This is a genomic window from Nocardia araoensis NBRC 100135 (assembly GCF_000308435.1).
In the GTDB taxonomy this organism is placed as follows: domain Bacteria; phylum Actinomycetota; class Actinomycetes; order Mycobacteriales; family Mycobacteriaceae; genus Nocardia; species Nocardia araoensis.
In genome coordinates, this window is sequence record NZ_BAFR01000063.1 from 1 (window position 1) to 57165 (window position 57165).

The window sequence follows — 57165 nt, forward strand, 5'->3', positions numbered from 1 at the left end:
ACATCTCCATCGCCGAGCTGTCCGAGACCCAGAAGCTCGACCTCGTCCTGGTCGGCGCGAACGACCCGGAGGCGATGCTGCGGCACACCGCCGAATGCCGCGAACTCGGCATCCCGTTCGCCGCCGATCCCTCGCAGCAGCTGGCCCGTCTGGACGGCGATCAGTCCGTGCAGCTGATCGACGGCGCCGCATACCTGTTCACGAACAAGTACGAGTGGGCGCTGCTGCTGCAGAAGACCGGTCTGAGCGAGGAAGAGGTCGCCCAGAAGGTCGGCGTCCGCGTCACCACCCTGGGCGCGGAGGGCGTGCGGATCGTCGACCGCGACGGCACCGAGGTGACCGTCGGCGTCGTGCCCGAGCGCGAGAAGGTCGAGCCGACCGGTGTCGGCGACGCCTTCCGCGCCGGCTTCCTCACCGCGCACACCGCCGGGCTGAGCCTGGAGCGTTCCGCCCAGCTGGGCTCCCTGATCGCCGTGCTGGTGCTGGAGACCATGGGCACCCAGGAATGGACGCTCAACAAGGAGTCCGCGCTCGAGCGACTCACCGAGGCCTACGGCCCCGAAGCGGCGGCGGACATCAAGACGCTGCTGTAGATCGTGATGACGAAGGGCGCGCACCCCACCGGGTGCGCGCCCTTCGCGGTTTCGAGGTCAGAGCGAGACCGGGTAGACCGGCTCCTGGATCTCCGGCTTGATCCGGTCCTCGACGAAGATGCCGTGCCACACCATGAACACCAGCAGCGTCCACAGCCTGCGACTGTGATCGGCGGTCCCGGCCCGGTGCGCGACCAGCATCTCGCTGATCGCGGCCTTGTTCAGCAGGTGATCGGTCTGCGACTCCGCGATCTGCTGCCGCGCCCAGTCGTAGAGTTCCGTGCCGCGCAGCCAGTGCCGCAGCGGCACCGGGAAGCCGAGCTTGGCGCGGTGCAGCACGTGCGGCGGCACGATGCCCTCCAGTGCCTGACGCAGCGCGTACTTCGTGGTCTCCTTGGTGATCTTCTGGTCGAACGGCAGCCCCTCGGCCGCCTTCAGCACCTCGGTGTCGAGGAACGGCACGCGCAGCTCCAGCGAGTTGGCCATGGTCATCTTGTCGGCCTTGACCAGGATGTCGCCGCGCAGCCAGGTGAACAGGTCCAGGTGCTGCATCCGGGCCACCGGGTCCCAGCCGCGCGACTGCGCATACAGCGGCGCGGTGACGTCTTGGTGGGTCCACTCCGGCCGGAACTCGCGCAGCACGGCGCGCAGCTGGGCGTCGTTGAAGCTGCGGGCGTTGCCGTAGTAGCGCTGCTCGAGCGTGAGCGAACCGCGGTGCAGCAGGCTCTTGCCCCTCGTGCCGTCCGGAATCCGGTCCGACAGCTTGCCCGCCAGCCTGCGCAAGCCGCGGGGCAGCTTCTCGAAGGGCTTCAGCGACAGCGGCTCGCGGTAGATGGTGTACCCGCCGAACAGCTCGTCGGCGCCTTCACCCGAGAGCACCACCTTGACGTGCTTGCGGGCCTCCTTGGCGACGAAGTACAGCGGGACCAGCGCCGGGTCGGCCACCGGGTCGTCGAGGTACCAGACGATCTCGGGGATCGCCTGGGCGAACTCGGCGGGGGAGACCACCTTCACCACGTGGCGCGCGCCGATCGCCTCGGCGCTCTCGGCGGCCACGTCCACCTCCGAGTAGCCCTCGCGTTCGAATCCGGTGGTGAAGGTGATCAGCTTCGGGTTGTGCCGCATGGCCAGCGCCGCGACCGCGGTGGAGTCGATGCCGCCGGACAGGAACGAGCCGACGGTCACGTCGGCGCGCATGTGCTTGGCGACGGAGTCCTCGAGCGCCGCGGCGATCTCCCGGTAGCGCGCCGCCGCCGAACCCGGGGTGAACGGGCGCACCGGGAACTTCGGCGTGAAGTACCGGGTGACGACCGGCGCCGCACCGGGCCGAACGGTGGCGTAGCTGCCCGATTCCAGCCTGCGGATGTCCTTGTGCAGCGTCTCCGGCTCCGGCACGTACTGCAGCACCGTGTAGTGCTCCAGCGCCCGCGGGTCCAGCGCGTCGCTCAACCGCAGCGCGGGCAGCAGTTCCAGCAGGCTCTTCTTCTCGCTGCCGAACGCGGTGCCGCCCGGCCCGGTGGCCAGGAACAGCGGCTTGATGCCGAACGGGTCGCGGGCCAGGAACAGCTCCTGGGTCTCGGTGTCCCAGATCGCGAAGGCGAACATGCCGCGCAGCCGCCGCACCGCCTCGGGACCCCAATAGTGGAACGCCGCGACGATGGCCTCGCTGTCGCCTTCGGTCTGGAAGATCTTGCCGTCCGGGAACTCGGCGGCGTGCGCCTCGGCGAGCTCGGCGCGCAGTTCCAGGTAGTTGTAGATCTCGCCGTTGAAGGTGAGCGCGTAGCGCTCCGGCTGCTCGGGCGGGCCCCAGCGCAGCGGCTGGTGCGAGTGCTCGATGTCGATGATCGACAGGCGGTTGAAGCCGAAGATCACATGGTCGTCGTGCCAGGTGCCGCGCTCGTCCGGGCCGCGGTGGCGCACGCAGTGCAAGGCCTCGTAGACCTGCTCCACCGTGCCAGGTGCCGCCTCGTCAGATGCCAGGAATCCGAGCAGTCCACACACGGCGTCGGCAACCTCATTTCTCGCAGTCGGGATACGCGCGCACCGGATGGGGCGCAAGGGGACGAAATCTAGTGTCCGAGTATGCCGCACCCGCCGCATCCGCGCGTCGTGCGCGTCGCGGTCCGGACGGAATCGCTGGTGACGATGATCCGCGCGGGCCCGGTGAGGTGTCGAAGCCGACCCGACGACAAACGGGGGGTGTGTTTGGTCTACGCTGCGTAGTACTCAGGTCTCTCTCAGGCGACCCGCGCGAATGCGCTGGCCCGGAGGGCGCCCTGAAACGAGCTTAGGACGTATCGTCGGGGCCGATCGCAGCCCGGACGATGCACTGTCGGAATGTGTGGCGACCAGGAAGGCGTGAGCGTGGCGCACAAGGCGAGCGAAGAGATCGGGGCACGACCCGCCCGGGGTGGGCGGGGCCGCATCCTTCGGCGGGCCGGGCTGGCGGTGTCCTTGGGGATCACCGCGCTGCTCGTCTCGGGCTGCTCGATCGACAATGTTTGGCTGCGGTTCGGCTGGCCCTCGGGCGTCACGCCGCAGGCCACTCGGATGCGGGAACTGTGGACCTGGTCGGTCATCGCCGCGCTGGCGATGGGCGTGCTCGTCTGGGGCCTGACCTTCTGGACCGTCGCGTTCCACCGCAAGAAGGCCGACTCCCCGGAGTTCCCGCGCCAGACCGGCTACAACGTGCCGCTGGAGCTGACCTACACGGCGATCCCGTTCGTCATCATCGCCGTGCTGTTCTACTTCACCGTGGTCGTGCAGAACTACGTGCACGAGAAGGTGGACAACCCCGACGTCACGGTCGACGTGACCGCCTTCCAGTGGAACTGGAAGTTCGGCTACCGCAACGTCGACTTCAAGGACGGCTACCGGTTCGACGGCATCGACACCTCGCGTGAGGCGCTGAACCAGGAACAGCTCGAGGGGTACAAGGAGCGGACCAAGGACGGTCACCCGCAGCCGGGCCCGGTGCACGGCAAGCCGGAGAACGACATCCTGTCCTACCTGCACTACGACAAGGTGGAGACGATCGGCTCCAGCAACGAGATCCCGGTGCTCGTGCTGCCGACCGGCAAGACCATCGAGTTCCAGCTGGCCGCCGCCGACGTGATCCACGCCTTCTGGGTGCCGGAGTTCCTGTTCAAGCGCGACGTGATGCCCAACCCGAAGGAAAACCACTCCGACAACGTCTTCCAGATCTCCAAGATCGAGAAGGAAGGCGCGTTCGTCGGCCGTTGCGCCGAGATGTGCGGTACTTACCACTCGATGATGAACTTCGAGGTCCGCGCGGTCACGCCGGAGAAGTTCACCAAGTACCTGGACGCGCGCCAGGCGGGCAAGACCAACGCCGAGGCGCTCGAGTCCATCGGGGAATCCCCGGTCGCCACGTCCACCGCGCCGTTCAACACCAGGCGCGACACCAAGAGCGCGGCCTCGGCCGAGAGCAAGTGAGGATTGAGCTGACATGAAGATCGAAGCGCGGATTTTCGAACTGCTCACGGTGTTCTTCATCATCATCGCGTGTGTCTACGGCTTCTTCACCGGTCAGTCGCGCACCGGTGTCGAGTGGGCGGGCACCACGGCCATGGTGTTGACCGCGGGCCTGTCGCTGATCATCGGCACCTACTTCCGGTTCGTCGCCCGTCGTCTCGACCTGCGCCCGGAGGACTACGAGGACGCCGAGATCGTGGACGGCGCCGGCGACCTGGGCTTCTTCTCGCCCGGCAGCTTCTGGCCGATCACCCTGGCCGCCGCCGGTTCGGTGACCGCTCTCGGCCTGGCGTTCTTCCAGTTCTGGTTGATCGGCATCGGCGTGGTCTGCGTCCTGACCGCCGCCGCGGGGCTGGTGTTCGAGTACTACCTCGGGCCGGAGAAGCACTGAGCAGACGCACCCGAGCGGCCCATCGGAGGTTCCGGTGGGCGCGGTGGTGACAACGGCAGGGCGAAACGCTCGGTTGGGATTTCCCAGCCGAGCGTTTTCGTGTGAGCAGCCGAAATCTCGGATGTGATTCACCGGTGAACGGGCGGGGTAGCCCGAAGGTGCGGAATTCTCTGGGGCGGGAGCTCCTGCGGTGAGGACGACAGACCATGGCTGGGTTGAGCGAGGGTGTTTATCGGATCGTCAATGTCGGCACCGGTCGGGTGCTGGCGCTCGACAGCGCTGATCAGGTGACGGTGGTGGGTGAGCCGGGTGTCGAGGACGGATGGCAGCACTGGCTGTTGTCCACCGCGCCGGGATTCGGCGAAGAAGTCTGGTACATCGTCAGCGGACGCACCGGCACCAGGCTGGGGCTCGGTGCGGGGCTGGTGAGTGCGGGAGTGCAGGTCGAGTGCAGTGGCCCGCCGATGGGCTGGCGGATCATGACCGACGAAGCCGACCCCGACCGGTACCGCATCGCTGTGTGGCCCCCTTGTGAACTCGTCCTCGATCTACCCGGTGACGGCGGTGACACGGGCACCGACCGGATCGGACTGGCGCGGTACGAGCCCTCCAGCAGCAGTCAGCGGTGGCACTTCCAGCGCGCATGATTCCCGCCCGGCGCGGGCAGCCCCACATCGCGCGTCGCATCGTGGTCCAGCGTCCGGCTCATGCTGTGCTCGGTCCTCACCCGGCCTGCGCCACCATCGCGGGATCGTCCAGCATGCTCAGCAGAGGAGTGAGTCGCTGCAGTTCGTCGAGGTGGGTGGCGCTGAGTGAGACCAGGGCTTGCCTGCCCGCCTCGGTCAGGGTCAGGCGGACGACGCGGCGGTCCTTGTGCTCGCCCCGCCTGCGGGCGACGAGGCCGAGTTGCTCGGTGCGATCGATCAGTTGCACCACGCTGTGATGGCGGGCGGACAGGTAACCGGCGATCTCTCCGATGCTGGGTCCGTCCGGGTCGGAATGCCCTCGGATCGCCAGCAGCAGTTGGTGCTGAGTGTCGGTGAGCCCCGCTTCGGACGCCCGGCGCTCACTCCATCGCAGCAGCTGGCGAAGCCCGGTGCGCAACGCCAGCAGCCTCGAGTACTCCTGGTCGGTGAGGTGGGCAGGCGCGGACATCGACCCTTCCATCATGAAGTGATATTATCACAGCGTGATATATGAGTGAACGGCGATCAGGACGGCCGCGTTTCGGACCCATAGCGGGCCGCCCCGGCTCGAGAGAGCTTCGATTCGCCACTATTCGCGAAGGTGGTGGAGAGCATGAGTAGTGAAACCATGATGAGCCGGCACCCCGACATCGTGGAGTTGCGGGAGAAATACGAGCGCGCCTCGGAAGAGCCGGATGCCCAGGCGGTCACCGGCCTGCTGTTCTTGACCGGGCTCTATATCGCGATCTCCCCGTGGGTGGTCGGCTTCAACGGATTCTCGACCTTGACCGTCAACAATCTGATCTGCGGTATCGCGCTGGCGATGCTGGCACTCGGATTCGCTTCGGTGTACGGCCGGACGCACGGCATCGTCTGGGCCGCTCCGCTGATCGGCCTGTGGACGATCCTCGCTCCATGGATCGTCAGCGGGAACGTCGATACCACACGGACGATATGGAACAACGTGGTCACGGGCGCACTCGCGGTGCTGCTCGGTCTGGCTTCGATGTTCCTGGGGATGAGCCGGACCGGGCGACACACCGGTCAGGGACCCGGTGCGGGCGCGACTCGAACTCCGCGAGCGTCCGGGCTTCCGCCGGAGACGACCACACGGTGAAACGGGATTCGCACCGGCGGTAACCCAGGAGTTCCGGCTCGCTCGAACACAGGTCCGCCCGCCGTTGCGTGAGCATCGCGGCGGGCGGTGGCCGGACCGTCGAGCCGCTACTCCGCTTCGTACCGCAGCGCGTTCTCCGAGCGGCAGATCTCCTCGATGCCGGAGACGATGTCGCGCAACAGTTCCGACGGGAGCGCGGCGGGCCGGAGGCGGCAGGTGAAGGTGATCAGGCCGTGGTCTTCGGCGGGCAGGCCGCGGGCGGCGGATTCGGCGCGCAGGTAGCGGGAGCGGACGCCGTAGGTCATCGCGGAGATGACGGTGAAGCAACCGGTGCGTTCGCGGTGGCCGGAGAACAGGTCGTGCAGGCGGTAGAACACCGACGTATAGCTCGACAGGGGCGCGAAAATGCCCACCCGGTAGGCGGGACCGCGCTCGGAGGAGCTGAGCGCCGTATCGGCCAGATACTCGGCATCGCGGAGGGTCTGCACCTTCGGCGCGAACAGCACCGCGCCCGCGGCCGCGTTGCGCACGGGCATGCCCGCTTTGCCGGGCGCGGCCGAGGCGATGGCGCCCAGCGATTTCCGCGCGCGTGACCCGACCTCGCGGCGGGCGCGCAGCCCTCTGGTCGGCGCGGTGGGGTACAGGCTCGACCACTGTCCGAACCGGACGGTGCCCAGCTGCACGTGGCCGGTGCCGACCGGGCGCGCCACCTTCAGCGGCGCTGTGTCGACCCAACGGCCCACCTGCAGTTCGGCATTGCCGGGCCGCAGGATCTCCGCGTAGGCATGCTCGACGAAGGAGTCGAAGTCGAGGAACCGATCGGCGTTGGTGGTCAGCCAGGTGCGTTCCTTGTCGATCTCGATCGCGTCCAGGGTGAGCGCGGTGATGATGCCCGCCCGGCCGCCCGCGCCCAGGATGCGCTGGAACCGCTCGGTGTGGTGGGTGCGCCCGCAGGTGCCGATGCGCCCGTCGGTGTCCACGTACTCCAGATCGACGATCTGGTCGATGAACAGGCCGTGCTTGTGTGACGCCGCGCTGACGCCGCCGACCGACGCGAAGCCGCCCGCGGTGATGTCGCGGTGGTCGCCGACGATGGGCAGGCCGAGGCCGTGCGCGCCGAGCCTGCGGTCGATATCGGAGAGTTTCGCGCCCGCCTGCACCCGGACGGTGCGCCTGCCCAGGTTGATGTCCAGCACCTGATTCATCCGGCGCAGCGACACCACGGTCGGCTGGGCGGGCAGCGCGAGCCCCTCGTCGATCAGCTCGCCGCCGCGCACCATCAGCCGTTCCGATCGCCCGCGTGAATCCCGCACCGTGCGAACGACATCGGCGGTATCGCGGGGGAGGTATTCCTCGGCGTTGGAGACAATTTGCGGCGTGCTCATGGCAGAAAAGCTAACCACAGCGCGGCCCGCGCCGCTCCCCCGAACTGGGGTGTCACCGCGACGCGGGCGCAAGGCTCTTACTGAACAGGACGGATCCGGCGGCGTCGCACAGATCGACGGTGAGTTCCCTTGACTTTCCGTCGATGCGCACCTCGCCGAAATGCTGGAAGGCATCCAGCGGCGAACTGTTCTGCACCGGCGGAGCGTGCACGTAGACCGCCTCCGGACCGAACGTGCCGTCGAGCTGGTTCGGGCCGAACGCACCCGCGTTGAGCGGCCCGGAGACGAACTCCCAGAACTCCTCGAAGTCGGTGAAGGCCGCGCGCGCGGGTGAATAGCGGTGCGCCGCCGTGTAGTGCACGTCGGCGGTGAGCCAGACGACATTGGCCACCTTGTTCGCCTTGATGGACGACAACACCTGGGCGATCTCGCGTTCCCGGCCCGACGGTGCGCCGGGATCACCGTTGGCGGGCCCCTCGAAAGCAGTGGTGTTCTTCTGCTCGCCGTCGGGGACGACCAGGCCGAGCGGCAGATCGTTGGCGATGATCTTCCAGGTGGCGGTGGATTCGCGGAGGCTGTCGATGAGCCACCTGGTCTGCGCCGGGCCGAAGATGCGGCCGTCGGGTCCGTTGTTCGCGTTGTTGGCGTCCTTGTTCGTGCGCATGTCCAGCACGAAGACGTCCAGCAGCGGACCGTAGGCGATCTTGCGATACAGGCGCCCGTCCACCGCCTCCCTCGGCTCCAGTGGCATCCACTCGTGGAAGGCCTGCCAGGAGCGGGTGGCCAGGGTGTCCATGGCGCGTTCGGCGTAGCCCTTGGATTCGGCGACGAGTCCGCCCGGGTACCAGTTGTTCACCGTCTCGTGGTCGTCCCACTGCACCAGTTGGGCGACCGAACTGTTGAAGCGGCGGTAGTTCTCGTCGCTCAGGTTGTAGGCGTAGTTGCCGCGGAACTGATCGAGCGTCTGCGCGACAGCGCTTTTCGCCTCGCTCACCACATTGCGCCAGATCCGGCCGTCGGGCAGGGCGACCGATTCCCGTAGCGGTCCGTCGGCGTAGATGGAGTCGCCGGAGTGCAGGAACAGGTGCGGGTCGCGGGCGGCCATGGCGGCGAAGATCTTCATGCCGCCCAGCTCCGGGTTGATGCCGTAGCCCTGGCCCGCGACGTCGCCGGACCACTGGAGCCGGATGTCCGCCGCGGCGGTGGGCGCGGTGCGGAAGACTCCGGTGACCGGTTCCGAGGTGGCGCCGTCCTCGCCACGGAGCGTCACCCGGTAGTGCACCTGCGTTCCGGCGGGCAGGCCGTTGACCCGTACCCGGCCGGTGCCGTCGGAGTCCGGGGTGAGCAGCGGCCCGGTGAAACTCCTGGGGTCGGCGAACGATTCCGTCGCGGCCGTTTCCACGATCAAGGTGGCGGGGCGATCGGCGCGGGCCCAGATCAGTGCGCCGTCCGCGCGTGGATCGCCCACCGCGACACCGTGCGTGAGCACCGGCCGCTGCCGGACCAGCGCCGGGCCGTCGCCCGGCGAGCATGCCGCCAGCGCCGGGGCGGCCACGAGTCCGAGCGCGGAGGCGCGCAATACGGTGCGCCGGGATGGTCTCGAGTCCGAGCCGGTCATGAAGCAACCCTGACGCAACTACGTCAACGGCGCGTGAACGGTCCGGGTCCGTGTGGACAACAAGCAGCGCTCAGTGCGCCAGGCGGGCAATGCGGTGGTGCAGTTCGCCCGCCCAGTCCACGCCGCCCAGGTGCTGGTAGTCCACCCACAGCGCGTCGAACACGTCTCGGCCCTCGGAGAGCCGGCCACCGCGTTTGTCCGCTTCCAGGACCACGCTCATGCCGGTCTCGGTCGGAACGAAAGTCACCTCGAGCTGGTTCAAGCCGGGGTAGTGCGGCGAACCCGCGAACTCGATCTCTTGGTAGAACGGCAGCGTCTGGGGCGTGTTGTGCACCCGGCCCGATTCCACGTCCGCGCTGCGCAGGTGGAATCCCAACTGTTCCACCGCTTCCAGCAGCACGTGCTGGGCGGGCAGTGCGCCGACGCCGATCGGGTCGGTGTCGGCGGCGTTCACCGCCCCGTGGATCTCCACGATCGTGCGCAGCGAGACCACCGTGCCGGGCAGGTGCCGTCCGTTGTAGAACGTGATCGGTGTTTCCATCGGAGCGCGGGCCGCGAAGCGGAACTCCAGCGGCGCGCCCTCGGGCAGATGCAGCGGTCCGTGCACACCCGTACGGCCGAAGGCGATGTCGCGCACGCCTTCGTGCTCCTCGTACTCCTGCTCGGCCCTGGTCACGAACTCGACGGCCACGTGGGTGATCTCCTGCGCGACGGAACCGCCCCGCAACCGGATCACGCCCTCCGCAGTGCCCCCGGGTTGCACACCCGGGGTGAACAATTCGGTCTGCACCTCGGCCCCGCCGACCCCGGCCGCCGCCAGCAACTTCTTGAACATGCTCGTACTTTCGCCGCGCCGTCTTACCGAAGGCTTGTCATTACCTTGTCGCCCTGGACTACTCGGTCGAGTCCAGGTTGTTTTCGACGCCGCAGTCGCCGTCGACGGCGTACGGCGGACTTACCGGACGCCCGCGGGCATGAGGCCGCCTGCCAGTACGGTCGAGGGGCGCACGTCAGCCGACTCGACGATGCCGCGCTCGACTGTGATGCAGCGATCAGCCCGCGGCGGTGTCCGGGATGCGGACGGGAACGGCGGCGGGGCGGCTGCCGCTGGGGACGCCCTTCTTCAGGCTGTGGGCGTAGACGTCGACGTACTCCTGACCGGTGAGCTGCATCAGCTCGTACATGACCTCGTCGGTGACGGCGCGCTCGACGAAGCGGTTGCCGCCCATGCCCTCGTAGCGGGAGAAGTCGATGGGCTCACCGAACTTGACGGTGACCTTCCTGCGACGCCAGCGGAACGGTCCGGGCGGGCTCACCTCGTCGGTGCCGATGACCGCGACCGGGATGACGGGCACGCCGGTCTCCAAAGCGAGGCGGGCCAAGCCGGTCTTGCCCTTGTACAGGCGACCGTCGGGGGAGCGGGTGCCCTCGGGGTACAGGCCGACCAGACGGCCTTGGTCGAGCAGCTTGCGGGCGGCGTTCAGCGCGTCCTCGGCAGCGTCGGCGCCGCTGCGGTCGATCGGGTACTGGCCCGTAGCGCTGAAGAAGAACTTCTGGAACCGGCCCTTGATGCCCGGGGTGGTGAAGTACTCGGCCTTGGCGAGGTAGTTGATCCGCCGCGGACTCAGCAACGGAGCGAACAGCCAGTCGGCGAAGGAGAGGTGGTTACCCGCCATGATGGCCGGCCCGTCCGCCGGAATGTTCTCCACACCTTCGACCGTAGGCCGGTTGTAGAGATGAATGAACGGTCCCAGCAGCACGTACTTCAGCAGCCAGTAGAACATGACGTCCTTCCCCCGGGACCGGGATAGTTGCGGGCACCTGCTTCAATTGCCGACTTTACCGCCGGTGCAAGATCACATCCAACCGCAGCGGCGAATCTCACCACACTTCGGCACCGACGCCGACCGATGCTGACAGTCGGCGTGTCGCGGCAGGCCACGAAGGTTGTGGCCGGCGCTGTCACCGGCTGGTCCGTGCTATGCGCGCGGACTTGCGCGCGCCGGAGGGAAGGGCCGCCCTGGCGAGGTCCGCGGCGCCGATCATGCCCGCGGCCTCGCCGAGCTGGGTGGTCCGGATGCGAGCCAGCGGGCGGTGTCCCGCGCCCGTGATCGCGCGCGCGTACTCCTCGCGCGCCTCGTCCAGGAACAGCGGAGCGGAACTGCTCACCCCACCGGCGATCACCACCAGGTCGGGGTCGAAGAGGTCGCTGACGAACGCCAGTCCGAGCCCGAGCCAGCGCGCGAAGTCGGCCATCACCCGCACGGCCAGCGGATCGCCGTCCTGCGCCGCTCCCGCCACCCGCCGTCCGGTCAGCGAGCCCGGATCGCGCGCCACGTCCCTCGCCAGCACGGAACGCACCGTGTCGCTGGCCATCATCTCGATGGCGGTTTCCGCCAGCGCGGTTCCGCTGCAGTAGCGCTCCCAGCACCCCCGCTTGCCGCACGGGCAGGCCCGCCCTTGCGGAACGACCTGCAGATGACCCAGTTCCGGCGCGACACCGTGCGTGCCCCGGTACAACTGGCCGTCGATGAGCAGGGCGGCGCCGATGCCGGTGCCGATCGCGACGAGCACCACGTTGTGCCCGCCCGCGGCGGCGCCGAACCGGTACTCGGCCCACATCGCCGCGTTGGCGTCGTGTTCCAGGATCACCGGCAGTTCCAACCGTTCGGTGAGCCGCTGGGCGACCGGGGCGTCCTGCCAGGGCAGGTGCGGGGCGAACCGGACGGTGGAGCGATCACCGTTGATGAACCCGGCGACCGCAAGGCCGACCGCGCCGATGGGGTGCCTGCCGGACAGGTCGCGCACGGCCCGGTCCAGCGCGTCCTCCAGCGCTCGCGCGGAATGCGGCGTCGGCGCTTGGACCGTGTCCAGCACCTCGCCGCCGTCGTCGATCACCGACGCCCGAATGTTGGTGCCGCCGACGTCGATTCCGACGGTCAGCGGTCGCGTACCGGCCATCTGGTGCGTCATACCTTGATCGTCACGGGAATGTCGACGTAACGAGGGCCCTCGCCGTCCTCCGGTGGTCCGTGGCGATGCGGCGCGCCGGTCTCCGGGTCGGTGTCGGTGGGCATGACGGGTTCGACCGGCACGCCCGCCAGCGCTTCGCGCAGCACGGTGACGATCGCGGTGCCGTGATCGGCGATCGCGGCCAGCACGTCGTGGTGCTCCCCGCGCACGAGCGCCGCGGCCGCGCACACCGGGCACCAGCTGCAACTGGACCACTCGACCTGTCCGTCGGCCGCGCGCCGCAGCACCGGCTCGACCCGCTCCAGCACCGCCTCGGCCAGCAGCTTCAGTTCCTCGGCGAATTCGGCGACACCGTCCGGCGCGGTGTGGCCGCCGACCTTGTCGCCCCCCGGCGAGTGCGGATCACCGGTCATGTCCGTCACTTTCCGACGTGTGCGCCCAGACCCGCGGGTCCGGCCGGAAGCGGACCACCAGGTATCCGTCATCGAGCTCGGCGCCGTCGACCGTGCACCGCCGCAATACCGGCGCCAGGCGCACCCGCCGCCGCACACCGTCCGCTCCCACGATCAAATCGTCCTCCACTCGGCCAAGGCGCAATGTGGCGGCGTCGACCACCGGCAGATGCATGCGCAGGGCGTACACCGATTGCAATCCGGTGCCGGATTCCAGGAGAACCAGCGGTTCGCCGGAACTCGCGTCGACCTCCGTCCGATTGTCGCTCAGCATAAGCGCAGCGCCCCCGGTGTCGCCCGCCGAGTCCATCGCGTACGACAGCGCGGCCAGCGAGTTCGGGCCGATCGGCTCCGGACCGGCGTGCCGCGCGATCACCACCGGTATACCCGGCATCGCACTGCGCAACTCGGCGATGACCTCCGATTGCTCGCCGCGCCGGTTCGAATACCACTGCACCGCCGGATGTTCGGCTCCGCCGGGCGCCGCCAGGTCGGGCAGCACCTTGTTCACCACCACGGCGTCCAGTCGCAGGCCCAGCAGCGCCGCGGCGGAACGCACCCGCTGCGATTCGGCCACGGCGACCCGCTCGGGGAGCGTGACCAGTCGAGCTCGCGTCCGCCGGTGATCGGCGAGCAGATCGCGAACTTCCGTGACCGCCTGGACGATTCGTTCCACCGTGGCCGCCAGTACGGCGCGCCGCAGGTCGGTGCCGACGGCGCTCATCGCCCGCGCGTGCGGCGGCCAGATCCGTTCGACGTAACCGAGCAGGGTCCCCGGTGCGGTGACGATGCGCAGCATGTCCGCCGAGGGCGGGCAGTCGACGACGATCAGATCCCAGTCGTCCTCCGCGGCGAACTGGGTGATCTCCACCAGCATCAGCAGTTCCTGTACGCCGGGCAATCCGGTCAGCTCCGCCGGATCCAACGCGGCGAGGTCGAAACCGTGTTCGTGCCCGCGGCCGGTGGAGATCAGGCGCACGACGTCGCGGAACCGGTCCTCCAGCAGCGCGAGCGAATCGATCTCGATCACGTCCAACCCGGGCAGCACGGTGGCCACACCGGTGACGGTGCCCGGATCGTGCGGGAACCGGAAACCCAGCGCGTCGCCCAGCGAATGCGCCTGATCGAGCGAGGCGACCAGCACGCGACGGCCCGACCTGGCCTCGGCCACGGCGGTGGCGCACGCGAGCGTGGTCTTGCCCACCCCGCCCTTGCCGATGAACAGCTCGACCCGGGTCTTGTGCGCGGTCAGCCTTCGACCCGTTTCTTCAGTTCCTTCAGCGCGGTGTCGGTGATCACTTTCTCGGCCTTGCGCTTGAACATGCCGATCATCGGGATGTTCAGATCCACGGTCAACGTGTAGACGACCTCGGTGCCACCGGGCCGATCGATCAGCTCGTAGGTGCCGTTCTGCGCTTTCTGCAACTCGCCGCTGAGCAGCCGCCAGCTGACCGCCTTGCGGTCGGCGCGCCAGTCGTAGGACAGGACGTAGGTGTCCTTGACCACTCCGGCGTCCAGCACGAACCGCGCGGTCTTGGCCAAACCGTCCGGCCCCACCTCCAGGACCTCCACCGACTTCGCCGCCGATACCCACTGCGGGTAGGACTCCAGGTCGGCGATGACGGACATCACCTGCTGCGACGGGGCCTCGATGACGATCGATCTCTGGGTCCGGTCGGCCATGCGGACAGCGGTTCCTTTCAGCGTCGGTGCTGGTAGATCAAGGCTGGGGCGCGGGAGTGACACCGGCGGGGCGGCCCGCCTCCAACCGGGACTTCACCTCGAACGACATGTTCTTGCCCGCGACCCGGCGCGCCCGGTTGGCGGCGGCGAGTTTGCCCGCCGGGAGCGCGGGCTCCGGCTCGGCGTGCAGGAAATAGTGCAGGATCACCCCGTCGAGCGCGGGCTCCAGCCACACCTCCATGGTCCCGGTCAGGCCACCGGACACCGACCAGCGGATGCCCTTCTCGGCCCGATCCTCCCTGACCTCCAGGGACAGGTCCGGCCACCAACGGCGCCAATTGCTCGGTCCCGCCAGCAGCTCGGCCACGGCGGCCCCCGGTGCGGCGACGAAGGTCTGGTCTGCGACCTGGATACTGCTCACTCCGCTGAGCGTAGTAGATGCGACGCGGATCACCGCAGCAGCTGTCGCAGGCGCGCGCCCAGGCTGTCCCAGCGCCACTGCTGCTCGACGAACGCGCGCCCCGCAGCGCCCATCCGCGCGGCGGCATCCCGGTCCGACAGGATCTCCACCAGCGCGTCGGCGATCTGCTGCACGGAACGGCCGTCCACCACCCGACCGGTCTTGCCCTCGATCACGGTCTCCGGCGCGCCGCCGGAATTGCCCGCGACCACCGGGACGCCGGACGCCGAGGCCTCCAGGTAGACGATGCCCAGCCCCTCCACGTCCAGCCCAGCGCCCCTGGTCCGGCACGGCATGGCGAAGACGTCCGCCAGCGTGTGATGCGCGGCCAGCTCGCCGGACGGGACGCGGCCGGTGAACACCACGTCCTCGGTGACGCCCGCGGCCACCGCGAGGGCGCGCAACTTCTCCTCGAAGGGGCCCCCGCCCGCGATCACCAGAACCGCGCCGCGCACTCGCTCGCGGATCTCGCGCATCGCCAGGATCAGCGCGTCCTGCCCCTTACGCGGCACCAACCGGGACAGGCACAGGATGGTCGGTCGGTCGCCAAGGCCGTAGCGGTCGCGCAGCTCGGCGCGCGCGGCCGGATCCGGGCGGAAGACCTCGGAGTCCACGCCGGGCGGCAGATACTCGAGCGCCGCGTTCGGGCCGAACGCGGACGCGAACCGGCGGCGGGTATAGCGGCTGACGTAGGTGACCACGTCGGTGTGCTCGCCGATGGCCCGCAGCGCCTGCCTGGCCCCCGGCAGCATCGACCACCCGACCTCATGGCCGTGGGTGCTGGCCAGAATGCGTTCGGCGCCCGCACGACGCAGCGCGGGCGACATCAACGCCAGCGGCGCCGCCGCCCCGAACCACACCGTGTCGCACTGCTCGCTGCGCAGCAGCCGCGCGGCGCGGCGCAGTACCAGCGGAGTCGGCAGCATCAGCGTGGTGGGATGGCGAATGACCTGGAACTTCTGCCGGGCATCGAACTTCAGATGGCTGTCGCCACGCCAGCGCGGAGCGTAGACCACGAGGTCGTCCGGCGGCAGCTCACCGGCCAAAGCCTGCAGATACGACTGGATACCGCCCGGCCGCGGCGGGAAATCATTGGTAACCAGCAAAGTTCGGGCCATGCGCAACAAAATACTGGGTTGAATTTGCCGCGACTTCGTCGCGGGCCGCGAACGGCGGATGCTCGGTCTCGCTTCGCTCGGAAGAAGTGGTGGGGGTGCGCTGGGCGCGTCTGTCTGTCAGCTCTGGGCGTGGTGCGCGCGGCGGAGTGGGTGGTCGGGGCTCGGGGTGTTCGAACCGGCGTTCTGAGGGAGTGCCGGGTCGGTTGACCGTTTGCGCCGCGCGTCTCACCCGCCGCGCAGGCCGGGGTAGGGACCACGACTTCGGGAGTAGTTCGGTGCCGAGCGCACCACTTTGCGTAACGGCGGTTCGGATCCGGTGCGCTCGCGCTGTCAGTGCGGGTCACGCGGTCCGGGTGCGGAGCCACTCGCGCCAGTCGTCGACGAACTCGGTGCGGGTGGTGCCGAGGACTTCGCGGAGGATGGCGTCTTCGGTGGCTGGGTCCTGTTTGCCCGCAGCGATGCGGCGGTAGAGCTGGACGAGGTGGGCCTGGTCGTACTTCTCGGCGACGAAGGCGCAGATCGACCAGGCCTTTTCATACGTGAAGGCGGCGTCGGGGCCGGAGAAGTCGGTATCGGGCGGCAGACCCTCGGGAATGCGGCCGGCGTGCGCATGCGCGGTGAGCGTGGGAGCGATGTCGGCGAACCGCTGGTTCTCGCGATGGTGCGCGGTGTAGTCGGCGAATCCTTCGAGCATCCACAGCGGGGCGCCGTCGACGGTGTCGGCGCGGGCGGCGATGTGGGTGAGTTCGTGCCGCAGCAGGGTGGCCATACCCTCGGGATCGAGGCGGCGTCCGGTGTCGGGACCGAAGACGACGCGCTGGCCGGTGGGCCGACTGCCCGGCGTGAACGGGTCGGCGACGGAGGCGGCGGCGACTTCGGCGGGCAGGAGACCGGGTGAGCGCAGCAGGGCCGCGAATTCGGAGGGCGACGAGGCGACGACGACGAGCGCGGACTGTGCCCAGGCGGGACCCCAGACGTCGGTCACCGCGGCGGTGGCGTCGGCGAGTTCACGTTCCAGGACGTCTATTTCGATTCGCTGGTCGGGATGGCCGACGACCAGGGATCGCCGACCGTCTCCGATCGGCACCTGGCGGGCGATGATCGCTCCGAACGGTTCGACGATGCGCCGCACCTCGGCCAGCCTGGGATCGGCGGCCGCCGCCTGCCCCACCGCCTCGGTCGCCCCGGGCTCCGCGGCCCGCAGTTTCGGCAGCACCGTGTTCGGCAACATGATCAGCGCGACGCACACGCCGGTGAGCACCACCACCGTCGCGACGGTGAGACAGAACTCGAATCGCCGCCGCGCCGACCACCAGGCGCGCAATCGCCGCATGCCGGTCATCGGCGCGCCCCGGCCGGGGATACGGCGGTGCCGCGCCGACCGCGGGGGCGGCTCACCGTCGCCCGTCGCCGGTCGCTCGGGCCGTGGGTAATCCGGTGCCGCTGGTTGGCTCGCTCACGGCCTCTAGTATCGCCGAGCCGAATGGAACGGCGTCGAGCCCATGGGTGCGACCGCGACCGGCACGCCGAAGGTGGAGGCGTGCAGCATGAGTCCGTTGCCCGCGTAGATGCCGACGTGCGAGATGTCGGAGTAGAAGAAGACGACGTCGCCGGGCTGCAGATCCTCCTTGGCCACGGGCGTGCCGTAGGTGGCCTGCTGCGAACTCGTCCTCGGCACGTTCTTGCCGACCTGCTTGAACGCCCACTGGACGAGGCCGGAGCAGTCGAACTGGTTCGGACCGGTGGCGCCCCAGACGTAGGGGTCGCCGACCCGCGTGAGCCCGGCCGCAAGCGCGCTGGTCCCGCTGCCGGGGACGAGGCCCTGCAGGAGGCTGTCCCGGTCGAAGCCGGGCGGGAACGGCGATCCGGCGAGGGCCGACTTGTCCTTGGCCGACAGCGTGCCCCAGGCCTGCACCACCTCGGCGATGGCGCCGCCGAGGTCGCTGCGCTTGTGTTCCAGATCGATGCGCACCGCGTCGGCTTTCTGCGCGGCGGAACGGGCCGCGTCGGCGGCGGCGCGAGCCGACGATTCGGCAGCGGTCGCGGCGTCGGTGGCCTTCTTGTAGTGGTCGAGCTGCTCGGAGGTCTGCGCTGCGACGACGTCCAGCGTGGACATCTGATCCAGCAGTTGCTGCGGTGAGTCGCTGACCAGCACGGCGAACAGGCGATTGGTGCGGGCGCCCTGGTAGGCCGCGATGGCGGTGCGGTCGATGACCGGCTGATACCGGCGGACCTCGTCCCGTGCCTGGTTCACCAGATCGGTGCTGGCGGCCAGCCTGGCGTCGGCGTCCCGCTGAACGGCGAGCTTGGCCTCCAATTCGGCTTCCGCGCCCAGCGCCTGCTGATTGAGCTGTTCGGACTGGCGAGACAGATCGATCATCCGCTGCACGGCTTCCGTGGCGGTCGAGGGAAGCGCTACCGGGTCCGCTTCCGCCGGGCCGCCGCCGTAGAGACCGGCGGCCAGCAATCCGGCTGCCAGCGTCCCTCCCACCAGACGTTTGGTCTGCTGTCTCCGGTGATGCTCAGCCACAGCCCGCGGTGCCCCGTTCTCTTGTGAAGCGATCTCTCAGCGAAACCGACGCGGAATGCCTTCGACGAACCCGTGGTTTGCGCCGGGCGAACCCGGGTACTCAGTGGAAGGTCTCGGTTAGGTTACGGAACGGCCCGCGTCGATGTCCAGTAGAGAACGAAACGATCACAGGGCCGTGGTGCGGTCGGGCCGCGATCTCGCGGCCCGACCAGCTGCTTCTCAGAAGCGGCGAGCGCCAGCGATCGGCATGGAGGAGATCGGCGCCACCTTCACGGGCTGGCCCGAGGTGGACGCGTGCACGACGTTGCCGTCACCGGCGTAGAGGCCGGAGTGGCTGCCGCCGTAGAAGGAGACGAGGTCGCCCGGGCGCAGATCGTCCAGGGACACAGGGGTGCCCGCGGCCAGCTGCGCGCCGCTGGTGCGGGGCAGCTCGACACCCGCCTGGCGGTAGGACCACTGGACCAGGCCGGAGCAGTCGAACGCGTTCGGGCCCGCCGCGCCGTAGACGTACGGCGAGCCGACCTTGCTCAGCGCGGCGTCCAGCGCGATGTCGCCGGAGGACCTGGGTGCGGCGAAGGGGAGGGGAGCGGGACCGGGCAGCTCGAGGCCCGGGATGCCCGGCGGGACCGGAACCTCGTTCGGGACGTCGAAGGTCCCCACACCGGGGATGGTCACCGGCTGGGCCGACGCGGGGGCTGCGGGCAGCAGGAACGCGCCGATGGTGGCAGCGCCGACGGCCCCGGCGGCAACAGCGCGCTTCGCGTGACGCTTGGCGGCGTTGGTCGTCATGATGCGGTACTCCCAATCTGCCTCACGACGCCGCACCCGGTGGTGCCGCGGACTTCGTCGGCGCCGCACCGGTCGGCGCGGCGGACTCCGTGAGGTCTCGAGAAGGTTACGAACACATCACGGTCGTTTGTAAAGCGTCGACAGAGCGAAAAGGGGTTGCTCAACAATTTCACCGGCAAATGGATGTGAGATACGTCCCACCGAATCACGAAAAGATAACGGCAGTGAAATCGCCGGATGGGCACACCGTTGGTCAAGGTTTCGTCGCGGGCAGGAGCGGGGGCTGCAGCTGGGTGATTCGCGCAGTGTTTTGCCAGGTAGATCCGGATTGTCGGCCATAGGTGCCGGTATGGTCGCCGCTTCGTACGCCGTAGAGCCGATTGTCGCCGACACGCCCGGCGGTGATCATTTGCCTTCGGCGCGACTCGCGGCAATGTTTGATACAGTTTTGAACCTTATGTGATCTGAGTCTCTTTTTCGCATTTCTAGATCATTTCCCGGGTATCGCCCCGGAATCCCCACGGTGTTATTCGGACATTTCGTGGCGTATCCGCGCGCCCCGTTCCTGTCGGACCGTGGCTCTACGCTGCTCGCCGTGTCCGATCCCGCGCCGCGCCGAGCCGTACAGCAGCTGGCTTTCGACGAGCTCGACACTCCCCTGTACGACACGACTTTCGTGGTCGTGGACCTGGAGACCACGGGAACCAGTCCCGGAGCCGACGGCATCACCGAGATCGGAGCGGTGAAGGTGCGCGGCGGCGAGGTGCTCGGCGAGTTCGCGACGCTGGTCAACCCGGGACGCGAGATCCCGCCCGCGATCGTGCACGTCACCGGCATCACCACCGCGATGGTGTACGCCGCGCCGCGGATCGAGGCGGTGCTGCCCGGCTTTCTCGAGTTCGCCGCGGGGGCGGTGCTGGTCGCGCACAATGCGCGGTTCGACATGGCGTTCCTGCGCGCCGCCGCGGCGCAGTGCGACACCCCTTGGCCCGCCGCGCAGGTGTTGTGCACCGTGAAGCTGGCGCGACGGGTGCTCGGGCGCGACGAGGCGCCCTCCGTTCGGCTGAGTTCGCTGGCCCGGCTGCTCGGCGCCGCCACCCAGCCGACGCACCGAGCACTGCAAGACGCCCGCGCGACCGTCGACGTGCTGCACGCGCTGATCGCTCGGGTCGGGAACCAGGGCGTCCACAGTCTCACCGAGCTGCTCGACTATCTGCCCGACGTCACGCCCCGGCAGCGCTCGAAACGCGTCCTCGCGGCCGACCTCCCCGCCGCTCCGGGGGTGTATCTGTTCCGCGGTCCTTCCGATGAAGTCCTATATATAGGTACGGCGGTGAACTTGCGCCGCCGCGTCCGCAATTACTTCACCGGTTCGGAGACCCGGGGGCGGATGAAAGAGATGGTGTCGCTGGCGATTCGGGTCGACCACGTGGTGTGCGCTCACGCGCTCGAGGCGGGGGTACGCGAACTGCGCTTGTTGGTGGCGCACACCCCGCCCTACAACCGCCGGTCGAAGTTCCCGAAGCGGGCCTGGTGGCTCACCCTCACCGATGAGCCGTTCCCGCGGTTCGCGGTGGTGCGCGACCCCGGCCGGGATGCCCTGGGACCGTTCCACTCTCGCAACGACGCCGCCGATCTGGGCGTGATCATCGCCGAATTCACCGGGTTGCGCACCTGCACGGCGCGGCTGTCGCGTAAGGCGGTGCACGAGTGCCCGCCCGCACTGGTGGGTGGATGTCCGGCGGGCTCGGAAGGAAAGCCGTTGGACATGACGCAGTACGCCGCCGCTCCCGCGCTCGTGCGCGCGTTGTTCGCCGGGCGCAGCGACGCGCCGGTCCGGTTCATGCTCGACCGCATCGAAACGTATTCGCGCGCGGAACATTTCGAGGCGGCGGCGCGGCTGCGCGATCGGGCGGCGCGAGTGGTGCGCGCGCTACGGCGCACTCAGCGACTGGCCGCGGTGGCGCGCATCGCCGAACTCATCGCAGCGCATCCCGACGGCGGCGGCGGGTGGGAGTTCGCGGTCATCCGGTACGGCCGCCTGGCCGGTTCCGGCACCGCCGCGCGCGGTGTTCCGCCGATGCCGGTCGTGGAGCAGATCGTCGCCGCCGCCGAGACGGTCGTTCCGACCGGTGTGGCCATTTCCGGCGCGTCTCCGGAAGAAGTGGCGCTGATCGCCCGCTGGCTGGCCCGGCCAGGGGTCCGGATCGTGCGGACCACGGACGGATATCACGAGCCGATGTCCGGCGCGGCACGCTGGCTGGGCTGGGCGGAACTGGCCGACGCCGCGGTCCGCGCCCAACCGACCGAGCAGGGTTATCTGAACCGCTTAGGCTGAGCCTCATGATTACCGCGATCGTCTTGATTCACGCCGACAACGGCCGCATCCCGGAGACCGCGCAGGCGGTGGCGGACACCCAGGGCGTCACCGAGGTCTACTCCTGCGCCGGTGACGTGGACCTGATCGCGATCGTGCGGGTACGCGACCACGAGCAGATCGCCGACGTGGTGACCGGCCGGATCGACAAGACGCCGGGTGTCCTGCGCACCACCACGCACATCGCGTTCAAGTCGTATTCCCGCGCCGAAGTGGAGGCCGCGTTCTCGCTCGGCGAGTAACCCCTCAGTCCGCCACCCGCACACTGCGCACCGCGAAATAGGCGCCGTCGTTCGGCGGCAGCACGACGACATCGCCCGAGCAATCCGGCGACTCGTACAGCTGCGCGACGCCGTCGGTGCGGTTGCGGATCTCCACGTCGGACCCGTCGCCGACCTCCAGGCAGCCGACCGGGTTCTCGTACACGGCGCCGTCGGCGAACAAGGCGCCACCGGCCGCGTGCGCTCCGGGAGCGGCGGCGATGCCCGCGGCGGCGAGGAGGGGCGGAAGTAGCGGAACAAAGGATCGCATGTCGGTGCTCCTCGTCGGTCGAACCGATCGGCGCGGTGCCCGGCGGACTCGGCATGCGCCGAATTGCCCGGCCGACGTTACCGGCCGCGACCATCCCGGCCGTGGCCTTCGCTCAGGTCAGCGTGTCGGCGAACCTCGGTGGTCCGCGTCAGCTGTCGCCCAGTGTCTGCGTCAGCTTCGCCCAGCGCTCCAGTAGCGCGGCGGCCGCGCCCGTGTCGATCGCCTCGGCGGCGCGTTCCACGCCTGCCGCGAGCGCGGCGTGCAGGTCCGCATCCGGATCACCCACTCCCCGCGACCAGTCGTAGGTCACGATCGCCGCGGCCGAATTCACCAGCACCGCGTCCCGGACCGCGCCGGCGTGGCCGGCGAACACGTCGCGGGCCACGCCCGCGTTCACCTCGGCGTCGCCGCCGCGCAGCGCGTCCAGATCGACCCGCGAGATGCCGATGCGGGTCGGATCGATGGTGGCCTGTCGCGTTCGTCCGCCCGAAACGACCCACGCCTCGGTGGTGTCCGAGGTGGTGATCTCGTCGAGACCGTCGTTGCCGCGTACCACCAGCGCGCTCGCGCCGCGCTCGGCGAACACGCCCGCGATCACGGGCAGCAGATCGGGGAACGCGCAGCCGACCAGCCCGGCGCGCGGCTGCGCGGGGTTGGTCAGCGGCCCCAGCACGTTGAAGACGGTCGGAATGCCGATCTGGCTGCGCGCCGCGCCCGCGTACCTGAGGGCGGGATGGAACACGGCCGCGAAGCAGAAACCGATGCCGACTTCCCGTACGCAGCGCGCCACCGCCTGCGGACCGAGCGCGAGCTTCACGCCCAGCGCCTCCAGCACGTCGGCGCCGCCGCTCTTCGACGATGCGGCCCGGTTGCCGTGCTTGACCACCGGGACACCGGCCGCGGCCACCACGATCGCGGACATGGTGGAAATGTTCACCGAGCCGGACCGATCACCGCCGGTGCCGACGATGTCGACCGCGTCGCCATCGATCCGCACCAGCCGCGCGTGCTCGAGCATGCCGGTGGCCAGGCCGGTCAGCTCGGCGGGAGTGGGGCCCTTGATCTTCATTGCGACGCCGAACGCCGCGATCTGCGCGGTGGTGGCGTTGTCGGACATGATCTCGCTCATCGCCCACGCCGTGTCGTCCGCGGCCAGGTCGCCACCGTCGGCGAGGGTTCCCAGCACCTGGGGCCAGCTGCGCACGCTCATTCCACACTTCTCCCGTCACACTGGTCGCGACCTGTCCCGGCACACCGGTTCGCACCAGTTTGTCCGCAAGGAGCCTAGTGCGCGACCGGTTATGCCGGAGTGTGTGGTGCCGGCGCCGGTTGCAGGGCGTCCCAGCCGACGGCGACGCCATCGTGACGCTGGGCGAGGCCGGCCATGCGGGAGCGCTCCTGGGAGCAGTGCAGGGCGTCGAGCAGTTGGACGCGCCGCAGGATCACCGTCTCGAACTCGTCGGTGCCAGGACCGTCGTCCTGCGGCGCGGGGGAGTTGCCACAGTCCCTGCGCCACCTGAACCTTCATCTCAGCTTCTCCTTACCCTCGCCTGTCATGCTGGCCGGGCGTTCGTCCGCGGGTGCGACTCGTTCCACCGGCACGCAGCTCGCTCATACCGGCCCCTGCCTGGTCGAGAGCCCGTCTTTTCCTGCGTTTTCCGACACGGAGGAACGAGTTTCGTACCCGGGTACGGCCGTCGTACTACGACGAGTCATACTTACCCCCGTGACGACCGCAGTAGGGACCCCAGGATCGGCCATTACCCAGCGTGTGCATTCGCTGAACCGGCCCAACATGGTCAGCGTCGGTACCATCATCTGGCTGTCGAGCGAGCTGATGTTCTTTGCCGGCCTGTTCGCGATGTACTTCGTCGCCCGCGCCCAGGCGCACGGTAACTGGCCGCCGGAGCCGACCGAGCTGAATCTGAAGCTCGCAGTGCCGGTCACGACCGTGCTGGTCGCGTCGTCGTTCACCTGCCAGATGGGCGTGTTCGCCGCGGAGAAGGGCGACGTGTTCGGCCTGCGCCGCTGGTACGTCATCACTCTGATCATGGGCGCGTTCTTCGTCGGCGGCCAGGGCTACGAGTACATGAACCTCGCGCACGAGGGCACCACGATCTCCAGCAGCTCCTACGGCTCGGTGTTCTTCATCACCACCGGCTTCCACGGTCTGCACGTGATCGGCGGTCTGATCGCGTTCGTGTTCCTGCTCATGCGCACCAAGGTCAGCAAGTTCACCCCCGCGCAGGCCACCGCCGCGATCGTCGTCTCCTACTACTGGCACTTCGTCGACATCGTGTGGATCGGGTTGTTCGCCACGATCTACTTCGTCCGCTGATCGTGGTCGCCGCGCCGCCTCGGCGGGCGCGGCGCGACCCGAGATCTTTCGCACAAGTCGGTTCCGTCTACTCCAAAGGGACACAGATGAGTTCATCTCCCCCGTCAGCGCCAGAGCCCGCCAGCCCCGGGAACGGCCAGGCCAGCAAGACGCGCAGGCAGCGGCGCGTTCGCCGTCGCATCGCGGGCGGACTTGCGCTGCTGGTGGGCCTGGTCGGAGCAGGCTTCCTGGCATCGGCCCTCACGCCGGACCCGCAGCGAGCCACCGCGCACGAGGACCAGTCCGCGCTCATCCGCGAGGGCGAGCAGCTCTACGACACGTCCTGCATCACCTGCCACGGTGCGAACCTGCAGGGTGTGGCCGACCGCGGTCCCAGCCTGATCGGCGTCGGCGAGGCCGCGGTCTACTTCCAGGTGTCCTCCGGCCGCATGCCGATGGCCCGTAACGAGGCGCAGGCGCAGCGCAAGCCGCCGAAGTTCGACGCCCACCAGACCGACGCGCTGAGCGCGTTCGTGGCTGCGCACGGCGGCGGTCCGACCGTGGTCCGCGACGCCAACGGCGAGGTCGCCCAGGAGTCGATGCGCGGCGACGACATCGCCCGCGGCTCGGAGCTGTTCCGGATGAACTGCGCGTCCTGCCACAACTTCACCGGACGCGGCGGCGCGCTGTCCTCCGGTAAGTTCGCGCCGCCGCTGGAACCGGCGAGCGAGCAGCAGATCTACGCCGCGATGCTCACCGGCCCGCAGAACATGCCGAAGTTCTCCGATCGCCAGCTGAGCGCGGAGGAGAAGCGCGACATCATCGCCTACGTCAAGAACGCGACCGAGGAGCACAGCCCGGGCGGCTGGGATCTCGGCGGGTTCGGTCCCGCGACCGAGGGCCTGGCCATCTGGGTGGTCGGCATCACGCTCGTCGTCGGCGCCGCGATGTGGATCGGATCCAGGTCATGAGCAATAGCGAGAAGGAGCGAGACGACATGGGTCGGCCGGATGAGGGCCACGACGCGCATCTGTCGAAGGAGCAGTCGGTGAACGCCAACCCGGCGGAGCCCACCGAGGCGGAGCTCGACAAGATGTCGCGCGACGAGCTGGTCAAGCTCGGTACCGAGCGCGACGGCGTCGACGTCGCCTACCGCCGCGAGCGCTTCCCGATCCCCGGCACCCGGGCGGAGAAGCGTGCCGAGCGTGCGGTCACCTTCTGGTTCGCCGTGTCCGGCATCGCGGCCGCGGCGCTGGTCGGTGTGTTCCTGTTCTGGCCGTGGGAGTTCAAGGCCAAGGACGAGGAGGGCCACGGGCTCTACTCGCTGTTCACCCCGCTGGTCGGCCTGACCTTCGGCATCTCGGTGCTGGTCATCGGCGTCGCGGTGGTGCTGATCCGCAAGCTGTTCATCCCCGCCGAGCTGTCCATCCAGGAGCGGCACGACGGTCCGTCGCCCGAGGTCGAGCGCCGCACCCTGGTCGCCGAGCTGCAAGACGCGCTGGACACCTCCACGCTCGGCCGCCGCAAGATGATCACCCGCACCGCGGGCGCGGGCGTCGGCGTGCTCGGCGTCGGCGCGCTGCTGGTGTTCGTCGGCGGTCTGATCAAGAACCCGTGGGCCAAGGGCGACAAGTCGCCGCTGTGGGTCTCCGGCTGGACTCCGGACTTCCCGGGCGAGACCATCTACATCCGCCGCGACACCGGTCGCCCGGAGGACGTGGTGCTGGTGCGTCCGGAGGACCTGGACGCGGGCGCCATGGAGACGGTGTTCCCGTGGAAGGAGAAGTGGCGCGGTGACGAGCACGCGACCCTGCAGTCGCTGCGCGGCATCCGCAACGCCGTCATGCTGATCCGCCTGCGCACCGAGGACGCGCAGAAGGCGATCAAGCGCAAGGGTCAGGAGAGCTTCAACTACGGCGACTACTTCGCCTACTCGAAGATCTGCACCCACCTCGGCTGCCCGACCTCGCTGTTCGAGCAGCAGACCAACCGGATCCTGTGCCCATGCCACCAGTCGCAGTTCTCCGCGACCGAGTGGGGCAAGCCGGTCTTCGGTCCCGCCGCTCGCGCGCTGCCGCAGCTGCCGATCACCGTCAACGCTGAGGGCTTCCTGGTCGCCAACGGCGACTTCATCGAGCCGCTCGGCCCGGCCTACTGGGAGCGCCGTTCATGAGTCCTTCAGTCGCAGCCCAAGCCAGTGAGGCGGACGAGCGCTACCGCGCCGCCGCGTTCATGAAGCGGTCGATCAACAAGGTCTTCCCGACGCATTGGTCGTTCCTGCTCGGCGAGATCGCGCTCTACAGCTTCATCATCCTGCTGCTGTCGGGCGTCTACCTGACCTTGTTCTTCGACCCGTCGATGAGCGAGGTCGTCTACAACGGCGCGTACCAGCCACTGCGCGGCGTGACCATGTCGCGCGCCTACGAGACCGCGCTGAACATCACCTTCGAGGTCCGCGGCGGTCTGTTCGTGCGGCAGGTCCATCACTGGGCGGCCCTGCTGTTCGCGGCGTCGATCATCATCCACCTGTTCCGCATCTTCTTCACCGGCGCGTTCCGCAAGCCGCGTGAGGCGAACTGGGTGATCGGCTCGTTGCTGCTGATCCTGGCGATGTTCGAGGGCTTCTTCGGCTACTCGCTGCCCGACGACCTGCTGTCGGGCACCGGCCTGCGGGCCGCGTTCGGCGGTATCACGATGAGCATCCCGATCATCGGCACCTGGATGCACTGGCTGATCTTCGGCGGCGACTTCCCGGGCGACATCATCATTCCGCGGCTCTACATCGCGCACGTGCTGTTGTTCCCCGGCATCATCCTGGCGCTGATCGCCGCGCACGTGGCGCTGGTGTGGTACCAGAAGCACACCCAGTTCCCCGGCCCCGGCCGCACGGAGAACAACGTGGTGGGCGCCCGGATCGTGCCGGTGTTCGCCGCCGACCAGGGCGCGTTCTTCGCCTTCACCCTGGGCATCGTCGGCATCATGGGCGGCGTGTTCCAGATCAACCCGATCTGGAATCTGGGTCCGTACAACCCCTCGCAGGTCTCGGCGGGTTCGCAGCCGGACTTCTACATGATGTGGACCGACGGCATGGCCCGGTTGATGCCGCCGTGGGAGTTGTACCTGGGCCGCTACACCGTGCCCGCGGTGTTCTGGGTCGCGCTGATCATGGGGTTGGTGTTCGCGGTGCTCATCGCCTACCCGTGGATCGAGAAGCGGCTGACCGGCGACACCAGCGCGCACCACAACCTGTTGCAGCGTCCGCGTGACGTCCCGGTCCGGACCGCGATCGGCGCGATGGCCATCGCCTTCTACGTGGTGCTGACGCTGTCGTGCGTCAACGACATCCTCGCGCTGAAGTTCGACATCTCGCTGAACGCGACCACGTGGATCGGCCGCATCGGCCTGCTCGTCGCCCCGCCGGTGGCGTACTACCTCACCTACCGGTTCTGCATCGGCCTGCAGCGTAGCGACCGGGCGGTGCTCGAGCACGGCATCGAGACCGGTGTGATCAAGCGCCTGCCGCACGGTGAGTACATCGAGGTGCACCAGCCGCTGGGCCCGGTGGACGACCACGGTCACCCGCTTCCGCTGGAATACCAGGGCGCGCCCGTACCGAAGAAGATGAGCAAGCTCGGCTCGGCCGGCAAACCCGGCACCGGCAGCTTCCTGCGGCCCGACCCGCAGGAGGAGAGCGATCGGCACTTCGAGATCGAGCACGCCGAAGAGCACAAGCAGCTGAAGGTGCTGCAGCGAGCGCAAGAGGCGGCGAACGGCAAGCACGGCCACTGACGCCCGCCACGTGAAAGGCCCCGAGTCGAACCCGACTCGGGGCCTTTTCGCGTCATGCCGCCGATGTCAGAGGCGTGGGGCCGCGCGGCGTGCGGCTTCGATGGCCTCGAATTTGGCGAGATTGTGCCGGGCATCGGCGAGCGCGTCGTGCGCGTCCGGCGGGATCGGCGGGAGTTCGGGACGGCCGTGCGACTCCCAGTGCTGGCGCAACTCGTTGGTGTAGCGCGGCAGCGCGTTGGGCAGATCGACCATCGAGCCCCACAACTGGCACAGGGCGACGTGGTCGTAGGCGGACACCCACGCCCACAGTTCCGGTTGCACGGTCGGCCGCGGCACCAGGAACGCGTACAACTCGTCCCGGATCTGGGCGCGGCTGCGCCACAGCGGAGAGGACGGCGAAGGCAGCTGTGGCAACACGAATTTGCGCACCCAGGGCCCCGCGCGTTCGGCATCGAATTCGGTGGACACCGCGTAGTACTCCCGGCCGTCCTCGCAGACGACGCCGATGGAGATCAAATCGATGGTCACTCCGTCCTCGATGAATTCGCAGTCATAAAAATATCTCAAGCACTGTGCCTCTCTGATATTCACGCCGGCGGTATTTTCGGCAGCAATTGGGGACGGAATGGCTGGTGTTCTCGTATGCAGTGTAGAAGGTCGTGCGCTCGGGGCACGAGTTCGATGGCCGCGTGGCAAGCGCTGTGTGCAGTGGTCATGCGGAGCACGCCCGCGCTGTGAGATCGAGAGCTCTTCCCACGGCAGCGGCTATGAACCTTCGGATCTGTCGAGTAGGCCTCCACGTGGTTCCACGAAGAGCAGTGTCGATGCTGTCTCGGGGTGAGGGGCTTCGGGGTGCGGATCGCAAAGCTCATGTGACGATCGGCGGATATTTCGAAGGCTGATTCGATGACCCACAAGAACTCGAGTGGATGGAAACCATGTCGGTAGGAATGTCCACCATATCCACGGCGGTGAATTGGACAACCGGGCCGAAATCCCGGCACCGACGGAGGCGAGATCGGGTGGCTCGCGTGAAAGAAATACTCGAATTCTATGGTGGCGCCCAAGCGGCGAATCGAACCACATAGCCGCGCCCGGTGGGGGCACCCTCCGGGCAGAACCCCTTCACCTTGGGTGGAGCGATTCCACCCCTGGGACTGGGTGTCCCCACAGGGTGCGCGGTCCGTAAGCTGAAGTCGTGAACTGGACCGTCGACGTACCCATCGATCGCCTGCCGGAACTGCCGCCGCTGCCCGTCGAGCTGCGCAGGCGGTTGGACGACGCGCTGGCGCGCCCCGCGCTGCAGCAGCCGTCCTGGGATCCGGAGCAGGCGGCCAACATGCGCACAGTGCTGGAGAGCGTCCCGCCGATCTGCGTGCCCGCCGAGGTGGAAGAGTTGCGCGGGCAGCTGGCCGAGGTGGCCCGCGGTGAGGCGTTCCTCCTGCAGGGCGGCGATTGCGCGGAGACCTTCGCCGACAACACCGAGCCGCACATTCGCGGCAACATTCGTACGCTGCTGCAGATGGCGGTGGTGCTCACCTACGGTGCCAGCCTGCCGGTGGTGAAGGTCGCGCGGATCGCGGGCCAGTACGCCAAACCGCGCTCCGCGGACACCGATTCGCGCGGCCTCAAGTCCTACCGCGGTGACATGGTGAACTCGCTGGTCGCCGACGCGGCGCTGCGCGAGCACGACCCGTCGCGCCTGGTCCGGGCCTACGCCAACGCGAGCGCCGCGATGAACCTGGTGCGCGCGCTGACCGGCGCGGGCATGGCCGACCTGCACAAGGTGCACGACTGGAACCGCGACTTCGTGGCCAAGTCGCCCGCGGGCGCCCGCTACGAGGCGCTGGCCGAGGAGATCGACCGCGGCCTGGCCTTCATGACCGCGTGCCGGGTGAACGACCCGAGCCTGAAGGCGGCCCGCATCTACGCCAGCCACGAAGCGCTCGTACTGGACTACGAGCGCGCCATGCTGCGCCTGAGCCACAACTCGATCGGCGAGCCGGTGCTCTACGACCTGTCGGCGCACTTCCTCTGGATCGGCGAGCGCACCCGTCAGCTCGACGGCGCGCACATCGCGTTCGCGGAACTGCTCGCCAACCCGATCGGCCTGAAGATCGGCCCGTCCACGACGCCCGAGCAGGCCGTGGAGTACGTGGAGCGGCTCGACCCGAACAACGAGCCCGGCCGGCTGACCATCGTGTCCCGCATGGGCCAAAGCAAAGTCCGCGACGTACTGCCGCCCATCATCGAGAAGGTGCAGGCCACCGGTCACCAGGTGATCTGGCAGTGCGACCCGATGCACGGCAACACCCACGAGTCGTCCACCGGCTTCAAGACCCGCCACTTCGACCGCATCGTCGACGAGGTACAGGGCTTCTTCGAGGTGCACCACGCGCTGGGCACGCATCCCGGCGGCATGCACATCGAACTCACCGGCGAGGACGTCACCGAATGCCTCGGCGGCGCCCAGGACATCTCCGACCTCGATCTGTCCGGCCGCTACGAGACCGCCTGCGACCCCAGGCTGAACACCCAGCAGTCGCTGGAACTGGCGTTCCTCGTCGCCGAGATGCTGCGCTGAGGTTCGCGCCGCGATCACCGGAAAGGCAGGCGCGTGGACGCCTGCCTTTCGCACTGACGGCCCGTCCGCGTCCGGTCAGGGGAGCGCCACGAGGGTGACCGTGTCACCCGCCTCGAGGTTGACTCCGATGGCCGGGGTTTGCGAGACCACCAGCGAACTGTCCGCGCGCGCCAACTGCTTGACCTCGACCCGCAACCCGAGGCTTTCCAGCTTGGCTCGGGCGTTGGCCACGGTCCATCCCCGGACATCTGGCATCTGAAGGGCATTGGAGATCAGCAGGACGACGCCGTCGCCGGATTGGATGGTGGCGCCCGCACCCGGCTGGGTGCCGATGGCCTTGTCCGCCTCGACGCCGCGGTCGAATTGAGATTTGGTCTCGCGGATCGCGATTCCGGCGGCGGTGAGGATCTTGGTGGCTTCCTCGGTCGACTTGCCGCGTACGTCGGGAACCTTCACCGGCTGGGATCCCTTGCTGCGGTAGACCTTCACCTGCGCGCCGAGGGGCAGCACGGTGCCGGGCTTCGGCTCCACCCGGGCGACCGATCCCTTCGGTGCGGTGCTGCCCTCTTCGCCCGCGTCGACCGGCTGCAGTCCGTTGTCCCGGATCAACTGGTTGACCTTGGACACCTGATCGCCCGCTTTGACGTCCGGCACCTTCGGCTTGCCGTTGGAGACCAGGACGGCGACCGTCGATCCCTTGGTGATCTTGGATCCGGCGGACGGGTCGCTGCCGACCACGCCGCCGACCGGGATCGTGTCCGAGGCCTTCTGCCGGATCTCGGTCTCGAACCCGGCGTTCTGCAGGGTGGCGACCGCCTTGTCGGTGTCCAGCCCGGCGATCGGCGGCACCGCCGAGTAGCGGCCGACACCGAGCCACCAGCCGCCGATGCCGACCAGCAGCGTGAGAACCGCGACGATCGCCACCCACACCCATACCGTGCGCCGGGAGCGATCGAGTTCGCCGGCGTACGGCGGATACGGCGGTGCGGGGTGCGCTTGGCGCACCGGTTGTGGCCGGTCGTAGTCCTCCAGCGCGTTGTCGTCGGGGCGGGGGCGCTGGGCGGTGACCACTCGGGTGTGCTGCAGCGGCTGTGCTGATGCCCCGGCGAAGCCCGGCCGATCGTCGGGGTCCGGCTGGACGGCGCGGTAACTGGCGCTGAGATGCTCGGCCGATTCCTGCGGGGCGGGCACCCGATAAGCGGGCAGACGCAGTTCCGCGCCGATCAGGCGCAGTGCGGCCGCCATCTCGTTCGCGTCAGCGAACCGGTGCCCGGGCTCGCGCGCGGTCGCCTTGGCGACCAGTTCGTCGAACTCCGGCGGCACCCCGGAGATGAACCCGCTCGGGCTGGGCACATCGTTCTCGATGCGTTGATAGGCCACCGAGATCGAAGTGTCGCCGGTGAACGGAACCCGGCCGGTGAGCATCTCGAAGATCAGCACACCGAAGGAGTAGACGTCGCTGCGCGAGTCGGCGGAGCCGCTGGTGACCTGCTCGGGCGACAGATAGGCGGCGGTGCCGAGGATGACGCTGGCCGAGGTGGTGTTCGCCGCCGCCACCGCGCGCACCAGACCGAAATCGGCGATCTTCACCTCGCCCGCGTCGGAGATCAGCACGTTCTCCGGCTTGATGTCGCGGTGCACCAGTCCAGCGGAGTGCGCGACGCCGATCGCCGCGAGTACCGGTTCGGCGACGGCGCGCACCGCGTGCGGCGGCATCGGGCCGCGTTCGCGCAGCAGCTCGCGCAGCGTGCCGCCCTCGACCAGCTCCATGATCAAGAAGGGGTGATCGCCGTCGACGCCCTGGTCGTACACCGCGACCAGGGAGGGATGCTTGAGTTTGGCGACCGCGCGCGCCTCGAACTCGAATCGGGAGAGGAACTGGGGGTCGCCCGCGAACTTCGGATCCATCACCTTGATGGCCACCGGCCGGTCCAGGCGGGTGTCGACCCCGCGGAAGACCATCGACATTCCGCCGCGGGCGATCGGCGCATCGATCCGATAGCGCCCTTCCAGCATCTGGCCGATCAAGAGAAGTCCTCCGGCTTTCACAAAGTCAGCCGCTCCGTGCGGCCCCCACGATGGTATCGACTCGCACCACCCCGGGTGTCTCACGACGTGCGCCGAGAGACCGTCTACCGTTGTCCGGGTGAGTGCATTTCCCTGCAGTGACGACGTCCTTCCGCAGTCGGTGACCCTGGTGTCGCTGCCGGAGGTGGCCGAGCGACTCGGGCTGGTGGTGACCCGGGTGCACCAGATGCTGCGCGATCATCAACTGATCGCCGTCCGCAGAGAAGGCGTGGCGGGCGTCCCCGAGCGGTTCTTCGACGAAACCGGCGCGGTCGTGAAGCCGCTGCCCGGCCTGATCACCGTGATGCGCGACGCCAAGTACACCGACGAAGAGATCCTGGAGTGGATCTTCACCGAGGACGAGAGCCTGCCCGGCAAGCCGATCGACGCCCTGCACGGGCCTTTGGCCCGCGAAGTCCTGCGCCGGGCAGCCGCGGATCCGTTTTAGATTTCCAGCGCCTGCGGCGCTGGGTGTTCGCGGCCCCTTCATGGCTCGCGTCCGAGTGACCGCCGCTTGCTCCTTCGTCGCGTACGCGACGGCCACTCGGACGCGAGCCGGGCCGCGAACGGCGCATGCTCGGTCTCGCTTCGCTCGAAATCGGTGGTCGAGGTCGTGTGGTTGCGTCGGCCGGTGATCTCACTACCAGGGGGACGGCGGCTCGGAGGCGGCCGGGTTGCATGGGTTTCTCGAGCGCCGACGGTGCATGCGCTGGTCTCGCCGAGCTCGGAGCCTGTGGTCGAGGCGGTGCTGTCGCGTCGGTGGTGACCTCGCTACCAGGGTGGCGCTGTTGCTGCCGGCCCGAGGTCGGCGATCGCTACGGCTGCTGGGCTGGTTCTACCGTGCCGGCAGCGCGTCCTCCGTTTCGCCTCCTACGAAATCGGCGGATGACTTGGTGGGGTCAACGCTGGCGGGGAGCGGGGCCGATGGTGGCGTCATCGCGAGGTCGCGATACGGGCGGTCCCGGAGACGAACGCCCGCTGTCAGCGGGTGATGCGGCCGCGGAGGGTGGCGGTGGTGAATTCGGTGGCGGCTATGCGGAGGCGGTGGTGGCGGGGGACTACCGCGCGGTGGTCGAAGACGGCGTAGTCGCTGCGTTCGATGTGGCGCAGGATGTCCGCGTAGAGGGTGGCCGCGGTGCGGATGGCGGGGCGCACCCGCGGTTGGAGCAGGTCGATGCCCGGTTCCGCGCGGCGGTAGAGGTCTCGGTTGACCGCGATGAGGTGGGCGAGGGCGCGGCGGACGCGCGGATCGGTCCGCCCGGTGCGGCGGCAGTCGAACAGCAGCTCGTCGTCGACGCCGAATGCGGCGAGGGCATCGGCGGGCAGGTAGACGCGGTCGCGGTCGAGGTCTTCCGCGACGTCGCGCAGGAAGTTGGTCAGCTGGAACGCCTCGCCCAGCGCGGCGGCGGCGGGCTCGGCCTCGGACACCGGGACGACCGTGCCGAGCACGGGCAGCAGCTGTAAACCGATCGCGGCCGCCGAGCCACGCATGTATTCGCGCAGCTGTGCCATGGTGGCGTAGCGGTCACGGAACGAGGGGTTGCCCGGCGCGTCCATTCGCATGGAGTCCAGGAACGTCCAGAAGTGCTGCGCCGCAATGCCGTAGCGGTGGATGGTGTGGGTGACGGCGGCCAGGACGAGCGCGCGCGGACGCGGACCCGCTGCCCAGCTCCGGTCGTGCTCCCGGTCGACGGAACCGAGGTGCGATTCCAGCGCGGCCCGCAGGTCCCGTTCGATCAGGTCGAGTTCCGCGGCCGGGTCGCGATCGTGCGCCGCGGCGGGACGGCCGGACCGGTCGACGACGTCGTCCACCATGCGCGCGAACGCGTACAGCGCGTGCACGGCGGGCCGCCGCTCGGCCGACAGCAGCCGGGTGGCCAGGAAATAGGTGCGGCCGTGGGTGGCGGCGATCTGCCTGCACTCGCGGTAGGCGAGCGGGAGCAGGGCGGAACCCGGTTCGCGCCCCTCGGTCATGGGGCGGCGGGCGAAGCGGTGGCTTCGCCGGGCGTGGCCACGACAGTGCCCGGCGGCGTGGCGCGCAGGCGCAGCGGGTCCACCGTGCGCAGCGACAGCGCCGCCACGACCGCGGCGAAGGTGGCGGCGACGACGTGCCAGAAGTTGTACAGGCCGATCGAACCATCCGGCTGGAAGACCAGCATGAGCCAGGTGCATACGCCGACCAGCGCCATCAACGTCGTGGTGGACAGCGCGAACCCGGCGGCCAGCGCCAGCGGCCACGAGTAGTACCAGGGCAGCGCGGCGGGCGAGAGGATGACGATCGCGACGAACGCGATCAGGATGCCGAGCACCGCTTCTCGCTCGCTGTGCCGGAACCGCCACCAGGTCCACGCGAGCACCGCGACCAACGCCAGTGCGCACATCGCGCGGGTCACCTCGAGCACCGATTCCAGCCGCAGCGGGGTCACCCAGGTGACCGCGTGCGCCATCACGGTCGGCAGCGACAGCCAGTTGATGATCTTCTTGGACCCGGACAACGCCGTCAGCCAGCCGATGCCGACGCCCGCGATGGCCGAGGCGGCGACGAAGACCACCGCGAACACGCTCAGACCGAGCCCCGCGATCTTGCCGAACATGAGGGCGGGATGCGGCATGTCCTCGGTGGGTTCCGCGGCGTCGCCGGGTTGCTCGCTCGCCGGCAGGTGCGCCGGGTCGCGCCCGACCCGCTGCGCGGCGCGGCGTTCGCGCTCGTGCAGCATCCAGATCCAGACCAGAAACGGCAGCGCGACACCCGCGGTGCCCTTGATGGCCACGCCGATGGCGACGACCACGATGCCCGCCACATGGTGGCGTTCCAGCACCAGCGCGATGCCCGCGCACATGAGGCCGACCATCAGCATCTCGTTGTGCACGCCGCCGATCAGGTGGATGAGCACCAGCGGGTTGAGCACCGCCAGCCACAGCGCGACGGTCGGCTTGCCGCCGAGGTGCTTGGTCAGATACGGCACCGCCCACATCATCAGCGCGAGGCCGGGCAGCATGACCAGCCGCATCGCGATGGTGCCCGCCACCACGTTGTCGCCGGTCACGGCGGTGATCGCCCGCCCGAGCAGCAGGAACACCGGGCCGTACGGCGCGGTGGTGGTGGTCCACACGGGGCTCACGTTGTCCAGCAGCACACCGGGATTCGCCACCGGCCCGACCCGGTAGGGGTCGAAGCCGTCCCGCAGCAGCGCGCCCTGCGCGAGATAGGAGTAGGCGTCGCGGCTGAACATCGGCACGGCGAACAGCAGCGGCGCGATCCAGATGCCGACGATGGCGCGCAACTCGTTGAGCGTCACCTCGGCGCCGATCCGGTCGCCCGTGCCGATCGTGGCGCGCCCGAGCCGGACCCACGCGGTGATCATCAGCAGCACGCCGATCCAGATGCAGATGGTCGACAGCGCGTAGCCGTGCCCGAACCGCAGCCAGGACAGGTGCATCGCCTCGAGCAGCGGATCCCGCTTGCGGACGCTGCCCGCGCCGAAGCCGCCGAACATGATCATGATCGCGCCGAAGAAGCCGAGCAGGGCGGCATGGCCCTCGGGGCTTCTGGCGAAGTCGGCGGCGATGCGGATCCACCACAGCAGACCGCGGGGAGTGGCCGAATCACGACCTGCGGAGGCGGGCGACGAGGAGCGGATGTCACCGGCGGAGGCGGCCTCTGCGGTGCGCGTTTCGGGGGATGCCATCTGGTGTCGGTCCCCCCGAGTGGTCGGCGGTCGCAACCGCGAGCGAATAGGTCGGCGCTTAGTTTACGGCGTCGCCTGGAACACTATCCGGCTGGTGCGCGGGGTTCCAGGCGAAGTGGGCCCGATCTCGCCCGCAATGCGGTTTGCCGCCAGTTTCCCGGAGAGCAGGGCGGTGGGCACACCCACACCAGGAGTGGTGCCGCAACCAGCGATAACCACATTGTCGCTGGAAGAGGGGAAATTGCTCGGCCGGAAGGGGCCGGTCTGACGGAAGAGGTGGGCCGCGGAGAACGGTGTGCCCGCGAGCATGCCGCGGTCGAGCCACGCCTGCGGTGTGTCGAGCCGGTCGACGGCGAAGTGCTCGGCGATGCCGCGGTAGCCGCGCGCTTCCAGCACGGTGAGCAACTCGCGGAGATACGCCGGTCCCAGGCGCGACCAGTCCAGCGGCGCGGCCACGAGATTCGGGCACGGCGCCAGCAGCGAGAACGGTTCGTGGCGTCCGTCGGTGCGTTCGATGAACAGGCTCGGATCGGTCAGGGCGGGCCGGGTCAGCAGCAGCGAGGGGTCGCTCATCAGCTTGCCGCGGCCCCGGCGGGCGGTGATCTCGGCGAACGTGCGCTCCCAGGCCTGCCCGAATTCGATGGTGTGGTGCGCCTGCACCGGCCAGTCCGCCGCGACCGCGGCGGGGACGGTGCCGTGCGCGACGACCGCCGACGGCGAGGCGCGCAGCCCGCGCCGGGGCCGCACGCCGAACCGGTCGAGCGAGCCCAGGTCGGCGGTGAGCACCAGCGCGTCGCAGTCGAACGAACGCCCGTCGGCGGTACGGGCGCGCCGGGCCCGCCGGCCCGCGTAGTCGATCCCGACCACTTCGGCGTTCAGTTCCAGCGTGCCGCCCGCCGCGGTGAACGCTTGCGCCAGCGCCGTGGCGATCGCACGCATCCCGCCCTCGGGGAAATACACGCCGAGCGAGGTGTCCATGTGCGGGATCGCGCCGTAGACGGCGAGCGCCCGCGCGGGCGGCATGCCCGCGTAGAGCGCCTGGAAGGTGAACAGTCGCGCCAGGCGCTGGTCGCGCAGGAACCCGCGCACCCGGGGACCGAGCCTGCCGAAGCCGCCGAGTCGCACCAATTCGGCCAGGGCGCGGCGCTTCTGGGGGATGCGCACCATATCCAGCGGCGAGTCGAAGTTCGTGTCCATGAACTCGGTGAACTCGGCCGCGTAGATCCGCGCCAGCCAGGCGCGCAGGCGCCGGTACCCCCGTGCCTCGGCCGGGCCGCACGTCCGCTCGACTTCCGCGGCCATCGCGTCCGGATCGGCGAAGACCCTGATCTCGGCGCCGTCGGCGAACCGGGCGTGATAGCCCGGAGCCAGCCGGTGGATGCGCAGCGGGGGCACGCAGGTCTCCGGGGCGCGGCCGACGGCGGCGAGCGCGTCGGCGATCAGCTCGGGCAGTGTGAGGACGGTGGCGCCGGAATCGATGTCGTAGTCGGCGCCCTGATAGCGCCCGACCCGGCCACCGGGGTGGTCGGCCCGCTCCAGCAGCGTCACCGTGTGACCCGCGCCGGTCAGGTACAGGGCGGCCGACAGCCCGGCCAGTCCCGCGCCCACCACCACGACGCGATCGGTCGGGCCCGCAACTGTTCTCATCCGCGTCTCCTCGCGCTCACGCGGCGCGCTTGGTAGCGGCCAGCGCCATCGCGCGCAGCCGTTCCTTGGCGGCGGGCGTCGCCGAGCTGGCCTCGATGGCCGCCAGGCCGGTGTCGGTGAGCTCGGCGATCCGGCGCTCGACCTCGTCGACCGCGCCGAGGTCGATCAGTACCGCGCGCAGCCGCTGCACCTGCTCGGCGCTCAGGTCGGTGCCGATGCTCGAGCGCAGCAGCGCGGCCGCGGCGGGATCGGTGTCGTCGGCGCGCCGCAGCGCCTCGGCCAGCAGCACGGTGCGTTTGCCCTCGCGCAGGTCGTCGCCGGAGGGCTTGCCGGTGACCGCCGGATCGCCGAACACGCCGAGCAGGTCGTCGCGCAGCTGGAAGGCGATCCCGATGGCGGTGCCGAACTCGCGGTAGGCCTCGATCAGCTCCTGGCCCGCCGCGGCGATGGCGGCGCCGAGGTGCAGCGGGCGTTCGACGGTGTAGGCGGCGGTCTTGTAGCGGTTGATCCGCAGCGCGGCCTCGACCGATTCGTCGCCACCCGCCTCGCCGGTGATGTCGAGTAGCTGGCCGCCGAGCACCTCGGTGCGCATGTCGGCCCAGACCGGCGCGAAGCGGGCGATGGCCGCGGGCGCGAGACCCGACGCGTGCACCATGTCGTCGGCCCAGGACAGCGCCAGATCGCCGACCAGGATGGCCACGCTGGCGCCGAAGTGCGCCGAGTCGCCCGCCCACCCGCGGTCACGGTGGCGCTGTTCGAAGTCGACGTGCACGGTGGGGAAGCGGCGGCGGGTGCGGGAGGAATCGATGATGTCGTCGTGGATCAGCGCGCACGCCTGGACGAGTTCGAGCGCGGAGCAGGCGGTGAGCACCGCCGCGGCGTCGGGCGCGTGCGGATCGCCGCCCGCTCCGAGCCACCCCGTCCACGCGAACGCGGGCCGGGTGCGTTTCCCGCCGCGGAGCACGAACTGCTCGAGCGCGTCGGTGGCCTCGACGAAGACCGGGCCGAGGCGCTCGGTCGTCGGGCGGCGAGTGGCGAAGAAGCCGACCAGGGCGTCTTCCACGGCGGTGACGAAGGCGGGAGTGCCCGGCTGCGGCACCGCGGGGCGCGGCGTCTGAGTACCGGTTGCGGCGGACAGGGGAGCCTCCAAGGTCGTGCGGATGGTGAACGCACGGGGTCGCGGAGGGTGCCCGGGCGCTGCGGATGATTCGGGGCCGAGCGGGGGACGGTCGCGCGTGTCGCTCGGCGTGGCGAACAACTCGCCCGATGCGAAGAATACGCGGAGCGTCCGAGCGACCCGACAGGGCGGCTACCGGCCACCTCTACACTGAACCGGTGACTTTCGACAACGTGCGGGGCAGCTCGACCCCTGGCCGGCCGTCCCGGACGCACCCGAACGTCTCCGCCACACCGTCGGTCGTACAGAGTCTGCGGGCGCACGCGGGGCACGCGGTGCCGTTCTCCGTGGAGTTCAATCCGCCCCGCGACGCCGCCGCCGAAGCGCGGCTGTGGCGCGCCGTCCGGCAGTTCGAGTGCATGCACCCGGCGTTCGTGTCGATGACCTACGGTGCGGGCGGTTCCACTCGCGACCGCACCGTCCGCGTGACCGGCCAGCTCGCGCAGGAGACCACCCTGCTGCCCGTCGCGCACCTGACCGCGGTGGGGCACAGCGTCGCCGAACTGCGCTCGCTGGTCGGCGCGTACGCCGACTCCGGCATCCGCAACATCCTGGTCCTGCGCGGCGACCCGCCCGGCGACCCGCTCGGGGAGTGGCACAAGCATCCCGAGGGCGTCTCCTACGCCGAGGAGCTGGTGCGTATCGTGCGCGACCTCGGCGATTTCCACGTCGGCGTCGCCTCCTTCCCGCAGGGCCATCACCGCTCGCCGGACCTGGCGACCGACACCGCGTTCCTGGCCGCGAAACTGCGTGCGGGAGCGGAGTATTCGATCACCCAGATGTTCTTCGACGTCGAGCACTACCTGCGCCTGCGCGATCGCCTCGTCGCGCTCGATCCGATCGAGGGCGCCAAGCCGATCATTCCGGAGCTGATGCCCATCACGTCGCTGCGCACGGTGCAGCGCGCCGAGGAACTGTGCGGCAGGCCGCTGCCCGCCGCCGTGCTGGACCGGCTGCGCAAAGCGGCGGGCGACGACGGCGAGGAGAACACCGCGGCGGTGCGCGCGGCGGGCATCGAGATCGCCACCGAGATCGCCCAGCGGCTGATCGACGAGGGCGCGCCCTGCCTGCACTTCATCACACTCAATTTCGCCAAGGCGACCAGCGAGGTGCTGACCAACCTCGGTTACGGCGTCACGGCCACCCCGGTCAGCGCCTGACCGCGCACGGCGGTCGTCCGGAACGTGCGTCTCGAGCCGAATCGGCTATCTCCCTCGCACGGCACTCCGGTGTCGATGCGACCAGGCCGGACGCCGATCGACGGAGCGCGGGCGCGGTGATCACCCGGGGTCTGCCGGTGCGCGCGAGGACGCACCGGCTGGTCCCGGTTCAGGCGGCGCGAGCCGCGCGCAGTCCCCATGCCTCGGCGAGCAGCCGATGCGATTCCAGGCGATCGGCGTGCCGATGGGTGATCGTGGTGACCAGCAGTTCGTCCGCACCGCTGACACGCTGCAACGCGGCGAGCCGTTCCACGACGGTGCCTGACGAACCCACGAACTGGGTGGCCAAGCGATCGTCGACCAGACGCCGCTGCTCCGCGGTGAGCGGCGCGACGGTCGCCGGGTCGGGATAGTCGGCCGCGCCCGCGCCACTACGGATGCTGTAGACCCACTGGCCGTAGCTCGCGGCCAGCCGCTGCGCGGTCGCGTCGTCCTCGGCCACCACCACGTCCGCGGAGATCACCACGTACGGCTCGGCCAGTTCGGCGGACGGACGGAACGCCGCGCGATAGGCCTCGATCGCGTCCAGCGCGGTGCCGGGCGAGACGTGGTAGGCCGCGGCGAACGGCAGCCCGAGCCGTCCGGCCAGTTCCGCGCTCTCGCCCGCGGTGCTGCCGAACAGCCACAGCCGCACCTGTGCGTGCTCACCGGGAACCGCGTGCAGCGCAACGCCTTCGGGGCTGACGTAGCTGCCCGACAACAGGGCGCGCACCTCACCGATTTGCTCGGCGAAATCCAGCGGTTGCGCGCCGCGCTGCTGCAACGCCCCCACCGAGGCGACGAACTTCGACCGGTCCAGGATGCGACCCGGGTCGAACGGCGGCGGAACGACCACGCCGTCGCGGATCTCGGTACGCCCGGTCACCGCGTCGGCCACCGGTTTCCCGCCCTTGTGCCGCACGGCTTCCGCCCCGAACTGGCCGCGCCGATGACCGGACCGGCCGAGCCCGAGGTCGAGCCGGCCCGGGTACAGCGCGTCGATCGTGCCGAAGGCTTCCACGATCGACGCCGACGTGTGGTGACCCACCTGCACGGCCGCCGAACCCACTCGGATGCGCTCGGTGGCCGCCGCCACCAACCCGATCAAGGTGATCGAGGAGGAGCTGGCCACCGAGACGAAATGGTGTTCGGCCAGCCAGTACCGGTGATAGCCCCACTTTTCGGCGTGCTGGGCCAGATCGACGGTGTTGCGCAGCGCCTGCTGCGCGGTGGAGCCCGCGCTGATCGGTGACAGGTCCAGGATCGATAGGGGAACGAATCCGCTCATGCCGCACGCCCTTGCCGCGGATCCTGTTCGCCCGCTTCGATGGCCACGCGCAGCCGATTCTGCGCGGGCGCCACCGGGCAGGTCGCGAAATCCGTGAACGCGCAGGGCAGATTCGCCGCGCGGTTGAAGTCGAGCACCACCGTGCCGTCCGCTTCCGGCGCGCCGACGGTCAGCGAGCGTGCGGCCGGGTAGGTCGTCACACCGCTCGTCGCGTCGGTGAACAGCACGCGCAGGTCGTTCCGGACACCGAACGCGACGACCCGTTCGGTCACTTCGCCGATGCGGAATTCGATGGTGCCCGCGGCGCTGTGGTGGTGTTCGAGTCCCTCGATCACCGCGCCGGTGACCACGGTCCGCTGTTGCTCGAACGGTGTGAACCGCCCGGAGACCACCCAGCGCGGATCGGGCCGATAGGCCGGGATGCCGTCGAAGGTCAGCAGGGCGGGCGCGGCCGGGTCGTGCACCCGGACGGCGTAGCGACCCGTGCGGCGGATCACCTCGAGCACCCGGCTCTCCTGCCGGATGTGCAGTCCGGGCGCGCCCTCGGCGGGCGTGACGATCTGCACGCCCGCGATGCCGAGCCCGTCGTACTCCAGCCGGTCGGCGGGCTGTGCGGTGATGAAGACTTTCTCGTCGGTGACCCACCAGGTGCCGGGAACATGGGGCAGCCGCTCGGGACGGTCGGTGAGCCAGTGCAGTCCGGTCAGGCTGAGAAAGCCGAGCGGGTCGCGCAGCTGGTCTTCGCGCGCATGGTGCCAGCGCGCCCACTCGGTCTCGAAAACGCTGGTGATGCTGGTGGTCATGACGCTATGGCTCCTTCGTGGGCGGTGGTGCGGTCGGACTGGCGGGGGTGCGGGACGGAGTGCGTCATCAGGCTGTGCCCTCCGCGTCGATCTGCTGCCGCAGAGCGGGGTGCGTACCCGTCGCGGCGGTGTCGGGCGCCAGGAACAAAGCCTGCTGCCACAGCGCGGCGTGCGTTCGGGGCGAGGACCGGCCGATGCGGCGGTCCCGCTCGGTGCGGACGGGCGCGACGGCGTGCCGCGCGTTACCGGAGGCATCGGCGGCGCGTGGCGCGCGCATACGGGTGCGCCACCAGCGGGCCGGGTCGGCGGCGAAGACGGCGGGAACGTCCGGCGCGGCGGCCGGTTCGGCGTCGGCGGCGGGTTTCCGGTTGAAGGCGGAGTACACCATCAGGGCGATCCTTTTCGGTCGGTGCCACCATGTGCTCGGCTTGTGGCCGCTGGTGGGCTCCGGTGAGCGGGGAGGGGTAATCGCGGAGGACGGGACGGCGGGTTCCGGACGGCTGCGGCACGGGGCCGAGCGCTGCCGGTTCAGGACGCGGCTGTGGCGATAGGTCGGCGTCGGCATCACGACCCGCCTTTCGTCACGGCGGGCGCCGGAATGGCCGACAACAGCTCGCGGGTGTACTCGTGCCGGGGATCGCCGAAGATTTCTGCGGTGCGGCCGGATTCGACGATGCGGCCGTGCCGCAGTACCGCGACGTGATCGCTGATGCGCCGCACCACCGCCAGATCGTGCGAGATGAACAGGTAGCTCAGCGACAGCTCGGCCTGCAGGCGGTCGAGCAGTTCGAGGATCTGCGCCTGCACCGAGGCGTCCAGCGCGGAGACCGGTTCGTCGAGCACCAGCAGTTCCGGATGCAGCGCCAGCGCCCGTGCGATGGCGACGCGCTGTCGTTGTCCTCCGGACAGCTCGGCGGGCCTGCGCTGGGCGAACCCGGCCGGGAGCGCGACTTGCTCGAGCAGTTCCGCCACCCGGTCGCGGCGTTGCGCGCGGTTCCCGACACCGAACGCGCGCAACGGTTCCTCGATGATCGCGCCCACCCGCCAGCGCGGATCCAGGGAGGCGTAGGGGTTTTGGTACACCACCTGGAAGCGTTTGCGCAGCGCGCGCAGCCGCGACCCGCGGGCCTGCGCCAGCGGTTGCCCGTCGAACGTGACCTCGCCGCGGTCGGGTTCGGTGAGCCGCAGGGCGATCCGCGCGGTGGTGGACTTGCCCGATCCGGATTCGCCGACCAGCGAGAGAGTCTCGCCGCGACCGAGTTCGAAGCCGACTCCGGACACCGCGGTGACGCTGTCGCCCCCGTGCGCGCGGAAGGTCTTGTACACCTCGCGCAAGACCAGCAGCGGCGCGCCGGTCCTGGGTTTGGGCTCGCGGAAGCCCTCGGCGGGGGCGAGACTGGGCGAGGCGGCGAGCAGGCGCTTGGTGTACGGGTGGCGCGGTGCGGCCAGTAGTTCGGCGGTGGCGCCGCTTTCCACCACTTCGCCGCCGTTGAGTACGACCAGCCGGTCCGCGCGTTCGGCGGCGACCGCCAGGTCGTGGGTGATCAGCAGCACCGCCGTGCCGCGCGCGGCGATCTGCTCGGCGAGTCGGTCCAGCACCCGGCGTGCGACGGTCGCGTCGAGCGCGCTGGTCGGCTCGTCGGCGATGACCAGGTCCGGTGCGCAGGCCAGCGCCGAGGCGATCAGCACCCGCTGGCGCTGGCCGCCGGACAACTCGTGCGGATACTGGCTGGCCCGTAGTTCGGGCCGGTCCAGTCCGGCGTCGGCGAGCAGTTCGATCGCTCGCGCTCGCGCCGCCTTGCGATCGGCCAGTCCGTGTACCAGCAGCGATTCGGCCACTTGATCACCGACGCGCCGGACCGGGTTCAGCGAAAGCCCGGGGTCCTGGGGAACGAAGCCGATCCGCGCTCCACGCAGCCGCCGCAGCGCGCGTTCGGAGCCGGTGTCGACCACGGCGCCGTCGAAGGTCACGGTTCCTCCGGTGATCTCGGCGTTCGCGCCGAGCAGGCCGATCACGGCGTGGGCGAGCGTGGACTTGCCGGAGCCGGATTCGCCGACCAGCGCCACCACCTCGCCGCGGGCCACCGTGAGCGACACACCGTCGAGCGCGGTGACCGGCTCGCCGCCGGAGCGGTAACGGACTCGCAGGTTCTCGACCTGCAGCAGCGGAGATGCCGGGGCGCTCATGCGGATTCTCCCTTCCCGATCGCACGTCCGAGGCGCTGAGCGGCGAGCACGACGGCGATGATGACGAGACCGGGCAGGGTGGTCATCCACCACGCGGTCGCGAGATAGTTGCGGCCCTCGGAGATCAGGGTGCCCCACTCGGGCGTGGGCGGTTTCGCGCCGTAGCCGAGGAAGCTCAGCGCCGACACGGCCAGCACCGCCATGCCGAATTCCACTGCGGCCAAGGCGAGGACGGGCTGCACGGAATTGGGCAGCACGTGCCTGGCGAGCACCGTGTACCAGCGCACGCCCGCGGCGTGGGCGGCCTCCACGTACACCGCTTGGCGCACCCGCAGCACTTCCGATCGCATCACCCGCGCGAAGTTGGCCACCAGCGAGATGCCCACCGCGACGGCCACGTTGCGGGTGCCGAAGCCGAGCGCGGTGACCAGCGCGAGCGACAGCAGCAGCGAGGGCACCGACAGCAGCACATCGACCAGCCGCATGACGACGGCGTCCACCACGCCGCCGATCGCTCCGGACAACAGCCCGAGCAGGGACCCGGCGATCAGCGCGATGCCCACCGCGGCGAGGGTGGCGGTCAGCGAGAGACCGGCGCCGTGCACCATCCGGGTGTACAGATCGCGGCCGAGATTGTCGGTGCCGAACCAATGCTGAGCGCTGGGGCTCTGCAACTTCTGCGCGGGCACGCCGGTCAGCGGGTCGCCACCGGCGAAGACCGACGGCGCCAGCGCCCAGCCCACAGCGAGCAACGCGACGGCGCCCGCCACCAGCAGTCCGGCATTGCCGCGCAACGTCTTCCACCGCAAGACCGGTCGCCGCAGGTCGGACAGCACCGCTCTGCGCTGTTCCTCGGTGACGTCAACCACGGGTCCGCACCCCCTCGACGAGCGGCGCGCCGAGCCCGGCGGCGGGAAGGACGGGAGCTGGGTCAGGCACGGACGATCGCCTCCTCGGCAGTGTCGGTGGCGCTCTGCTCCGAGGCGCCGCGCACGCCGCGGGAGCGGGCGGCGATGCGCGGGTCGAGCAGCGGATACAGCAGGTCCACCGCGAGATTCACGCTGACGAACACCACCGAGGTGAGCAGCACGATGCCCTGCACCACCGGGATGTCCTGCGCCAGCACGGCGGTCTGGGTCAGCCGCCCGACGCCCTGGCGGGCGAAGACCGTCTCCACCACCACCGATCCGGCGAGCATGTTGCCGACCAGGACGCCCGCGATGGTGAACGCGGGCACGCTGGCCGGGCGCAGCACGTGCGTGCGCTGCACCCACCAGCGCGATCCGCCCTTGGCCAGGGCCACGTCGACGAACGGCTGGCGCCAGGTCGCCTCGAGCCCGGCGGTGAGCACCTGCGCGATGACCGCGCCGATCGGCAGGGCCAGAGTGAGTGCGGGCAGCACCGTCCCCGCGAAACCGTGACCGCCGAACGCGGGCGCCAGCCGCAACTGGAACGAGAACACTTGCAGCAGCAGCAGTCCGGTCCAGAACGTCGGCACCGAGACGCCCAGTGACGGCAACGCGGCCAAGGCGTTGCGCAGCCACGGCCGCCGGGCCCGGGTCGCCGCGAACGCCAGTGCGACGCCGCCGATGATCGCGAAGAGCAGTGCCGTGCATGCCAATTCGAGCGTGGCGGGCAGCGCGTCACCGATCGCGCCGGTGACCGGCTGCCCGGTCGCGATGGAATGCCCGAGATCGCCGCGCACGGCGTGCCCGAGCGCGGTCAGATACTGGTCCCACAGCGGCCGATCCAGCCCGTAGCGGGCCTGCAGCTCGGCGATGGCGGCCTTGTCCACCGGCGTGCCCGCGCCGCCGCCGTCGGCCGCGATCGAGACCGGGTCGGCGGGCAGCAGGTACAGCACCACGAACGACAGCGTGAACGCCGCCCACAACACCCAGATCGCCTGCAACGCCCGCAGGGCCAGATAGCGCGCCATGACTATCGTCCGCTCAGCCAGGTGTCGAAGAACTGCAATCGCGCCGAGGCCTCGAACTTCAGATCCCGCGTGTTCGCGCTCGCCCCGATCGCCTGGGAGAGCTCCACGGTCGGGATCAGGAGTCCGGCGTCGAGCACCTGCTCCTGCGCGGTACGGATGAGTCCGTTGCGCGTCGCGGTGTCGACCGTGCCCACCTGGCCGTTCAGCGCGTCGTCCAAGGCGGGGACGGGTCCGCGGGAATTGAGGTTGCGCCCGTCGAGTCCGAAGGAGGTGCGCAGGATGTCGCCGTCGGCGCGGGTGGTGTTGCCGTAGGAGGCGTCGAAATCCTTGCTGTTCTGCCGCGCGGTGGTCTCCGCCACCGACACCAGGTCCAATTTCAGCTCGACGCCGACCTGCCGCAGCTGCTGCTGTACCAGCTCCAGGATCGCCTGGTTGCCCGCGAACACCTGGCTGAACAACACCGCGAACGACAATCGCTCACCGTTCTTGGCCCGGATGCCGTCCGCGCCGGGCACCCAACCGGCGCGGTCGAGGATGGTGCGCGCTTTCGCCGGGTCGTAGGCCAGACGTGCCGACAGGTCGGTGTAACCCGGGGTGGTGCTGGCCAGCGTGCTGGTGGCGGGCTTGAACTGCGGGCCGAGCACGGTGTCCACCAATTGCTTGCGGTCGATGGCGGGCAGCAACGCCTGGCGCACCGCCGAATCGCGCAGCGGCCCGCGGGTGACGTTGAGCTGCAATCCGAACGGCACGCCAGGGTTGGCGGTGCTGAGCACCCGGCCGCCCGCCGCCTCGATCTGCGGGGCATCCTGCGGCAGCGCGTCGCTGATCGCGTCCAGCTGCGCGGAGGACAGACTGCCGGTGCGTACGCCGGATTCGGGCACCACGGTGAACTCGATCTTGTCCAGATAGGCCTCGCCACGATGCGCGAACACCGCCGAACCCCAGTGGTAACCGGTGCGCTTCACCAGAGTCGCCGACGCGTCCTGGCGGTAGGCGGCGTAGGTGAACGGTCCGCTGCCGATGTTGTCGCCGAGGCAGCGCTGCTCGGCGGGCTTGGCCGTGGTCGCGTCGGCGAGGATGCCGAGCTGGGCGGTCGACGACGCCTGCAGGAATTGGGCGTTGGGCTTGCTGAACTCGACCCGCGCGGTGAGCCGGTCGACGGCCGTGGTGCCGACGTAGCCGGTGAGGTAGCTGCTGCCGAGCGGCGCCTTGCCGGAGCCGAGCTTCACCACCGAGTCGAACGTGTTGCGCACCGATTCGGCGGTGAGCGGGGTGCCGTCGCTGAAGGTGACGCCGTCGAGGAGGTGGAAGGTGAAGACCTTCGCGTCGGGGCTCGCCTCCCAGCTCTGGGCCAGCCAAGGCTTCAGCTCGCCGGTGGCCGGGTCCTGGTCGGTCAGCGAATCCACGATCTGCCGGGCGACGTACAGCGTCTGATTGGTGCCGGCCTGGGCGGGATCCGAGCAGGTCGGCGCCTGGGACAGACCGTAGCGCAGTACACCGCCCGGCTGGGGCGGGCCCGCGTCGCCGCCGGGCAAGGCCGAATCACTGCCGCAGGCGGCCACGGTGGTGGCCGCGGCGAGCGCGCCGGCCAGCGCGACGATTCGGTGACGGGTTCGGATCACGGGGCAACTCCAGATACTTCGGGTCGGGCGAGTTCCTCGCCCGGGTCGGGGTGGTCGGCAACCGCTTCCGGCGCCAGGGGCAGGTATTTCTCGAACGGGTGCGGCCCGATCTGTTCGGCGGGCAGGTCCGGGTCATACAGCGCGCGGTAACCGGCGGCGAGATAGAGGCCGACCGCTTCGGGCTGGCGCGGTCCGGTGGTCAGGTGGATCCGCCGGTAGCCGCGGCGCGCGATCTCGGCCTCCAACTGGTCGAGCACGAACCGTCCGAGCCCCTGCCTGCGGTGCTCGCGCGAGGTCCAGATCCGTTTCAGCTCCGCGGTGTAGCTGTCGTAGCGCTGGAAGGCGCCGCCCGCCACTGCTTCCCCGTCCCTGGTGACTACCAGCAAGGCGCCGTGCGGCGGCGCGAACGCGGTGGCCGGGTGCTCGCGCAGTGCGGCGTGCACCTCGCCGGGCGTGCGACCGTAGCGACTGCTGTACTCGAGGGCGAGTTCGGCGAGCAGGGGCGCGGCCAACGGATCGTCCTGGGCGACCCGGTGCACGCGCAGCGTCCTGGTCGAAAGCGACTGTGTCATCGGGTCAGCGCTTCTTCGGCAGGCCGGGCGGATTGATCCGGGATTCGGCGACGGTCTCGCTCTGCAGGCCCCAGCGGTCGATCACCTGCTGGTAGCTGCCGTGCTCGATGGCGTAGGCCAGCGCGTGCTGCACCGCGGTGATCAGACCGCTGTCCTTCTTGGTGAGCACCGCGATCTCGCCTTGCAGCGCCTCGCCCGCACCGGAGAACGTGCCCACGATCCTGGTCTGTTTCGCGGTGGCCGCGTGGTAGATCGCCGTCGGGTTCGGCCCGAGGTAGCCGTCGAGCCGCTGCGAGGCCAGCGCCAGGTAATAGTCGGTGGTCTGCTGGAAGTAGGCGATGTCGATCGGGGGCAGCCCCTCGGCCCGGTTCTGCTCGTTCCACTTCACCAGCAGCTGCTCCTGATTGGTGCCGCTGCCGACGCCGATCCGCTTGCCCGCCAGGCTCGTTCGGTCCTTGTATTCGAACTTGCTCTGGATCGGGACCTCGAGTGCGACGTTGTCCTTGCGGTAGGTCGCGAAGTCGTACTTCTCCTTGCGTTCCTCGGTGACGGTGACGTTGGAGATGAACGCGTCCACCTCGCCGGAGTCCACCCGCACGAAGTTCTGCGACCAATCGGCCACCTGCGCATCGAGTTTCAGGCCGAGGATGTCGGCGATCAGCGAGGCGAAGTCGACTTCCGAGCCGACCACCGTCTTGTCGTCGGTGGCGTAGAACCGCAGCGGCGGCGCGGCGCCGGACGCGCCGGTCACGATCAGCGTGCCGCGATCGCGGATCGCCTTCGGCACTTCGGCGGCGATGGCGTCGACCTTGGCCGCCCGGACGCGGCCGGACTGGGCGGGGGAGAGGTCGAAGGTGATCGAACCGGCGGGCTGCGCGGCGTGGTCCGCCTCGGGTTCGGTGCAGCCGGTGGCCAGCAGCGCGACCGCGGTCGCGGCAGCGGTGACCAGGGCGGAGAGCTTCATCGGATACCTGTTCGTCAACGGACTCGGGAAAGGAACGCGCGGGTGCGCGGGTGTTCTGGATGGTCGAGGACGACCGAGGGCGGCCCTTGCTCGACGATGACGCCCCCGTCGAGGAACACCACGGTGTCGGCGACCTCACGGGCGAAGCCGATCTCGTGGGTGACGATCACCAGCGCGGTGCCGCCGTGCGCCAGATCGCGGATCACGTCGAGCACCTCGCCGACCAGTTCCGGGTCCAGCGCGGAGGTGGGCTCGTCGAACAGGATCACGCGCGGGCGCAGCGCCAGCGCGCGGGCGATCGCCACCCGCTGCTGCTGTCCGCCCGACAACCTGCGCGGATACGCGTCGGACAGGTGTCCGATGCCGACCCGCTCCAGCAGCAGGCGTGCCTCGCGCTCCACCTCGGCCCGGTCGCGCCGCTGCGCGGACAGCGGTGCGAGCGTGACGTTCTCGAGCACGGTCAGGTGCGGGAACAGATTGAACTGCTGGAAGACGAAGCCGATCCGGGAGCGCTGCTTGCGCACCGCGCGGTCGGGCAGCGCGTGCAGGCGATCGCGGCGCAGCCGATATCCGATCAGCTCGCCGTCGATGTGCACGGTGCCCGCGTCCAGGGTTTCCAGATGGTTGACCACGCGCAGCAGGGTCGACTTTCCGGACCCGGACGGGCCGATCACGGCCACCACCTCGCCGGAGCGCACGGTGAGATCGATGCCCCGCAGCACTTCTTGTGCGCCGAAGGACTTCCGCACGCCGCGGACCTGCACGGCGGGTGCGGCGCTCATCGGGTCGCTCCACGCGGTGCGGCGGGACCGGCCTCGGCGGCGACCTCGCGAAGCGTGCGCCACGCGCGTTGCAGCGGTGTCGGCGGCGGCGTGCGATGCGCGCCCTTGGCGTAGTGGCGTTCGATGTAGTACTGCGCCACCGACAGCACGGTGGTGAGCACGATGTACCAGACCGTCGCGACCATGAGCAGCGGCACCACCCGCCCGTTGCGCCCGTAGATGACCTGGACCTGGTAGAACAGCTCGGCGATCGCCATCACCGACACGATCGAGGTGCCTTTGAACAGGCTGATCACCTCGTTGGTCGCGTTCGGCAGGATCGAGCGCATCGCCTGCGGCGCCACCACGGTGCGGAACTGCCGCAGTCGTGGAATGCCCAGCGCGGCGGCGGCTTCCAGCTGACCCGCGTCCACCGAGATGAACCCGGCCCGGATGATCTCGGCCGAGTACGCCGCCTGATGCAGCGCCAAGCCGATCACGGCGGCGGTGAAACCGCTGATCACCCCGTTCACCTCGAAGGTGAACAACGCGGGTCCGAACGGGACGCCGACCGAAAGGGTCTGGTACAGGTACGCGATGTTGAACCAGAACAGCAGCTGCACGATCAGCGGGATCGAGCGGAACGCCCAGATGTAGACCCACGAGATCACCCGCAGCACCGGGTTGTTCGACAGCCGGGCGACCGCCAGCGCGGTGCCGAGCAGAAAGCCGAGCGCCGTGCCCCAGACGGTCAGCTCCAGGGTGACCCGCAACGCCGACAGCACCGACTTCGCTGTGATGTACTGCGCGAACGTCGGCCAGTCCCAGCCGGGATTGGTGGCGAGGCCGTGCGCGAATTGGGCGAGCAGGATCAGCGCGACGACACTGACCACCCAGCGCCACGGGTGCCGGGTCTTCGCGACGGCAGGCGTCGTGCCGGTCTCGACGGGGAGCGGTGCGCCGGTGGGGTCCGGTTCGCTCGGCGCGGCGGCCTCGGGGGCGGCGTCCGGCGCGGTGGACGCGCTCATGACGGGTCCTCGATGATCACTTCGGTTCCTCCATCGGTCCCGGCGGAAGCACCCGCACCCGATGACCGGGGGGTTGCTGCGACGTCGACGAGCCAGGTCTCTCGGTCGCTCTGGATGGTTGGCGCCGACCCCCTGTCACGCGATGTCAGGGGCGAGCCGAATAATGATGCCCAGCAAGGGAAGCTCGGGACAAGAGAAGTAATCACCGTGAGCGTAGATCTTGTCCACGCGGATTCATCGGATCTTTGTAGTAGCCAGGTGTGCGCTGTCGTTTCGAGGCTGGTCCAGCGCCACGCCGGTCCGAAGCAGCATACGGCTATCGCCGACGCTGAGGAACGCCGGTGGGCGCCGCGGAGGTCGGTTCCGGGCAAACAGGACTCGCCACGAAATTGCTGTACGCAATCCCGGCTGTTCGACACGTTTGCCGGAGTACTGTCCCCCTCGATTGTTCCGCCGATGAGGAGGTTTCGTGAGCATATTGCGTCGTCTGACCCAGTTGTCCGCTGTCGCGACCAGTTCGATCGCCCTCGTGTTCGCCGGACCCGCCGCCGCGCTCGCGGCTCCGGAGGCAACGCTTCCGGCGTTCTCCGAGGATCCCGTGCCGATCGCCGCCCCCGGCGACCTGTTCGGCGCGTACCAAACCGCGCTCGACGCGCTGCGCGCGCTCGGCATCCAGCCGTTCGCGTACCCGAGCGCGTCGGCGTTCTGCCTCGACAACACCACGGCCGGTCTGGCGCCCGCCGTGGCAGGAGCCATCCCGGGACCGTGGCCCAAGAACACCGTCCAGATTCCCGGCCAGGACCTCAGCGCGGTCAAGGCCGGGCAGGCCATGTTCACCTTCGTGCCCTACGGCCTCGGCCCGGACGGCCCGAACACCGCCGGGATGCAAGTGGCCTGGCTCAATCTGAACACCGGCCGCAGCGGCACGGCTGCCATGGGACCGTTGCCGGAGGTCGCTCGCTCGATGGTCCCCGCGGCCGTTCCCTCGGACCTGCGACCCGCCGCCGAACAGGCGATCCGGGACTTTCTCGTCGCGTCCCTCCCGATGGGCGGGGTGCGTGCCGTACCGGTGGACACCGGCAAGGGCACCGTTCTCGCCGCGGTGTTCGGCTCGGTCCAGAACGGCGCCAAGTCCTGCGTCTTCCTGCCGACGATCGGAATCACCCCGGTGCCATGAGTTTCCGTCCGCCGCGGCGCGCCGCGCTCAGGGAAGCGAGCGACCCTTCCAGCGCGCCGTGCCGCGGCGGCGAGCTCGGTGTGACCGCACCCACAGCAGCAGATACGCACCCACGGATACCGGATGCGCTACGGCGGCCAGCACATCCGAGGGTTTCAGCGGGCCGCCGGTTTCGGTCGAGCGGGCCAGCAGTCGCCCGGCAACGGCGGCGAGCCAGCCGATCAGGCCTGCCCGTCGGACCGCGCCATGGCCGAGCACCGCGGCCGCGGGCGGCACCCAATAAGCAACCGCGGCAACCAGTCCCACCGCCGCTCCGCCCGCTATCGTGCCGTCGTAGGCCGACCAGAGCCAGCGGGTGTAGCCCGCGTCCAGTTCCGCGGCGCCGCGATACATCCTGGTGCGGGCCAGCGGTCCCGCGGCTACCAGAACGGTGGGGTGACCGGCTCGCCGCAGCGTACGGGCGATGTCGAGGTCTTCGGTGACGCTTCCCGCCACCGCCGTGTGGCCGCCGACCTCCCGGTAGGCGGCGTTGTCGAACACGAGGAACTGGCCGCAGGCCACCGCCGTGGCGGGCCGCAGGCTCCGGTCGGCCGCGGTGACCGGCAGCGTCGATGCCCACGACCAGCACAGCAAGGGCTGCACCACGGCCTCCGCCACCGAGCCCGACACTTGCAGGGGCCAGGGCGAGACCAGCGCGGCTCGCCGTCCGCGCAGCGCGCCGACGGCCGCGGCGAGTGCCGTCGGGGCCAGTCGCACGTCGGCGTCCAAGAAGATCAGCACCGGCGTCGACACCTCCTCGGCCACCCGGACGCAGGCGGCGGCCTTCCCGGTCCAGCCGGGGACCGGGTCGGACACGCTGCGCAGCAAGGTGAAACGCGGGTCGCCGTCGATCGCGGCGCGGGCGGCGGCGGCGGTGTCGTCGGTGGACGCGTCGTCGAGGATGCGTACCGCCATCCGCGGCACGCCGACCTGGGCGCGCAAGTCGCCGATCAGCCCGGGTAGCCGGTCGGCCTCGTCGCGCGCCGGGATGCAGACGGTGACCGGTTCGATCACGGTCGTCGGGATGTTCGACAGCCGCCGCACGGTGATCCGGTTGTACAGCGCGATGCCCGCGCCGAGCGCGGCCACCGCGGCGGCGGAGGAAGGCAGGGCAGTCACCATGCGGGCCACGCTATCCCGGCACACCGACCTGTCGCTCAGCGATTCTGCGTCACCGACCGCCACCAGCGGCTCAGCGAGAAGCCGACTTCCGGCGCACCGGGCGCGGCGGGGTTGCGGTCCATGTACGCCATGGCGGCGACGATGGCGGCGACCGCGAGCGTGATGCCGCCCGCGATGCCCGCCCAGCCCGCGAACGAGCGGGTGTTCGGGTCGGCGTAGCTGACCTCGGCACGCAATGTGGAGACATCGCCGGGCGGCAGCTTCCAGGAGACGACGTTGTCGCCCTCGCGGCTGCCGTTGGTCTTGGCGACGCGGGCCGGGAAGGCGATGGTGAACTGCACGTCCGAGCCGTGCGGCGGCACCGATTTCAGATCGACCCGCCCGGTCAGGCTGACCAGGTCGCCGGTGCGCTGGAACTGCAACTGGAACATGCCCTGGGTCTGCTCGGACAGCGCCCCGAGCTGCTGCACCTCGCCGAACGACAGATCCTCGAAGAAGACCTGGCTGCCCGCGTATCCGTCCTGGGCGTACGGTTCCACCCGCACCTTGGCGGCCAGCGTCTCGGGCGCCTTCAGCTGCGGGCCCTTGTCCCCGGCGTCGGCGGGGACCACGGCGGCGACGATCCGTCCGGACACCCGGTCGTTGGACGAGACCCCCATCGACACCTGGACCCGCAGGCAGCCGGCGAGCATCGGGACCAGGATCGCCGCGAGCAGAACGATCGAAGCGGCACGCACGCCGCGGCGTGGGACCCGCGGTCGCGGGGAATCCGGGGTATCGAGCTTCGTGGTGACGGGACTCGGCTGCACGGGTGACATCGTGCCAGGCCATCCGCCCGGAATGAAACGCGCCAGTCGTAGCGCGCGTCGGCGTGCGGCGTACGGGGAATCGCGCCGGGTCAGCGGCGCGCGCGAGCCAGGACGACGAGCAGGGGAACGCCGAGCAGCCCCATGCCGGCGAAACCGTAGCCTGCGGACGGCAGTAGACCGAGGAACACCGCGTGTGCCAGCGCCGATCCGAGCCAGGTCCACAGGAAGAAGGCCACCGGGACGGCGACCGTGAGCGCGCGGCCGCCCGGTCCCGGCACCCGTACCGGATCCGGCGCCGCCCGCTCCCAGGCCGCCAGCAAGCTGCCCATCACGAGCGCGACGCCGAACCAGCCCAGGTAGTTGGTCACCGGAACCTGGTCCAGCCCGGGGAGTCCGGAGTGGGTGTCGCACCAGGTCCACTGCCCGTCGGCCACCATCTGCGGATCCAGGAACAGATCCCAGCCCACCGCGCCAACCGCCGTCGCTGCGACCCGCACGACCGTGCGCCGCGACAACATCCCGGCCACCACCCACACCGGGTACATTCCGCCGGTCCAGGCCAGCGGGACGAGCAGCGGCACCGTGAGCAGAGCCGGTCCGAGCCGGTCGGTCGCGTACTCGTAGCAGCCGAACGGTATGCCGGTCGCGGTACCGATCACCTCGGCGGTGAGCCCGATGCCCGAGACGATGATCAGGAAACCGACGGCATAGCGGAATCCCCTGGTCGCGGTGGCGTGCGCCAGCGCGGCGGTGGCGGAGAGCAGCACGATCGCGACGGTGACGCGATCGCGTGCGGCACCCGCGGCCAGTGGGTAACCGATCTGCGCGACGATCGTCAGGGCGACCGAGACCAGTGGCAGCAGGAAGCTCGCCGAACGGTATCCGGGCAGCGGGTCCGCCGGGTTGTCCCGCGCGGGCGTGGACCGTTCCGTCGCCGCGGGCGGCGGATCGCCCGGGTCCGTCATCGTCGCAGCCACCGCGACAACCTGGGCCGGTTCAGGTCGCGCAGGGCGAGGGCGGCGGCGGTGCGGCCGCTGGCGCCGGAGACGCCGCCGCCGGGATGGGTGGACGCGCCCGTCAGATACAGCCCAGGCGCGCCGGGGACCCGCTGTCCGGCCAGCTCGGGCAGCGGACGCCAGAGCATCATCTGGTCCAGCGACATCTCCACGTGCATCACGTTGCCGCCGACGAGCCCGAGTTCACGCTCCAGGTCCACGGGCGTCTGCACGTGACTGCGCAGCACGGTCTCCGCGAAACCGGGCGCGTAGGAATCGACTTCGCCGACGATCCGGTCGGCTTCCCGCCGCGCCAGGTCGGCCCAGTCGGCCCCGGAGGCGAGTCGGTACGGGTGCCACTGCGCCCACAGCGACAACTGGTGCTCGCCGGGCGGCGCGATGGTCGGGTCCACGGCGCTGAAGCTCATGGCCAGCACGACCGGGCGCGGTGGGAGGTCACCCGCCAGCGCCGCGCCGTGCGCACGACGCAACTGCGCGCGATCGGCCACCAGGAATTGCAGGCCGCGGGCGGAGTGCTCGGCCGGGCTGCCGGGATAACGGGGCAGCGCCGAAGTGGCGGCTCGCACCACCATCCCGATGCCGGGACCGACGCGGATGCGCCTGCGCCAGTCGTCGAGCACCGCGCCGTCGAAGCCGCCGTCGCGGAGCAGATCAAGGGTGGTCAGGACGTGGCAACCGGCGATGACGATGCCCGCGCGCAACTCTCGGCCCGACGCGGTGCGCACCCGCCAGCGATCCCCGTCGCGGCGCAGGGCGGACACCGCGTCGCCCGCGGTCACCACTCCGCCGTCGGAGCGCAGCCGCGCCACCAGCGCGGTGGTCAGCGCCCCGCTGCCGCCGACCGCGCGACCCGGTGGCAGCGTGTGCATGAGCGCGGCGAAGCCAACCATCGGCGCCGTGCCAGGCTCCGACATCGGCGGCCCGGACTGCGCGCCGAACCAGGCCAGCGACGCCTTCAACCGTTCGTCCTCGAACAGCGAGTCCAGCAGCGCGTCGCCGGACTGCAGGAACTCCCGCGACAGCGCGCTGCCGCCGTTCTTCGCGTCCAGTCCCCAGAACGATCGCACCAGTCGGCCCGGCGTCGGTGCGCCGCCGAACGCCCGCATCACCCTGGCGCTGCGCGGACCCCACACCCGGACGAACCGGCGGTAGGCGTCCGCGTCCCGCCCGCCGC

53 protein-coding genes and 1 riboswitch (1 of these 54 only partly in view) are annotated in these 57165 nt (G+C 69.8%); of the genes, 15 read left to right on the plus strand and 38 right to left on the minus strand.

Features of this window, described 5'->3' with window-relative positions:
* Positions 1-593, plus strand: a 593-nt coding sequence (locus ON21_RS08690; protein WP_039797036.1) for a PfkB family carbohydrate kinase, incomplete at its 5' end; no start/stop codon positions are given.
* Positions 594-650: 57 nt separating this feature from the next.
* On the opposite strand, the gene asnB is transcribed toward ON21_RS08690, so the two are convergent.
* Positions 651-2594: an asparagine synthase (glutamine-hydrolyzing) gene (asnB, locus tag ON21_RS08695; protein ID WP_039797038.1), complete on the minus strand. Its 1944-nt coding sequence runs from the start codon at positions 2592-2594 to the stop codon at positions 651-653.
* A 336-nt stretch (positions 2595-2930) separates the two neighbouring features.
* On the opposite strand from asnB, the gene ctaC reads away from it, so the two are divergent.
* From ctaC to ON21_RS08710, 3 genes are all read left to right on the plus strand, one after another.
* On the plus strand, positions 2931-4049 hold the full coding sequence (gene ctaC, locus ON21_RS08700; protein WP_245562514.1) for an aa3-type cytochrome oxidase subunit II: 1119 nt from the start codon (positions 2931-2933) through the stop codon (positions 4047-4049).
* Between the two features lie 13 nt (positions 4050-4062).
* Positions 4063-4479 (plus strand): cytochrome c oxidase subunit 4, encoded by a 417-nt coding sequence (locus tag ON21_RS08705; protein ID WP_039797039.1) that lies wholly within the window; start codon positions 4063-4065, stop codon positions 4477-4479.
* Positions 4480-4694: 215 nt separating this feature from the next.
* Positions 4695-5126, plus strand: coding sequence for an RICIN domain-containing protein (locus ON21_RS08710; RefSeq protein WP_039797040.1), 432 nt, complete (start codon positions 4695-4697; stop codon positions 5124-5126).
* 76 nt (positions 5127-5202) lie between these two features.
* On the opposite strand, the gene ON21_RS08715 is transcribed toward ON21_RS08710, so the two are convergent.
* Complete coding sequence (locus tag ON21_RS08715) at positions 5203-5649, minus strand: MarR family winged helix-turn-helix transcriptional regulator (RefSeq protein ID WP_063821034.1); 447 nt, start codon at positions 5647-5649, stop codon at positions 5203-5205.
* 129 nt (positions 5650-5778) lie between these two features.
* On the opposite strand from ON21_RS08715, the gene ON21_RS08720 reads away from it, so the two are divergent.
* The gene (locus tag ON21_RS08720) at positions 5779-6282 is read left to right on the plus strand and encodes an SPW repeat protein (RefSeq protein WP_083880487.1); all 504 of its coding nucleotides are present in this window, start codon (positions 5779-5781) and stop codon (positions 6280-6282) included.
* A gap of 107 nt (positions 6283-6389) precedes the next feature.
* On the opposite strand, the gene ON21_RS08725 is transcribed toward ON21_RS08720, so the two are convergent.
* From ON21_RS08725 to ON21_RS08785, 13 genes are all read right to left on the minus strand, one after another.
* A complete protein-coding gene (locus ON21_RS08725; RefSeq protein WP_039797041.1) occupies positions 6390-7667 on the minus strand; it encodes an FAD-binding oxidoreductase in 1278 nt (425 codons plus the stop codon).
* A 52-nt stretch (positions 7668-7719) separates the two neighbouring features.
* A complete protein-coding gene (locus ON21_RS08730; RefSeq protein ID WP_039797042.1) occupies positions 7720-9285 on the minus strand; it encodes an alkaline phosphatase D family protein in 1566 nt (521 codons plus the stop codon).
* A gap of 70 nt (positions 9286-9355) precedes the next feature.
* Positions 9356-10120, minus strand: coding sequence for a sporulation protein (locus tag ON21_RS08735; RefSeq protein ID WP_039797043.1), 765 nt, complete (start codon positions 10118-10120; stop codon positions 9356-9358).
* Positions 10121-10337: 217 nt separating this feature from the next.
* A complete protein-coding gene (locus tag ON21_RS08740) occupies positions 10338-11069 on the minus strand; it encodes a lysophospholipid acyltransferase family protein (protein WP_039797044.1) in 732 nt (243 codons plus the stop codon).
* Positions 11070-11247: 178 nt separating this feature from the next.
* On the minus strand, positions 11248-12258 hold the full coding sequence (locus tag ON21_RS08745; protein ID WP_039797045.1) for an ROK family protein: 1011 nt from the start codon (positions 12256-12258) through the stop codon (positions 11248-11250).
* Positions 12255-12671, minus strand: a complete 417-nt coding sequence (locus tag ON21_RS35690) for a hypothetical protein (RefSeq protein ID WP_051020498.1) — start codon at positions 12669-12671, stop codon at positions 12255-12257. Before ON21_RS35690 ends, ON21_RS08745 begins: the two co-directional genes overlap by 4 nt.
* On the minus strand, positions 12661-13962 hold the full coding sequence (locus tag ON21_RS08755) for an ArsA family ATPase (protein WP_306307687.1): 1302 nt from the start codon (positions 13960-13962) through the stop codon (positions 12661-12663). The genes ON21_RS35690 and ON21_RS08755 overlap by 11 nt, the downstream gene beginning before the upstream one ends.
* Positions 13959-14393, minus strand: a complete 435-nt coding sequence (locus ON21_RS08760; RefSeq protein ID WP_039797046.1) for an SRPBCC family protein — start codon at positions 14391-14393, stop codon at positions 13959-13961. The genes ON21_RS08755 and ON21_RS08760 overlap by 4 nt, the downstream gene beginning before the upstream one ends.
* 37 nt (positions 14394-14430) lie before the next feature.
* Entirely contained in the window at positions 14431-14814 is a 384-nt protein-coding gene (locus ON21_RS08765; protein ID WP_039797048.1) for a hypothetical protein, read from the minus strand.
* Between the two features lie 29 nt (positions 14815-14843).
* Positions 14844-15971 carry a glycosyltransferase family 4 protein gene (locus tag ON21_RS08770; RefSeq protein WP_039797050.1) on the minus strand — a complete coding sequence of 376 codons (1128 nt, stop codon included), beginning with the start codon at positions 15969-15971 and terminating at the stop codon, positions 14844-14846.
* A gap of 340 nt (positions 15972-16311) precedes the next feature.
* Positions 16312-17313, minus strand: a complete 1002-nt coding sequence (locus ON21_RS08775) for a hypothetical protein (RefSeq protein WP_039797051.1) — start codon at positions 17311-17313, stop codon at positions 16312-16314.
* Between the two features lie 123 nt (positions 17314-17436).
* Positions 17437-18501, minus strand: coding sequence for an NlpC/P60 family protein (locus ON21_RS08780; RefSeq protein WP_039797053.1), 1065 nt, complete (start codon positions 18499-18501; stop codon positions 17437-17439).
* 219 nt (positions 18502-18720) lie between these two features.
* Positions 18721-19290, minus strand: coding sequence for a C40 family peptidase (locus tag ON21_RS08785; RefSeq protein ID WP_039797055.1), 570 nt, complete (start codon positions 19288-19290; stop codon positions 18721-18723).
* Positions 19291-19885: 595 nt separating this feature from the next.
* On the opposite strand from ON21_RS08785, the gene ON21_RS08790 reads away from it, so the two are divergent.
* On the plus strand, positions 19886-21628 hold the full coding sequence (locus ON21_RS08790; protein WP_039797100.1) for a DEDD exonuclease domain-containing protein: 1743 nt from the start codon (positions 19886-19888) through the stop codon (positions 21626-21628).
* A gap of 5 nt (positions 21629-21633) precedes the next feature.
* Complete coding sequence (locus tag ON21_RS08795; protein ID WP_039797057.1) at positions 21634-21909, plus strand: Lrp/AsnC family transcriptional regulator; 276 nt, start codon at positions 21634-21636, stop codon at positions 21907-21909.
* Between the two features lie 4 nt (positions 21910-21913).
* Here the strand turns inward: ON21_RS08795 and ON21_RS08800 are convergent, their stop codons facing one another.
* Together ON21_RS08800 and trpD are read right to left on the minus strand one after the other, a co-directional pair.
* Entirely contained in the window at positions 21914-22198 is a 285-nt protein-coding gene (locus ON21_RS08800) for a hypothetical protein (RefSeq protein ID WP_051020501.1), read from the minus strand.
* Between the two features lie 148 nt (positions 22199-22346).
* Positions 22347-23408, minus strand: a complete 1062-nt coding sequence (trpD, locus tag ON21_RS08805) for an anthranilate phosphoribosyltransferase (RefSeq protein ID WP_039797059.1) — start codon at positions 23406-23408, stop codon at positions 22347-22349.
* Between the two features lie 516 nt (positions 23409-23924).
* Here trpD and ctaE point away from each other — a divergent pair.
* The 4 genes from ctaE (at position 23925) to qcrB (ending at position 28304) form a co-directional block, all read left to right on the plus strand.
* Positions 23925-24536 (plus strand): aa3-type cytochrome oxidase subunit III, encoded by a 612-nt coding sequence (gene ctaE, locus ON21_RS08815; RefSeq protein ID WP_039797061.1) that lies wholly within the window; start codon positions 23925-23927, stop codon positions 24534-24536.
* Positions 24537-24622: 86 nt separating this feature from the next.
* Entirely contained in the window at positions 24623-25486 is an 864-nt protein-coding gene (qcrC, locus tag ON21_RS08820) for a cytochrome bc1 complex diheme cytochrome c subunit (protein ID WP_083880485.1), read from the plus strand.
* A gap of 26 nt (positions 25487-25512) precedes the next feature.
* Positions 25513-26688: a cytochrome bc1 complex Rieske iron-sulfur subunit gene (gene qcrA, locus ON21_RS08825; protein WP_051020518.1), complete on the plus strand. Its 1176-nt coding sequence runs from the start codon at positions 25513-25515 to the stop codon at positions 26686-26688.
* The gene (gene qcrB, locus ON21_RS08830) at positions 26685-28304 is read left to right on the plus strand and encodes a cytochrome bc1 complex cytochrome b subunit (protein WP_039797063.1); all 1620 of its coding nucleotides are present in this window, start codon (positions 26685-26687) and stop codon (positions 28302-28304) included. Before qcrA ends, qcrB begins: the two co-directional genes overlap by 4 nt.
* Before the next feature lie 66 nt (positions 28305-28370).
* Here qcrB and ON21_RS08835 read toward each other — a convergent pair whose 3' ends face one another.
* Positions 28371-28871, minus strand: coding sequence for a polyadenylate-specific 3'-exoribonuclease AS (locus tag ON21_RS08835; protein WP_039797065.1), 501 nt, complete (start codon positions 28869-28871; stop codon positions 28371-28373).
* 631 nt (positions 28872-29502) lie between these two features.
* Here ON21_RS08835 and ON21_RS08840 point away from each other — a divergent pair.
* Positions 29503-30888, plus strand: coding sequence for a class II 3-deoxy-7-phosphoheptulonate synthase (locus ON21_RS08840; protein WP_039797067.1), 1386 nt, complete (start codon positions 29503-29505; stop codon positions 30886-30888).
* 75 nt (positions 30889-30963) lie between these two features.
* Here the strand turns inward: ON21_RS08840 and pknB are convergent, their stop codons facing one another.
* Positions 30964-32904 carry a Stk1 family PASTA domain-containing Ser/Thr kinase gene (gene pknB / locus ON21_RS08845; RefSeq protein WP_039797106.1) on the minus strand — a complete coding sequence of 647 codons (1941 nt, stop codon included), beginning with the start codon at positions 32902-32904 and terminating at the stop codon, positions 30964-30966.
* A gap of 130 nt (positions 32905-33034) precedes the next feature.
* Between pknB and ON21_RS08850 the strand changes: the two genes are divergently transcribed.
* Positions 33035-33403: an Rv2175c family DNA-binding protein gene (locus ON21_RS08850; protein WP_039797069.1), complete on the plus strand. Its 369-nt coding sequence runs from the start codon at positions 33035-33037 to the stop codon at positions 33401-33403.
* Between the two features lie 533 nt (positions 33404-33936).
* Here ON21_RS08850 and ON21_RS08855 read toward each other — a convergent pair.
* The 4 genes from ON21_RS08855 to ON21_RS08870 form a co-directional block, all read right to left on the minus strand.
* A complete protein-coding gene (locus tag ON21_RS08855) occupies positions 33937-34929 on the minus strand; it encodes a phytoene/squalene synthase family protein (RefSeq protein WP_039797071.1) in 993 nt (330 codons plus the stop codon).
* The gene (locus ON21_RS08860) at positions 34926-36644 is read right to left on the minus strand and encodes an alpha-(1->6)-mannopyranosyltransferase A (RefSeq protein WP_051020503.1); all 1719 of its coding nucleotides are present in this window, start codon (positions 36642-36644) and stop codon (positions 34926-34928) included. Before ON21_RS08860 ends, ON21_RS08855 begins: the two co-directional genes overlap by 4 nt.
* A gap of 63 nt (positions 36645-36707) precedes the next feature.
* Positions 36708-38291, minus strand: a complete 1584-nt coding sequence (gene crtI, locus ON21_RS08865) for a phytoene desaturase family protein (protein WP_039797073.1) — start codon at positions 38289-38291, stop codon at positions 36708-36710.
* A gap of 16 nt (positions 38292-38307) precedes the next feature.
* Positions 38308-39441 carry a polyprenyl synthetase family protein gene (locus tag ON21_RS08870; RefSeq protein WP_039797108.1) on the minus strand — a complete coding sequence of 378 codons (1134 nt, stop codon included), beginning with the start codon at positions 39439-39441 and terminating at the stop codon, positions 38308-38310.
* A gap of 185 nt (positions 39442-39626) precedes the next feature.
* Here ON21_RS08870 and ON21_RS08875 point away from each other — a divergent pair, with 185 nt between their 5' ends.
* Positions 39627-40628, plus strand: a complete 1002-nt coding sequence (locus ON21_RS08875; protein ID WP_039797074.1) for a methylenetetrahydrofolate reductase — start codon at positions 39627-39629, stop codon at positions 40626-40628.
* 169 nt (positions 40629-40797) lie between these two features.
* On the opposite strand, the gene ON21_RS08880 is transcribed toward ON21_RS08875, so the two are convergent.
* The 11 genes from ON21_RS08880 to ON21_RS08930 all read right to left on the minus strand — a co-directional run bounded on the left by ON21_RS08880 (position 40798) and on the right by ON21_RS08930 (position 51828).
* Positions 40798-41955, minus strand: a complete 1158-nt coding sequence (locus ON21_RS08880) for an LLM class flavin-dependent oxidoreductase (protein ID WP_039797076.1) — start codon at positions 41953-41955, stop codon at positions 40798-40800.
* Positions 41952-42758, minus strand: a complete 807-nt coding sequence (locus ON21_RS08885) for a DUF1684 domain-containing protein (protein WP_039797078.1) — start codon at positions 42756-42758, stop codon at positions 41952-41954. Before ON21_RS08885 ends, ON21_RS08880 begins: the two co-directional genes overlap by 4 nt.
* Before the next feature lie 67 nt (positions 42759-42825).
* On the minus strand, positions 42826-43146 hold the full coding sequence (locus ON21_RS08890; RefSeq protein WP_039797080.1) for a hypothetical protein: 321 nt from the start codon (positions 43144-43146) through the stop codon (positions 42826-42828).
* A gap of 176 nt (positions 43147-43322) precedes the next feature.
* Positions 43323-44945: a dipeptide ABC transporter ATP-binding protein gene (locus ON21_RS08895; RefSeq protein WP_039797082.1), complete on the minus strand. Its 1623-nt coding sequence runs from the start codon at positions 44943-44945 to the stop codon at positions 43323-43325.
* Positions 44942-45754 (minus strand): ABC transporter permease, encoded by an 813-nt coding sequence (locus ON21_RS08900; protein WP_373281115.1) that lies wholly within the window; start codon positions 45752-45754, stop codon positions 44942-44944. The genes ON21_RS08895 and ON21_RS08900 overlap by 4 nt, the downstream gene beginning before the upstream one ends.
* A gap of 122 nt (positions 45755-45876) precedes the next feature.
* On the minus strand, positions 45877-46881 hold the full coding sequence (locus ON21_RS08905) for an ABC transporter permease (RefSeq protein ID WP_039797084.1): 1005 nt from the start codon (positions 46879-46881) through the stop codon (positions 45877-45879).
* Between the two features lie 2 nt (positions 46882-46883).
* Positions 46884-48503 carry an ABC transporter substrate-binding protein gene (locus ON21_RS08910; RefSeq protein WP_039797085.1) on the minus strand — a complete coding sequence of 540 codons (1620 nt, stop codon included), beginning with the start codon at positions 48501-48503 and terminating at the stop codon, positions 46884-46886.
* The gene (locus ON21_RS08915; RefSeq protein ID WP_051020509.1) at positions 48500-49075 is read right to left on the minus strand and encodes a GNAT family N-acetyltransferase; all 576 of its coding nucleotides are present in this window, start codon (positions 49073-49075) and stop codon (positions 48500-48502) included. Before ON21_RS08915 ends, ON21_RS08910 begins: the two co-directional genes overlap by 4 nt.
* A gap of 4 nt (positions 49076-49079) precedes the next feature.
* Positions 49080-50039: an ABC transporter substrate-binding protein gene (locus ON21_RS08920; RefSeq protein WP_039797086.1), complete on the minus strand. Its 960-nt coding sequence runs from the start codon at positions 50037-50039 to the stop codon at positions 49080-49082.
* Positions 50040-50053: 14 nt separating this feature from the next.
* Positions 50054-50821: an amino acid ABC transporter ATP-binding protein gene (locus ON21_RS08925; protein WP_039797087.1), complete on the minus strand. Its 768-nt coding sequence runs from the start codon at positions 50819-50821 to the stop codon at positions 50054-50056.
* Complete coding sequence (locus tag ON21_RS08930) at positions 50818-51828, minus strand: amino acid ABC transporter permease (protein WP_039797088.1); 1011 nt, start codon at positions 51826-51828, stop codon at positions 50818-50820. The genes ON21_RS08925 and ON21_RS08930 overlap by 4 nt, the downstream gene beginning before the upstream one ends.
* A gap of 27 nt (positions 51829-51855) precedes the next feature.
* A riboswitch (SAM riboswitch) is annotated at positions 51856-51949 on the minus strand.
* Between the two features lie 348 nt (positions 51950-52297).
* On the opposite strand from ON21_RS08930, the gene ON21_RS08935 reads away from it, so the two are divergent.
* Positions 52298-53005: a hypothetical protein gene (locus tag ON21_RS08935; protein WP_039797089.1), complete on the plus strand. Its 708-nt coding sequence runs from the start codon at positions 52298-52300 to the stop codon at positions 53003-53005.
* Between the two features lie 27 nt (positions 53006-53032).
* Here the strand turns inward: ON21_RS08935 and ON21_RS08940 are convergent, their stop codons facing one another.
* The 4 genes from ON21_RS08940 to ON21_RS08955 all read right to left on the minus strand — a co-directional run.
* Positions 53033-54166: a glycosyltransferase family 2 protein gene (locus ON21_RS08940; protein ID WP_039797111.1), complete on the minus strand. Its 1134-nt coding sequence runs from the start codon at positions 54164-54166 to the stop codon at positions 53033-53035.
* A 35-nt stretch (positions 54167-54201) separates the two neighbouring features.
* Entirely contained in the window at positions 54202-54984 is a 783-nt protein-coding gene (locus ON21_RS08945; protein WP_051020511.1) for an LppM family (lipo)protein, read from the minus strand.
* An 80-nt stretch (positions 54985-55064) separates the two neighbouring features.
* Entirely contained in the window at positions 55065-55940 is an 876-nt protein-coding gene (locus ON21_RS08950) for a carotenoid biosynthesis protein (protein ID WP_083880486.1), read from the minus strand.
* Positions 55937-57165 carry the 3' portion of a phytoene desaturase family protein gene (locus tag ON21_RS08955; protein ID WP_039797090.1) on the minus strand. It continues 337 nt past the right edge of the window, so the window shows 1229 of its 1566 coding nt (coding positions 338-1566); the start codon falls outside the window, past its right edge; the stop codon is at positions 55937-55939. The genes ON21_RS08950 and ON21_RS08955 overlap by 4 nt, the downstream gene beginning before the upstream one ends.

Coding starts and splice junctions, on each gene's coding strand:
- ctaC (WP_245562514.1), top strand. CDS start 2,931: ATGTGTGGCGACCAGGAAGGCGTGAGCGTGGCGCACAAGGCGAGCGAA.
- ON21_RS08705 (WP_039797039.1), top strand. CDS start 4,063: ATGAAGATCGAAGCGCGGATTTTCGAACTGCTCACGGTGTTCTTCATC.
- ON21_RS08715 (WP_063821034.1), bottom strand. CDS start 5,649: ATGATGGAAGGGTCGATGTCCGCGCCTGCCCACCTCACCGACCAGGAG.
- ON21_RS08720 (WP_083880487.1), top strand. CDS start 5,779: ATGAGTAGTGAAACCATGATGAGCCGGCACCCCGACATCGTGGAGTTG.
- ON21_RS08725 (WP_039797041.1), bottom strand. CDS start 7,667: ATGAGCACGCCGCAAATTGTCTCCAACGCCGAGGAATACCTCCCCCGC.
- ON21_RS08730 (WP_039797042.1), bottom strand. CDS start 9,285: ATGACCGGCTCGGACTCGAGACCATCCCGGCGCACCGTATTGCGCGCC.
- ON21_RS08735 (WP_039797043.1), bottom strand. CDS start 10,120: ATGTTCAAGAAGTTGCTGGCGGCGGCCGGGGTCGGCGGGGCCGAGGTG.
- ON21_RS08740 (WP_039797044.1), bottom strand. CDS start 11,069: ATGTTCTACTGGCTGCTGAAGTACGTGCTGCTGGGACCGTTCATTCAT.
- ON21_RS08745 (WP_039797045.1), bottom strand. CDS start 12,258: ATGACGCACCAGATGGCCGGTACGCGACCGCTGACCGTCGGAATCGAC.
- ON21_RS35690 (WP_051020498.1), bottom strand. CDS start 12,671: ATGACCGGTGATCCGCACTCGCCGGGGGGCGACAAGGTCGGCGGCCAC.
- ON21_RS08760 (WP_039797046.1), bottom strand. CDS start 14,393: ATGGCCGACCGGACCCAGAGATCGATCGTCATCGAGGCCCCGTCGCAG.
- ON21_RS08770 (WP_039797050.1), bottom strand. CDS start 15,971: ATGGCCCGAACTTTGCTGGTTACCAATGATTTCCCGCCGCGGCCGGGC.
- ON21_RS08775 (WP_039797051.1), bottom strand. CDS start 17,313: ATGACCGGCATGCGGCGATTGCGCGCCTGGTGGTCGGCGCGGCGGCGA.
- ON21_RS08785 (WP_039797055.1), bottom strand. CDS start 19,290: ATGACGACCAACGCCGCCAAGCGTCACGCGAAGCGCGCTGTTGCCGCC.
- ON21_RS08795 (WP_039797057.1), top strand. CDS start 21,634: ATGATTACCGCGATCGTCTTGATTCACGCCGACAACGGCCGCATCCCG.
- ON21_RS08800 (WP_051020501.1), bottom strand. CDS start 22,198: ATGCGATCCTTTGTTCCGCTACTTCCGCCCCTCCTCGCCGCCGCGGGC.
- trpD (WP_039797059.1), bottom strand. CDS start 23,408: ATGAGCGTGCGCAGCTGGCCCCAGGTGCTGGGAACCCTCGCCGACGGT.
- qcrC (WP_083880485.1), top strand. CDS start 24,623: ATGAGTTCATCTCCCCCGTCAGCGCCAGAGCCCGCCAGCCCCGGGAAC.
- qcrA (WP_051020518.1), top strand. CDS start 25,513: ATGGGTCGGCCGGATGAGGGCCACGACGCGCATCTGTCGAAGGAGCAG.
- qcrB (WP_039797063.1), top strand. CDS start 26,685: ATGAGTCCTTCAGTCGCAGCCCAAGCCAGTGAGGCGGACGAGCGCTAC.
- pknB (WP_039797106.1), bottom strand. CDS start 32,904: ATGCTGGAAGGGCGCTATCGGATCGATGCGCCGATCGCCCGCGGCGGA.
- ON21_RS08855 (WP_039797071.1), bottom strand. CDS start 34,929: ATGACCGAGGGGCGCGAACCGGGTTCCGCCCTGCTCCCGCTCGCCTAC.
- ON21_RS08860 (WP_051020503.1), bottom strand. CDS start 36,644: ATGGCATCCCCCGAAACGCGCACCGCAGAGGCCGCCTCCGCCGGTGAC.
- crtI (WP_039797073.1), bottom strand. CDS start 38,291: ATGAGAACAGTTGCGGGCCCGACCGATCGCGTCGTGGTGGTGGGCGCG.
- ON21_RS08880 (WP_039797076.1), bottom strand. CDS start 41,955: ATGAGCGGATTCGTTCCCCTATCGATCCTGGACCTGTCACCGATCAGC.
- ON21_RS08885 (WP_039797078.1), bottom strand. CDS start 42,758: ATGACCACCAGCATCACCAGCGTTTTCGAGACCGAGTGGGCGCGCTGG.
- ON21_RS08890 (WP_039797080.1), bottom strand. CDS start 43,146: ATGGTGTACTCCGCCTTCAACCGGAAACCCGCCGCCGACGCCGAACCG.
- ON21_RS08895 (WP_039797082.1), bottom strand. CDS start 44,945: ATGAGCGCCCCGGCATCTCCGCTGCTGCAGGTCGAGAACCTGCGAGTC.
- ON21_RS08905 (WP_039797084.1), bottom strand. CDS start 46,881: ATGGCGCGCTATCTGGCCCTGCGGGCGTTGCAGGCGATCTGGGTGTTG.
- ON21_RS08915 (WP_051020509.1), bottom strand. CDS start 49,075: ATGACACAGTCGCTTTCGACCAGGACGCTGCGCGTGCACCGGGTCGCC.
- ON21_RS08920 (WP_039797086.1), bottom strand. CDS start 50,039: ATGAAGCTCTCCGCCCTGGTCACCGCTGCCGCGACCGCGGTCGCGCTG.
- ON21_RS08925 (WP_039797087.1), bottom strand. CDS start 50,821: ATGAGCGCCGCACCCGCCGTGCAGGTCCGCGGCGTGCGGAAGTCCTTC.
- ON21_RS08930 (WP_039797088.1), bottom strand. CDS start 51,828: ATGAGCGCGTCCACCGCGCCGGACGCCGCCCCCGAGGCCGCCGCGCCG.
- ON21_RS08940 (WP_039797111.1), bottom strand. CDS start 54,166: ATGGTGACTGCCCTGCCTTCCTCCGCCGCCGCGGTGGCCGCGCTCGGC.
- ON21_RS08945 (WP_051020511.1), bottom strand. CDS start 54,984: ATGTCACCCGTGCAGCCGAGTCCCGTCACCACGAAGCTCGATACCCCG.
- ON21_RS08950 (WP_083880486.1), bottom strand. CDS start 55,940: ATGACGGACCCGGGCGATCCGCCGCCCGCGGCGACGGAACGGTCCACG.